Here is a 57,671-nt window from a genome sequence, read left to right on the forward strand (position 1 = left end):
CGCAGGGTGCTTGTCGTCCTCGACAACGCCAGGGACTTCGGGCAGATCCTGCCCCTGTTGCCCGGCTCGCCGTCCTGCACGGTGATCGTCACGAGCCGCAACCACATGTCCGACCTGGTCGCCAGAACCGGCGCGAGCCGCCTCATCGTCGACGTGCTATCGCCTAATGAGGCGGAAGCGTTGCTTCGCGAGATCATCGGCGGTGGATGCGCCGAAGAGGACCCACAGGACCTTGCCGAGCTCGTCCGGCTGTGTGGCTACCTGCCGCTGGCACTCCGCATCGCGGCGGAGCGTGCCGCCACCGACTCCTACTCGACCATCGCCGACCTCAACGGGGAGCTCACGACGGAACGACACCGGCTCGACGCACTCACCACCCACGGGGATGAGTCGACCGACATCCGATGCGTGTTCTCCTGGTCCTACCGCTCCCTGGCGCCTGAACTTGCCCGCACCTTCCGCCTGCTCGGCTTGCACCCTGGCCCGGACGTCAGCGTCGGGGCCGCCGCGGCACTCATCGACGTCCGATTGACGGACGCGAAGAGGTCCCTCGAGATGCTGGCCAGCGCCCACCTGCTGGAGCGGACAGGCCGTGATCGCTTTCAGTTCCATGACCTTCTGCGCGCCTACGCCGCAGAACTCGCCGAGGCGAACGACAGCCCGGACACCAGGGACGACGCCGTCCGGCGGGTACTCGACTGGTACCTCCGGGTCGCCGTCAACGCGAGCCAGGTGGTGTACCCCAACCGGCGGCTTGTCCAGCCGGGGCCGCAAAGGCTGACTGACGCGCCACTGGCCTTCGACGGCCGAGACCAGGCGCTGGATTGGTACGCCGCAGAGCGGGCGAACCTGCTCGCAGCGATCCAGGCTGCTGTTGTCATGCCGTACGACCTCGGCTGGAAGCTACCGGTCGTGATGACCGACCTGCTGTGGAAACAGCGCTGGGAGAATGTGGTCGTGATTCTCGACAAAGCACTGACCATCGCGAGCGACCTGGGTGACCGGGAAGGCGAGATCTGCATCATCGAGAACTTCGCCGACCACGCGCTCGACTTCGAGGAGTGGGACGACGCAACCGAGTACTTCTCGCGGATCCTGCTGGCCGCTCACGAGATCGACGCGCCGTACTTCGTCGGCTGGGCGCTCAACGGCCTTGGCTGCTCGCCCCGGGGCCTGGATCGTGTCGACGCGGCGACGTCATACCTTAACCAGGCCCTTGAGTCGTTCCGCGCGACAGCCAACCGCGGGGCAGAAGCAACGGTGCTCGCCAACATCGGCAACGTGTTGCGGCGTCAAGGCCGGCTCGCCGACGCTGTCACATGGTGCCAGCACAGCCTGTCGGTCTGCCAAGCCATCGGAGACGCCTGGCGAGAGGCATGGACCGAACGGGTACTCGGCATGGTCTACCTGGATCTCGACGATGTCGACGAGGCGATGTCTCATTTTGTCCGGGCGCTGACGATCAACCGGGAATTCGACAACAGGTTCGACTCTGCCCGCACCCTCACCTGCATCGGCGATGCCCTGGAAACCGCCGGCCAGCGCTTAGAGGCCAACCAGGCCTGGAAACAGGCAGCGGTCATCTTCGAAGACCTCGGTGCCCCCCAACTCAAAACGGTGACAACCAAGATCGGCCATCACGCCACCGGAAGCGCGCACCGCGAGCAGAGGAATGACCAGGACGTTGCGATCCCGGTTGGCGGCAGCCAGCAGAACGTGATCACGGCGCCGCTGACCGAGGCCCCGCCAGGCGAGGTCAACCAGGAACTCGACTCGCCGACGACGCCGAACCCGCAGGTTGACGACTGACCGAGTGCCGATTCTTCGCCGTGCACAGAAGCTCGAAGGCGTCCGGCTACGCAGTGCTTCCGCAGACATTCAGCTGCCCGCAGCTACCAGGAAGACCGTCCGGCGCGCCGACGACCTCTTCGTCGAGGACATGAAGCTCAAATCTGGCCTGTACCGTGCCAAAACGCGGTGTCGGTCTGTGAGCTGCCGTTTGTGGTCGGTTAAGGCGGCGCGGTGGTATTCGTTGATCACTCCGTTCAGGACGCGGTGGCATTGGATCGGGCGTCGAGCCGTATGACGGCATCGGGATCGTGGTTGGGTGGACGCTGCTCCCGCTCTTAACCAGCGGGTTCGGGGTTCGAGTCCCTGATGGCGCACAGTCGGAAAGCAAAGCCCACCAACGGTTTCCCTGCAGTTTCAGGGTCGCTGCCGGTGGGCTTTGTTGATCTGTGGGTCCGGGGTGGGGCCGTTGTGTGTCCGGCCCAGAGTCCCGCCGGCACGGATGAAGCGCGGACCGTGTCCGACGGCTCGACGTCGCCCTTGCCGGGTAAACCTAGCGCCTGACCTGCAGATCTTCCTCCCTCGGTCGTAGCCGGCGCGGCGGACCAGGCTCGCCGTTGCCTCCGCGCAGGCCTGAGCCAGCGACGGGAGCACGCTGGTGTAGGTATCGGCCGTCAGGACGATACTGGCGTGACCCAACAGGGCCTGCACGGTCTTCAGGTCGTTGCCCGCGGCCAGGGACAGCGTCGCCGCGCCGTGACGCAGGTCGTGGAACCGCACCGGTGGCAGACCAGCCTTCTCGATCAGCCGTCGGAACGTGTGCGACACGTAACTCGGGCTCCAGTGACTGCCGTTCTCCCGCGCGAACACCCACCCGTCAGCAGCCCCCCACACTCACGGCGCTGCGCAGACCGCAGCCGAACCAGCAGCGCGACCGTGCCCCGATCCAGGGACACCACGCGGCCGCTCGCCGTGGACTTCGGCAGACAGATCACCGCCCGCCCGTCCCGCTCCTGAACCTGATGAGTCACCGTCAACGACGCACCAACCAGATCGAGATCACACCAACGCAAGCCAAGAACCTCACCACGCCGCAGCCTCGTCAGCGCCGCAACGTGAAACACCGCATGCAACGGATGCACCCGGCGTGGAGGAGAAACGCAGCCGTCTGCTCAGCCGTCCACACCGCCACCGGCGGACGCTCCCCGGTCGCCCGCCACACCGCCACCCGCGCCTCCGTCCACACCACCGCCCGCGGCCGCCGCAGCGACGGCAACTCCACCCACCGCGCCGGATTACTCGTGATCAACCCACGCCGGATCGCCCCGTTCAGCGCCGCACGCAGCACCTCACGTATCCGCTGCAAGGTCATCGCCGACAACGGCCGGACCCGCGTGGCGTTCGCTCGCAGCAGGCCCGTGAACATCGCCTGCACCCGACCGATCGTCAGCTCCGCCAGTGCGACGTTCCCGAGGCCGGGCCTGAGGTAGTCCCGCACGAGCTGGGTGCAGATCCTCCGCGTCGCCGGCCGAATCCCGTGCCGAGTCGCCAACCAGATATCCAGCCACTGCCCCACCGTCACCAGACTCAGATCAGGATCAACATCCTCACCCCGCCAATACCGCTGAGCCTGCACCGCCGCAACCCGAGACGAAAACCCGCCACGCCGCAGCCGGCACCGCCCACCATCGCGCTGCCCCGGCAACTCCACCGTGAAGTACCAGCTACCGTGCCCCCGCCCAGCCAGCCGAGGACAGCGCAGCCCATACGGACGCCCCGCCTCCGGATCGACACACCCACACCGCTTCCACACACCACGCTCCGCCGCCCATCTTGAGCAGATTGAGAAATCCGAGTACTACTGTCCTATGGCCGCACGCCGCAGGGACTCCGACCTTTCGCGACAGTTGCTTGCTCAGCTGCAGTGGGTTGAGCTTCATCTCAACAGCCAAGCGAGCCTCGCCGGAAGCGACGAAACCGACCCCGGCACCAGCGACTGGTGGGCCAGCACCACAGTGCGCGTCCTTCCCGACGAGGACGAAGCTGACGGCATCGAACCGTGGTATAAGGCTGACGGCACGGCACTCTCGACGAAACGACTCGACGAGGAAAGCATCGATGTCACGATCTTCGAAGCCAACGGTTTGACCATCGACCTCCAGCACGTCGAGGACGTCCACGACGCACTCGATGCCCGCAGCGAAGACTACGCAAATTAATCCCATTATTCGGCGGTCGCGACCAGTTCGGTTGCGAATACAATCCGCCGGCCGCCATGGGGAAACGCCGGGTCGCGCGCCAACGTCGTTGGCAAGCCCTGAGGGTCATGTCGGCTAATTGACCGACGAGATCCGCACGGTATCGTCAACGCCCACGCTGACCACGTCACTGGTTCCTGGCAGGAATCGCACCGCCGTGACAGCCGCTCCGTGGATTACGCGCCCGATCTCTTGTCGGGTTGCTACATCGAAGACTCGTGCGGTACCGTCATGACTTGCGGTAGCAGCGAGCGCGCCTTCATCATTGAGTACGGCATCGTATACTGGTCCATCATGGGGAAGCTCCGGAAAGTAGCTTACTCCGCCATCGGACATTCCGAGTCGTGCGACCCGGTCCCAGCACGCGAATACTCCCCAGTTTCCAGAATCCAGCTTCTCAACTCGGACATCGAGCCCGTAAATCGTGCCAAATTCCCAGTTCGGCGTATTAATGTGTCTGATTGGATCCGTGAAAGACAAGTAATTATACACCTGGGCGGGCGTCGGCTTTTCGCTGACAGAGAAATCCCAAAGGTATATTTTGCGAGTGCCAGTCAGCCATAGTTGTGTCGACGCGTCGATCTTCATGCCGAAGACCATATCTTTTAAGGTGACCGATCTTACCTCTTTTCCGGCAAGCAGATCGAAGATGTGAATAGTGCTGCAGACAGCGCCGCTCGTGTTCTGCTTCACGAGGCTCCCCAACGCAACGAACTGACCATCCCTGGAAGCAGCAACCGCGAATGGAACTCCATTGTTATCGAACTCGGCAAACTCTTCTCTTTTTTTTCCTGTCGCCACATCCCAGATTCCAAGAGGTTGGGTCGCGACGATGGCGTCATCCTCCGGCAAGTAACAGAGAGCCGATGGGGGAGTCTCTTGCGGAGACGTCGACCGTCCCTTGGAATTGCAGCGCGCGCACTTCATCGTCAGCAGGATGTAGAATTGTTACTCGACCACTCGAATCACCAGTCGCAATCTGGGATCCGTCATGGGAGACGGCGAGGCCGCGCGCTACCTTGGTGCCCCATCGCGAACGTGGCGAGGATGGAAGCTGGCGGACTCGGATCGTGTTAACCACACTGTAGGCGCACCGAGATCTGCTGATTTCCGGTCTACCTGCCGAGCTGCTCTCGAAGATGATGTCACCGTGGACGTCTCGTGCCTGAATGACATTTCGCGCCCGCCCGCCAAATAAATTCCACCAGGGCTTCCCGCCCTCATAGTTCGATGATCGTGAATCAGTCATGGTTCGCCCATCGGTCGCCGACGCGGATAGCGCATCCTAACCGCATCGGCGACCTCGAGCCTCGATGTACGCTATGCCACAGCCCTGTTGCGTCTGGCGACGAGGCAACTGGCAGCAGTGAGAATCCTGTTCCACCAAGGCTGCCCGAAGCCTGCCTGAGGTTCACCCCGGCTATGCGGTCTCATGCCGCATAGCGGCTTCAGTCATCCGGACATCCAGAACCGAAGGTCAACGACTTCATCTCGCTTCCGCTGCTCGGCCCTGCGCGTGCCGAAAACTACGTCCGTGCAGGTCAAGCGGCCTGTCTGTACTCATGGAGGACTCCGCCGAGTCGGTCCTGCCGGCGTATCACGAGGCGGTCGAACCGGTCGGGTACAAGGGCCTGGGGCCGGGCTCGCAGGGGCGCCGCGGAAGCCAGCGACCGGTGGGTTCGATGCTGGTTGTAGTGCCACTCGTACTCGCGAAGCGCAAGCCGGAGGTGAGTCTCGTTCCAGATCAACCGGCGGTCCAGAAATTCGGCCCGCAGCGTCTTCACCCAGCGTTCCATGATCGCATTCATACGAGGCATCCGGACACCGGTCAGCACAGAGGCGATCTTGGCGTCGCGGAGGATCTCAGCGATCAACGCGGGGTACTTGGCATCGCGGTCACGGATGAGGAACCCTCACCTGCGCAACGTGCCCGGCATCCGCTAGGTCCATGAGCAGATTGCGGACAGCCTGCGTAACCCAGACATGGGTGGGTGCGCGGTGCTACCGAGAACGCGGACCCGCCGGCCAGCGTGGTGGACGGCAGCGAGGATGTACTGCCGCTGCCCGGTCAGGGTAACGGACTCGACGAAATCCATCGCCAGGATCGCTTCATGGCTCGGTCTCGTTCGGCGGCATTCGCGCTTCCTGGTCCAGTCCGCTTTACTGCTCCGCCTCGTGGCGGAGGCCGCCGTGCAGGTGACCGACTTGGATGGCCGTGCCGAAGTCGCCACCGCTGATGATGTTGGTGGTGCGGGCCGGGCGCTCAGGCTCCGGGAGTTCCAGGGGGTGCGGTGGCTCGTCGGTGCCGAAGCCGTGCGTCAGCAGGTCACCGCTCGGCCGGGGGACGTAGAGGTGGACCGTGCCCGCGTACTCCTTCACCGCGACCCGCCGGGCCACCAGCAGGGACGGCGGCAGCCGCGCGTACTCCGTCAGGAGGACGTCCTCGAACACCCGCTGGGACAGCACCACCGCCAGAAACGTCTGCCCAGGGTCGGAGCGCGTCAGCAGGTCGCGCACCTCGGGCGCATCGAGCAGCCGGTGCGTGGTGATCACCGCGCCACCGATCGCGGCCGCAGAGCCGGTGCCTGGGCCCGGGTCCAGAACCGGTCCCACGTTCAGACTCGCTCGCATCCGCAACCGCACCCGGCGCGCGGCGCCAGAAAACCGGGTGTCCCGCTCGGCCAGCACCTCCTGGAGCGTGTTGAAGAACCGCATCACGACTGCGGGCAGGTGGCGCGTGTCGAAGCCGAGGCCGAAACCGTCACCCGTCCCGTGCGGGAAGAGCGCCTCGCGCCAGACGTGGGCCAGCCCGGCGCGCTCGAACGCCAGCGCCAGCACATCGGGGATAGCGTCGGCGAGCACCGCCTGGCCTCGGTCGGAGTGGCCGCCGAACTCCTTGGTGTCCACGACCACGACCGCGCGGTACGGCGGCAGTTCGTCCTCGCCCGTCATTCCGCTCCTCGCCTCGCGCCTCGGAAATCGCACGATACCTGCGGTGGGATTTCTCCGTCAGGACCCGGACGCGGGTTGACCTCGATCTGTCACGCGTCCGACGTCCGCGGTCAGGCCGTGCCGGAGGAGGCCGGGGCTGTCCGGGAGCTTTCCCAGGCGGGCCAAGATCACTAGCCACCGGGACGCGTGTTCGTTCCCGCAGGCCGCTCTGGCAGCGAGTTCGTCGAACCGGCCGGACTCGGCGAGACAGGTCGCGAGTTCGTCGTCGGCCCAACCGAGGCCGGCGTCCGCGGAAGTGCGGGCGAGGTTTAGCGCTTCGGGCATCCGGTGAGTCCTGGCCAGCAGCCTGACGTATTCACGGCCCGCGTGCTCGTGACCTTGGTCGAGGAGCTTCCGCAGCTGGACCATGTTGCCCGCCATGGCCAGCCGGCGAGGGATCCACTTGAGCCCCCACTCCGGGTTGTGGCGCGCGATCTTCAGCACCTCGAGCCAGCAGCTGTGTTCGGCGAGGAGTTCGGCGAGGACGTCCGGGGAGTCGCGGACCGCCGGTCGGTCCAGCTCGACTTCCGCGCGTTCCCGCAGCAGCGTGAGCACGCGGTCACGGTGCCCGTGCGCGGACAGCGCCTCGGCCAGGTCGCGCAGCGACTCGTCGGACCGGTCCGGTTCCGACCTGATCGCCGTCTCGATGGCCAAGTCGGGCCCGCCGTGCCGGACGAGCAGTTCCAGCAGCACGCCGGTGGGCCGGGCGCGTTCACGGATCCGGGTGAACAGTTCGAGAGCCTCGGTGACCCGGTCGTCCCTCAGCAGCGCCTCGACGAGGGTGAGGGAGACCGCGTGATCCCGTACTTCGGCGAGGGCACGGAGGCGATCCAGCCTTCCGGCGGCAGCGAACCGCTTCGCCAGCCACCCTTGAGCCTGCCGGAGCCGGCCCCCACGCAGGAGATCCATGAGCGGTTCCCAGTCGCCTCGATCGGCGAGGAGGTCGGCCAGCCGTTCGGCGGCACCGTCGTACCTCGCGATGCCGTGGTCGACCAGGCGCTGGAGGAGTTCGACGGCTCTGTCGGTCTCCCCGTCCCGAACCAGGAGGTCCACCAGGTGCACCCACGCCCACTGAACTTCGGGGCGCTCCACGTAGACATCCAGCAGCGCCCGGGCTTCGCGGAGGCAACCGTGCTCGAGCAGGGTGAGCACCCGTACTTCCTGGAGGGACTCCTGCCACCCGCCCCGCCGGCCGCGGCGTCGTAGTTGCGGCCGGTAGGCGGTGTCTCGCAGCAGTTGAAGTGCCCGGTCGAGGCGCCCGTACTCGGTCATGAAGAAGACCAGGTGGTCCTGTTCGTCCTCGTTCGCCGTCCCGATGGCGCGCTCGAGCAACGGGTCGGCGTAGCGGTACAGCAACCGCTGACAGGCGCTCTCGGCCAGCCGCATCACGTCGTCGGAATCGTCCGTGTGGCGCAGCAACGCCGCCCACAGCGGTTCCGGGATCGGGCGGCCCCGCCGGGCGATTCGGCCGTGCTGGTCCAGGTAGTCGTGCAAGTCGTAGCCGTCGGCTGGGCCCGCGCCCGGCGCCCGGCGGTGCGGGACCAGCGCTGTCACGCCGAGCACCGCTTCCCCCGCGGCGCGAGCCAGGCCACGGTCGAACCAGTCCTCGGGCGGGCCGACGCGGTCCTGTTCGTCGAGGTAGCCGGCCGCCGCTTCCGCCAGGAGCTCGCGGGAAACGTGCTGGAGCCGGCCCAGGCGCCGCGCGTCGATCGCCGCGGTCACGATCGCCGCGGCGAACCGGTCGTCGGCGTCGTCCGGGTACTCGAGCCGTTCAACCAGGGCCGGGCCGCCCGCCATCGTCTGGATCACCTGGCGCCCGCGGCCGGACGCCGACAACGCGGCGGACAGCCGCAGGTCCGCCGTGCTGAGCGACCAGGCGGCTCGCACGTCCTCGTCGCCGAATCGCTCGGCCACCCGGATCCGCCGGGCGCGCTGCTGGAGCAGGGCCCGGGCGTTCGCGTGGTCGTCCCTCTGCGCACTGCGCGGGGTGGCGACGAACTCGGCCCAGAACTGTGGCCACAACGTCCCGAGCACGACGGTCGAACCGCCGCGCGACCCGTCCATCAGGCTCCACAACGCGACCGCGGCGACGTCGCCCGTCGGCCCCGACAGATGATTGTGGGTCTCGTTCAACCAGAGGACCGCCTCGCCGCCGAGCCGCCCGGACCGCACCAGCTTCAGCAGTTCGTCGGCCGTGCGCGGGTACCAGAGTGGCCACTCCCGCAGCCGCGGGTGGATGAGGACGGACTCGTAGAGCGCGCGGGTCTTGCCCGTCGACGACTCACCGGTCAGCACGACCATGACGCTCTGCGAGAGGTCTGCGAGCTGGTGGTCCAGCTCGTCGTCGTGCGCGCGCCTGAGGTACCGCGGCAGGTCCGGCAGCGGCTCGCCGGGGATCGTGATGGCCCGGTGGACCCCGAGGTCGAAGGCGCTCCAAGCCGTGATCGGGCGCCCAGCGGGCAACGATTCGCCGGCCGGGCGGGAGTGCAGGTGCACGTCCCCGGCGACGTGCCCAACCTGCAGGACCGCTTCGGCGTCCCCATCCAGCCGGTTGTGGATCGGCGCGCGCTCGTCCAGAGTCTGTCTCCTCCCGCCGCCTTCCAACCTTAACCGGGTTGACGCGCCGAACTAAGAGGACCAAGACGACGTACGCCCGCGGCCGGGCGCGGCAGACGAGCGTCTCGTAACCGTGCCCACTGTGATCGTCAGCGGTCACGTCCGGTAACAAGACCACAACGTCGTCTCGCATTGTGTGACTATGGTTCAACCGATGCCGCGTCTTCGACCTTCCAAAGTGATCATCGTTCGCATTTGGATCCGAACACCTCGGCGCGTCCGGTCGAGTGAGATCGGCAGAAACCGTGGTCAGGGCTCTCGACGGCGGACACACTCACCTTGTGAACACCGACGACGAGATCGTCATCGAGCTCGCCTGCGACTTCGCCACCGAAGCGCGGCTGCAATCCGTGACCGCCGCCCCCGGCGACCACGTTCTCCCGATCACCCCGCCCGGCGCACACCACGCCCGGGTCGCCGTCGGCAATCAGCAAGACACCGAGGGGCTCGGTGAAGGCAGCCACCTACGCTTACGACCCGCCGGCAAGAAACTCGCTGCCACGGGAACGGCGTCCTCGATCAACCACATCCGCTACACAAGGGCTTGCTCGACGAGAACACCGGCTGGCTCAGGCACGGCGTCCGTTGGCACGACACCACTACAGCGAATTGGACCGCGATCGACCCGTCAACCCGATCATGGAGCCGAACGCGACCAACCGGTACATCTACGTCGACGGGAATCCCGTCAACCGCGTCGATTCCACCGGCCGCGACTCGTGCGTAGGAGCGGTGGCCCGCGCGGCAATCGACTCGGCCGGCTTCGGCATAGCCCTCGGCGGACTGGCCATTACGACAGGTGGCGCAGGTTCCGCCCTCACCATCGGCACTTTGTTCGTCAGCGGATTCGATCTACCGTTCAGCATCGACGCTTGCGGAGATTGAGACATCACCCCGAAATGTCCGCCTGGTCGCCGCACTGTCGCACATCATCGACAATGCGGCGACCAAGCCCGTCCGCGTAGTTGGACGGACCAGTGTGCTCATGGCCACGTTCATCGGACCGCTTGCAGCCGTACTGCTGGACAGATCGTCATCGAATGACATCGATCTGGCCGTGGCATCGTGATTTGGCCCCGGTTCGGCACCGTTAGCGGGCCCCACCGATCGGGCGAATTCCTGCTCGTGGTGTGCGAGTCGGTGGGTCGAGTTGAGGGTCCTGGGTGGACAGTGCCGGTGAGGGGCCGTCCGCGTGGGAGCCGGAATGGTGTCCAGGGTGGAGTTGTTCGCGCTGATCCGGCGGGATGCCCGGGTGGAAGGCCTGTCTGTTCGGGCGCTGGCTGACCGGCATGGGGTGCATCGCCGGACGGTGCGTCAGGCACTCGGCTCGGCCGTCCCACCGCCGCGGAAGGCGCCGGCCCGGTCCTCGCCGGTGACGGGTCCGCTGCGCGCGGCGATGGACGAGATGTTGCGGGCGGATCTGGACGCGCCGCGCAAGCAGCGGCATACCGCGCACCGGATCTGGGAGCGGCTGCTCGACGAGCACGACGCGACAATCGCCTACCGCACGGTCTCGAAGTATGTCGCGAAGCGACGCCCGGAGATCGTGCTAGAAGCCAGGAACCGGGCGGGCGTGATGGACGGGTTTGTGCCGCAGACACATCTTCCGGGACAGGACGCCGAGGTCGACTTCGCCGAGGTCTGGGTCAACGTCGGCGGGGTCGACACCAAGTGCTTCCTCTTCACGCTGCGAATGTCGTTCTCCGGTAAGGCAATTCACCGCGTCTACTCCTCGCAGGGCCAGGAGGCGTTCTTCGCCGGTCATGTCGCCGCGTTCACCGAGCTGGGTGGTGTCCCGGCCGGGGAGATCCGTTACGACAACCTGTCCTCGGCGGTCCGGCGGGTCTGCTTCGGACGCTCACGTATCGAGACTGACCGCTGGGTACTGTTCAAGTCCGCCTACGGTGTCACGAGCTTCTATTGCATGCTAGGCAAAGAAGGCGCTCACGAGAAGGGCGGTGTCGAAGGCGAAGGCGGCCGGTTCCGGCGGCGCTGGTTCGTCCCGGTCCCGAAGATCGCCGACATCTCCGGACTGGCCGGCATCAACGACAAGCTCGCCGCGGCGGACCGCGCGGAGGACGCCCGCCACATCGACGCGCGGGTGACGACGATCGGGCAGGACTTCGCGCTCGAAGCGCCGCTGCTGGCGGCGTTGCCGGTGGACGAGTTCGACATCGCGCTGACCACGACACCCCGAGTCGACCGCTACGCCAGGATCACCGTCCGCCAAGCGCTCTACTCAGTCCCGGCCCGGCTGATCGGACAGACGGTGCGGGCGAAGCTCGACGCGGAGAACCTGGTGGTGCTGCACGGATCCACCGAGGTCGCGCGGCATCCCCGGTTGACCACCAAGGGCGGCCAGCATCTCGTGCTCGATCACTATCTCGAGGTCCTGGCCGGCAAACCCGGCGCGCTGCGCGGGGCGACCGCGCTGGTCCACGCACGGCAGAAAGGCTGGTTCACCGCCACCCACGACGCGTTCTGGGCCGCCGCCCGCGCCAAACACGGCGACCAGGCCGGCACCCGGCTGCTGATCGAGGTTCTGCTGCTGCACCGGCGCATGAGCCACGCACACGTGATCGCCGGGATCCGCACAACCCTGGAGGCCGGGTCGGTCTCACCCGACGTGGTCGCGATCGAAGCCCGCAAACACGCCGCCGCAGCCGGCGAACCCAACACCGAACTGCCACGACCACAACGCAGCCGCAGCAAAGTCGTGTCCCTGCCCGAACGCCGCCGCGACGCCGAACTGCCGCCGGACTCCCGACCCGCACCGTCGATCGCCGCCTACGACCAGCTGCTCAACAACACTCCGAAGAAGGGGAACGCGTCATGACCCGCACCACCGCCCGCGGCCGGGACCAGATCACCGAGGAAGCCGCCGACGCCGCGATCGAGCAGGCCTGCCGAATCCTGCGGCTCCCGACCATCCGCGACCGCTTCGGCGACCAGGCCGCCGCCGCGGCCCGCCAGCAAGCCACCTACAAGACCTTCCTCTCCGAGCTGCTGTTCATCGAGTGCGAAGACCGCGAGGTCCGCCGCAAGGCCCGCCTGGTCAAGCAAGCCGGCTTCCCGCGCACCAAACGTATCGAGGACTTCGACTTCGCCGCGAACCCGAACGTCCCGCCCGCCCTCGTGCACACCCTCGCCAAAGGCGCCTGGATCCGCGCCGGGCAACCGGTCTGCCTGATCGGGGACTCCGGCACCGGCAAGTCCCACCTGCTGATCGGGCTGGGCACCGCCGCCGCGGAAGCCGGGTTCAAGGTCCGCTACGTCACCGCCGCCGCGCTGGTCAACGAGCTCGTCGAGCCGCCGACGACAAGCACCTGTCCAAGACCATCGCCCGCTACGGCCGCGTCGATCTCCTTTGCCTCGATGAACTCGGCTATCTCGAGCTCGATCGCCGCGGCGCGGAGCTGCTGTTTCAGGTGTTCACCGAGCGGGAGGAACGCTCCAGCATCGCGATCGCGAGTAACTCCGCGTTCAGCGAGTGGGCGCGCACCTTCACCGACCCGCGGCTCTGCGCCGCGATCGTCGATCGCTTGACGTTCGACGCGTCCATCATCGAGACCGGCAGCGAGTCGTTCCGGCTGCGCACCACCAAACGCCGCCGCACCAGCCGGGCCAGCCGAACACCGGTCAGAACGGCGCGTCGCGCCAGTCCACCTCGACTGGCCCGTCCGGCGGGACGCGGATCGTTCCCGCGTCGATCTCAACCCGCTCACCCGCGGCGATCTCGGCCGCGAACACGTCCAACGTGTCCTCGTCCAGCCGGCAGTCCCACACCTCGCAGGCATCCTCCAACTCGCGGCGGACCACCGCGACCGGCCGGCCCGCGAACCCGATGAACACCTCGTCCAGCGCCCACACCAACGTCACCACCGGGCCGGTCTCACGCTCGCTCACCACCACGCCATCGTCACCGGCCAGCACCCACCTCGACCAGCAGAAACACCCGAACAAGGTGGGGCCAAATCAGAGTGCCGCCCCCACGCCGACGACCGCAGGTGGGGCCACATCAAGATGCCGACCGATCCCGCAACCCAGCCGCCGGGGCCAGTTCAGAATGCCGAACCGGGGCCAATTCAACTTGCCGAAATCAAACACACCCGCTCCGCACCGGCATGTCGTGGAGTGGTGGCATCGTCCGCGACCGCGCGAGCCCGGGCTGCACCGTGGCGATCATGGGGCTACCGCGCCAGCGTCACGACTGCCGAGATGACACCATCGCGCCGAATTCACCACCACCGCCCCGAAAGAGCTCCGCGCTCTGGAGCTACTCAGGGCTGACACACCTGCGTGACAATCAGGCCCTCACCAGCCAAGATAGGCGCAGGGGGCGATCATGGCGGGAGCGCAGGAGCTGGCGGCACGTAGGCCAGCACGATGATGATCGTCTTGTCGGCGAGGAGCAATTAGTGGTTGCGGGCGGTGCGGAGCTGGAGTTGCAAGTGGCCGAGCCCCTACCGCACCGCCTGAAGCTCGCCTTGCAAGTCATTCAAAACAGCGCATGATCATCGGGTGCCGAGCGTCCGGGAGATCATCACGCAGGTGGCCTTGGCCATCGAAAAGCTCACAGTCGCCAAAGAGCGACTCGACGTAGCCTTCGGGCAGCTCGAGGAAGTCGATCAGGGTATCGCTCAAGCAACCCCAGGAACGACCTCCGAAAAGATCGATCAAGCCCGCAAACTGGTCTCCGCAGCCAAGACTGCGATCAACGACCTCGGCGACCGGCTCGCTCAGCAACAGGCAGCCCTCGAGAAGTACGTCGCGAGCCTGCGCGGCCAACCAGCCGCTGGGCTCGCACGCTCGCCGGCCACCAACCCGACCAACATCGGCCGTACGACAGATGAACCGGCCCAAGTAGTCGCGGCCCGAGCGGGCCTGCCGCCGCCGGTCCAGCCGAACACAGGCCAGAAAACGCACGGACGCTGGTTCGAGACCCAATCGAGTGAACCAGGCAACCCGATCAGCAGCGGCAAGAAGGTATCTGATCCCACTGACCCGAACGACGTCACCTACGACCAGGTGCAAGATCACCTGACGAGCCTGGGTTTCAAGAAGTTGGCCATCGCCTCCCACGTCGAAACTAAGCTTGCAGTGCGAATGGCGAAGACCAACCTTCGCGACGTGACGGTTACGATCAACAGTGTTCCGTGCCCCGGTCCGATGGGGTGTGACAGAGTTCTGCCGTCCGTTCTCCCGCCAGGGGCGATACTCACGGTCTACGGCACGACTCCGGACGGGACGACGAAGGTATACCGCTACATGGGAAGGGCACGTTGATGCTCGAAGCGTGGTACGTCGGCCACCTGGAAACACCCGTCACCGTGACGACCCCCGCCGAACTGGATGCCGTGCTCGACGAGGTCGCCGAAGCGGACAGCCGACAGGTAGCGCAGCTCATCGCTGATGGCGACGTCACAATGCCAGATCTTACGGTCGGGCTTTTCCGCGACCGCGGCAGCTTGCGCTACTCGAACGGCAAGCACGAGTACTTCAGCAAGAACGGCGCCTTTCCCCTGCCAGACGGCTGGGATGAGCTGATGTACTACCTCGGCAATACGGAGTTCTTCTATCCGGACGATGCGGAGATCCCGGTGGAAGCGGCCCGGCGTGCCGCCCACGACTTCCTTCAGAACAGCGCCCTTCCTCGCAGTGTCGAATGGTCGCAGGAGCCAAGTCCGGTGATCAACCCTCAGACCCACGCGAACGAGAACTGATGACCGGCTCCCTCATGCATAGCCGATTCCTACAAGCTCTACACGGCACTGCTCTGGCAAGCTGCCCGGCATCTTTTCTGCCTGCTCAACTTCGCGGGCGGAACAATGAGCTAGCCGGCGCGCGCGGTGGACCCTGCGACTGCCACGAAGACAGGTCGACCCCGTCACGCTCGAGCGCGTGCTGGTAGCGGCCGAAGCGCTGATCGGCCCAGTCGGCGTAGGCGCGGCGGATCGTGGTCGGCCCGTACGCACGGCACAGCCACGCCAACGCCCGGGCCGAAACCGGCTCCTACCGCTCGGGTAGCGTCGCGGCCACGCCGAGAACCACGTTCTCGAAGTCGATCAGCAACGCCAATTGCTGCCCGCGCCGGCGCACCTCGTCCGGTCCCAGCGGCCGAAGACGCTCCCGCGGCGCTCTTCGGCGGCCCGGACCAGACGTACCGCTTCCCGATGCTCGTGCGGCCCGGCGTGCTCGTCGTCTAAGGTATCGGCTCGGATTCGACGGCGATAACGCCGTAGTGCGTGGCCAACGCGGCGAACTTCACCCCTTGGCGACGGGTAGCTCGGTCAACCAGTCGGCCCATGGTGCTCGCGCCAAGCGGCTGGTAGCGGACCCAATCCGGCGCGAGATCACGGGCCTCGCTAAGCCACGCGAGTGCCCGACGCTCTCGGCGCAACTCTGTCGCAGCGGCGGCGAGCAGGAGGCAGTGGCCGGCTTCCCAGAACGCGGGCACGTCACCGGTCGGTTCCGGTATCACCTCCGCCAGTCGCAAAGCCCGTTCTGGATCACCGGCGCGCGCCGCCAGTTCAACGTTCTGCAGCGCCGCCACGCGAGGACCGAAGATCGCAGCTTCGCTGGCGGTGTCGCCACGCGACCGGATCGCTGCGGCGTGCGCGGCTGCCAGCAAGTCGCCAGCCCGGCTCGCGGCTCCGACGCGCAGGGCTGCTGTGGCCGCGTTGAACAGCAGATTCCCGAACACGCCGGCGCGCACGGGGTCGCGATCAAGCATCCGCGGCTCGATCGCGGCCGCGGCTCGCGTCGCTACGCGTTCGGCGTCATCGGCGCGGCGTTGCCGCACCAGCGTCCACGCGAGGTAGCGGAGCGAGATTGCCGTTTCCACTTCCGGTGCGTCCGACTCCGCCGCGGCGTGGATCGCTCGGCTTGCTGACGTATATGCGAGGTCGTCGTAGCCGAGCCTGCCCGCGATGCCTGCTCCGAGGCGGTATGCGGTAGACAGCACGCGGTATGCGCCGGCACGGTCATCGTCGCGAGTGTCGCGCACGACACGGCGAGCGTCGGTCAGCACAACCGGAAGCGCATGTAGAAGTTCCGTGTGGCGGCCGTCGACGTACGCGCGCCAAGCAGCGTGCGCCGTCTCGGTGAGTTCAGACAGCGGAAGGAGCTCCCGGGTGTCGGCCAAGTCCTCGAGTCCCGGGATGCTCGCGTCGGCCGTGATAGCCCGTCGAAGCGGGGCAACGTCGACGTCCCGCGAGTGCGGTGCAGGCAAGTTGCCGAGAAGTGCATCGACTGAAACGTCGAGCGCTTCGGCTAGCTTTCGCAGCGTCGACGGGCGGCTGGTTCGTCGTGTGCCTTGCTCAATCCGAGCGACAGTGTCCACCCCGACCGAGGCCGCCTCAGCCAGCCGTTCCTGCGAAAAGTCGCGAGCCAGCCGGAAGCGCACCAGATTCTCCGCCAACACGCCGTCTGCGGTCATCGGACACCTCCTGCTCAGGACAAACCGAGATCAGCCTAACGCGCGATAGGCCGGCCGTCTTCGCAGATCAGCAGCTTGCCGCTGCGTTCAGCGTCGAGCGCGGCCGCCACTCGCCGGGCGAGCACAGGCTTCAAACGCGGCTCAGCAACATCAAGCGGCAGGAGGGCTATGGACAGGATCTCGGGGTCAGTGATGTCCCGCGCCGCGATCTCGGCCTCCGTTACGTAACCGCCGTCAAACACGAATGCCACACCTTCGGGCATCCGCGAGTTCGCCGGGATATAGTCGATTACCAGGAGTTCGCCAACTGGTCTGTCGATGCCTACTTCCTCGCTGACCTCTCGTGCCGCAGTGCGCCACGGCGCCTCGCCCTCTTCGCAGGCGCCGCCCGGGATGTCCCAATGCGGCTTATAGGACGGCTCGACGAATAGCACCCGATCGTGGTCATCGCGATAGAGCACGCCAGCGGACATGCGCTTGCGATTCAGTGATCGCACGTACTCGTCGAACGGCAGGAGATCCACGAAGCCGAGGCTACCGGCCGCGCTTAGCCGTTCGCCGAACTATGCCTCTTAGGCCTAGATTCTCGATATTGACCAGGCCAAATGATGGTTACAGGCTGTGTTCAGTACGTCCTTTTTCAGTGAGAGTCGCACATGTGCCCTTACCGGATGAGCAGGTCGATCTCGCCGATACGTCGTGTGAGCCTGGCGGAGTTTACGTCCGAGGCTGCTCGCTGTGCCTGGACAAGGGCTTCACGCGCCGCGTCCATCTCGCCGGCACCGGAGTAGGACTCAGCCAGCCACGTCCGATACAGAGCCACCTCGCGGGCGCGAGCGCGGTCGTACCGGTCGATCGCGCCTGTGAGCAGCGGCGCCGCGGCGACCGGGTCGCCCAGCTCGATCAGGCACCGAAAGGCCATGACGTCGAACTCGTCCCACGTTCGCCACGCGACGAGGCGGTAGTGGAAATGAGCGCTGGCCCGGGCCAGGCGTTCGAACACGAGTGTGTTTACGCCCAGGGACCCTTCCCGAGCGCATCGATCACAGCGAATCGGTCAACGCCCGATCAAGGTGTCGTGAATGTGGTCATCGAGCTCGGCGAGAAAGTCTTCCGTTCGCCACGGTCGGAGGCTGCGCCGGACCAGTCGAATCCGCTGCGCCGCGACCCGGCCGCCCGTCGCCGCGGTGATGTCGACCGCCGTGTGCAGGAGACCGACGCACGCGGCCGGATCGCCCAGGCGCAACCGCGCCAGCGCCAGATCGGTGCCGACGATGCCGCGCTGGACAGCGTCGCGCGACAACCGCAACGCGGACACCGACCGAGCGAGGCTGTCGTGTGCGTGTCCTGCGTCGCCCGCGTGGAGGGCACACAAGCCGTCGAATCCGTTCAATCGGTCAGCATCGAACCCGCCGTGCGGATCGTCGACAGCCAGCTGCTCGACGGTCTTCCACGCCCGGTCCAGAGCAACCGCTGCTTCACGGGTCTGGCCTGCCCGAGCGCAGATCTCAGCGTGCGCGGCGTGGGCTCGAGCCCGAATCGCGTAACTGGAGCCTCGGTGGGCGTCGACGGTCGCCGCGCGGGCGATCGTCCGCGCCGCCTCCAAGTCGTCGGTCGCATGCAGCGTCACCATGGTGTGGCTTGTCTGCACGGCGGCTCGATGGCTTCGGTCCGTGAGGTGCCCAGCCGCCCTGGTCGCCTCCGCGTACAGCGCCATCGCCGCCTCGTCGTCACGGGTCTCGAAAGCCAACCGGCCGGCGAGCGAGTACGCGTCCGTCGCGAGCAGGACCAGCTCCTCCCGCAGACCGACCTCGTCGAGCTCCAGGAGCCGTCGGCAGGACTCGACGATCGGCGCGAGCTGGAGCTGGAGACGGACGAACGGGGCCGTGCCGATCTGCCCGTTGATCGCCGTGACCGACTCGCGCAGCCGGCCGATCACGTCGTGGTCGAGCTTCGAGGGAGCACCTCGGAGCGCGGCGACGGTCGACTGGGTTCCCGTCGACAGCAGTATCAGCAGGTCATCGCCGCTGTTGTGCTCGCTATGGGCGACGAGATCGACCAGCTGTTGCATGCGCTGCGGCAACGCCCCGAAGTGGCGAAGTGCGGTGAGCAGGGTGTCGAAATCGGATCCGGGCCCTGTGGCGACGTCACCGGCGGGGGTGCGCGCGTAGAGCTGCGTGAGAAGGACCTGGTAACGCTCGCCGGGGCTGGTCCGGCCGGCTGCGCTCTCCCACCGAGCGACCGTGCGCTGGATGCTGGCGACTTGCCTGTCCATCAGGGAAGCGACCGCGAGTTGGCGCGCGGTGTCCCGCAGCGCCCGGGCCAGGTCAGCCCAGGACCAGCCGCGCCCCTCGCGCAGCTGGCGCAGCAGGCGCGCCCCGGACGTCCGATCGGTCGTGGTCACGATGCTCAGTACATCATCCCGGCGCGCTCACAACGGCAAGATCAGCCGGGGTTTGCCCTGTTCGGCTGCATAGTTCACCGTGTACCAGGTCCCGCTGCCCTGGTCTGCACCTCGGGGAAAGCCGATCACAAAGGCACTGCGGTCGACCATCCACCGGTTGCGGGCGTAGTAGGCCACGGTGCCCAACCGGTCAGCCCCCAATTCCACGACCTCGGCGAGACGGCCATCGTCCTGCCACCGGCGGATGGACGCGACCGCCGCTGCCGGCTGGTCGGCCACCGTGCACGGCACGACGACGGTCAGCGACACCTGGCTGCAGCCGGCCAACCAGTCCAACGCGGCTGTGTCGATGCCGACGGCGCCTCCGAGGTAGAAGTGCGCATCCGCGTCGGCGAACGGCCGCAGGTATCCGTCGAACAGGCCGCGAAGGTCCGACTCGGCGGGAATCGAGCGAGTACCGGTGATCGTTACGTGTCGAGCCACGTTCGCCTGCTCCTCCGCGAATGTCATCGAATGTCATCTGCACTTCGTGCGCGTGGTGACGATCTCATGAATGTACCGGCTGCGGGCCCATCAACGCGATTGTCTGCAGGCGGCCGAGATCACCTACTGCATCGACGACGTACCACGCCCGTGAACGCGAGGAGAGCACAATGACGGTGGATTATGCATCACTGGCGACGCTGCTGCCAATCATGGTCACGGCACTGTTTGCCATCGCTTTCGCCGCCGGGCTATTCGGGCAGTGGACATCGAGTCGCAAAAAGGTCCGCGTCGATTCCCAGCACGAACCCCGTCAGGCAGAGCCGGGCGCGGAGGGACGTGACAGCCGATGACCACGAGCGCCACAAGTCCGTTCGCGTTCCTCTGGGACGAGCCAGCCTTCGAACCCTTCGCCACCCTGCTGAGACGGCGCTGGGACTTCCTCCCGAAGTTCGACGCGGCCGGTCGCCTTGAGCGGTTCACCGGCTCGTTCATGTGGGAGGTCGACGGCTTCGTCGATGCCCTCCGCGTCAAAAGTGAGACTGACACCGCCGCCATACGGGTAGATCGCGCCGGCGGGAAGGTCTGGGAACGCGACGGAGCCGCCCTCGACGTCCTGCACCAGCTCGTCGAGCTTCCCGCTCCCAGTGACCCGCGCGCGCCTCACCTCGTGGTGGGCTCGGCGCCGCGGCTGTGGACGCCGTGACGTCGCTGTGGGCGCGGCGACGCATGCGGAGGCAGGTCGCCATCGCCCAGGCACGACAAGCGCTGCTCTCCCTGCCGGAGATCCATTGGCGCGAACCGCAGTCCGAAGAACACGCCCGCCAGCGGCTGCACGACGTCGCAGCGAGCATCGATCGCGCGTTGAGGCGAGTCCGCGCCGGCTCGGACGAGGCACGGGTGTTGAAGTACGCGCAGGCATGGTTGACGGCGTGGCTGCAGGGCTGGGAAGACCCCGACCTGCTCCCGCCGACACGTGCTGCGCCGATGTACCAACGTCTTGTAGACGCCATGCGCGCCGCGTCGAACCGGCTGGCTCCGGAGCGAGACGCCGGTCCGCCCCAGGACCCCGACGAGCCCGTATCCCGCTGGTGAACGACCCCCGAAGCTCGGCCCGGACAGGCGGCATTCCTTACCTCCCTCCCGTCCGGTCCGCGCGCCTCGACCGCACGCGAACTCCCCGATTCCGGGCGGTCGAGGCGCATCCACTTACCCACCCCGACTCGGAGCGTGAACACCGATGGAAGCGCAGGGCCGCAGCATGACGGCACCGACGGCCAGCCGGCCAGCCGCGACCGTTCTCCGGTCGCCGTCGACCAACCATCCGCGAATACACCGCACCGACCGCGCGACGTTCGACACCACCGGCGTCCTCGCGCCCGCCTGCGCGTCAGCGGACTCCCGCCGCGACATCATCGAAGCGGCCCGCTCCCGCCGTCAGCGCTACCGCGGCACCTCAGCCGCCGTGACCTGCGAGACGCCGCGATGCCGCGACGACAACGCCGGCACCGACCCCGACGAGCCGACCACGCACCTCGTGACCGCGGAGCCACAATGCCCGTGACCGATGGTGCGCGGCCCGAGACCTACTGGTGGAGCACCGTCCGCGCCCGGCCGCTACACGATCACCTCGACGGGCGAACCGCCACCATGCGGCTGCCATACGCGGCCCGGCACTGGCCAACCCGTGATCGGGACGACCCGTTCACCGACCATCCACTTCAGCTAGCACGGGAACACTTCGATGGCGAAGACCGACACCAACACCGGCGAACTCGCCCACGCCCTCGGGGCGGAGCTGCAAACCCTGCGCGAGGGACGGGGCTGGTCCCGCCAGGAGGTCGCCGCCAGCTCCGACGGCGCCCTGACCCCCAGCACGCTGCGTACCTGGGAGAAGGCGACGCGGTCGGTCACCGTGGGACACCTGGAGCTGGCCGGGCAGCTGTATGTGATCCGGCCCTCCGAGTTGCTGCTGCGCGCCCAACGCCGAATCGAGTGGGACCCGGGCCTGACCGTCGACCTCGACCAGCTCGCCGCGTCCCAGCTGCCAGCACTCCGCCCGCTTGCTCCGTGGGCTCGTGAGCAACGACGACGCGGCATGCCCCGGCTCCAGCACCTGAGCATGCACGACGTCATCTCGCTCGCAGCCGAGCTCCCGCTCAACACCAACCAGCTGACCATGCTGTTCTCCATCGGAAAACCGACGAACTCATGACACAGAAACCCAGCGCTCCCGAGCACACCGGCACCGCCGGGGACCACCAGCCCACCGCGTCGCTTCCGCGCGCCGCTCCCACGGACGCCCGCGGTCGGCCACCGGCCACTGCCCAGTCCCACGTGGTGGCTCCGGCGTGGTGGCGCCCGTGCGGAGCCAACCCGTACCGGGTGAACGTGGCCTACCTCTACGACGCCTTCCGCGAAGGCTTCAGCGACGGCCGCCGCATCCCGTCCGGCAAAGACGCCCACCTCAACGAACACGACGCCGCCCGGGCGCTAGCCCGACGCGTGCCGCACGCGGGTTTCGTGTTCCGGTCCGAACGTGAGTTTCTTGACCGCGCCGTCAACTACCTGATCAAGTACCACCACATCGACACCATCGTCGTGGCCGGCGCGGGTCTGCCCAGCCTCACCCGCGACGACCTGCACTCCTACGTACGCCGCTGCGAGAACAACCACAACGCCAGCCACCGCGCGAACGTCATCTACGTCGAACGTGACCCGCTGACCTGCGCTGTGCTGCGCACGGTCGCCGACCACAGGGGTGGCGTCTATGTCCTCCACGCCGATCCGTGGAACCCCACCGCCATGTGGGACACCCTCTACTCGCCGAACCTCGAAACCCCCGGGCCGCTCTCCCCTCACCACGACCGGGTCGCGCTGATCCTGGCCGGCGTGATGTCCTTCCACGGCGGCAGCCGCGCCGAGGTCGCGCACGTAGTGCAGCAACACATCGCGCGCCTGCCCGCCGAGTCGTTCGTGGCCCTGACGCACCTTCTTGTCCCCGAACATCCCGAGATGGCCGCCCAAGCCCTCGAACTCGAAACCGCGTTGCACGACGTCGGTCCCGGAACCGGAAGTCTCGCCACTCACATCGAGATCGAGGCGATGGTCGCGGGCACGGCCCTGGTGCACCCGGGGATCGTCCCGGCGTTCGACTGGTACCCCGACGGGCCACCGAAGCCTCCGGTGTGCGGGTACTTCAATGCCGCAGTCCTCGCACAGAAGCCATCCGGCCATGCCGAGAAGCCGGAACCGCCTTGGCGTCTATAGGAAACTCACCGTCTTCCTGACCGCCCGCACCCGAATCGACGGGCGGGCAGGAATCCGGAACCAGTGTCGTCGTACGAAACGCGGTTACCTGCGCGACGACACCGGTGGCCCGGATCGACCGGTCGCCGGGGGTGGCCAGTCACCGCCGCGCACCGCAAGGCCGCCCCTCGGCCCTGCGGTGCGCGGCTCACCCGGCGGCTCGGCTGCGCACACGTCGTGTGCGCGTAGCCGGAGCGCCCTTTCAACGCGCGTCGCGACCCTGCTGCGCGTCATAACCTGTTCCAGAGCAAGGAGATCACTGCTCGTGCGTCTCAGAAAGACCACGGCGGCAGCCCTGGCGCTGCTCGCGATGCTGCTCGGCGTCTCCGTCGCCACCGCCGCATCCTCACCACCCCCGCCGCCACCGTCGGGCACCTCGGTGTCCCCGCAGATCGTCGGCGGCGATCCCGCACCCATCGCCTACGCCGGCGCCGGATCCCTGCAGCTACTCGACCACGACGACCCGAACTGGCACTCCTGCGGTCTCACCCTCATCGCGCAGGACCAGAACGCGGCACTCGAGGCCACCAACGCCCACTGTGTCAGCAACCCGCCGAGCCAGGCCCAAGTGGCTCGGATGAGCCCAGCAGGCAAGGCGAACTTCGCGGCGTTCCGCACCGACCTGCGCAACACCGGCATCGACCGCAGCGACCCGGCGATTTACCACGCCAGGTTCGGATCCACCGACCGCCTGTACGGCGGCACCGTCACCACCCTCAAGGCGATCCTGGTCCCGCCCCGCTGGGCATGGGGCGAGCCCGACAAGGACGGCAGGATCTGGGACATCGCGCTCGTCCTATCGGGACCGATACCCGGCGTCGCACCGGCCCGCATCGCCGTCCCGCAGCTGTGGCAAGCGGCGCGAGAGATCGGCTGGGGCCGCACCGACCCCGACCCCTCCACCTGGATCGGCCCCGCACCATCGCAGCTGAGCCAGCTCGACGTTCCCCTGCTGCACACCAGCAAGTGCGCCGCGGCCGGGATCGGCGTCGGGGAGCTGTGCGCCGGGGTTCCTCCGACCGGCGGCGGGACCTGCCAAGGTGACTCCGGCTCCGGGATCCTGCAGCGCCACGGTCGCGACTGGTACTTGATCGGGTCCGCCTCGCGCGGCACGGCCGCCTACTGCGGCACTGTCAACGTCTACACCCAGACCAGCTCCTACCTCGGCTGGATGGCCTTGCAAAGCCGCCAACTCCTGCCCCGCGCCCCGATCATGACCAGCGAAAGCCCAGCGGCCATCCCCGCTGGTTGATCATTCGCCGTCCATGACCGGCGTGGCCGCGGCTTCCCCCGCGGTCGCGGCCACGCCGCCCCGGCCAGCACCAGCGGGTCGCAACCCCCTGTTGAAAGCAGCATCTCCATGACCACAACGCCCACCGCGCCGACCGAGCCTGCTCGCGCCTCCGGGCCGCCCCGCATCCCTGAAGGCGTCTGCGTCCCCGACATCGAGGCACCGCGCCTGGACCCGGTCGCCGACTATCTACTCGGCGGCAGCGTCAACTCCCAGGTCGACCGGGATTTCGCCGCCGACCTGGTCACTGAGTTCCTGCACCTGCCCCAGCTGGCCGTCACCGCCGCCAGCTGGTTCTGCGACGCCGCCCAGGACATGCTCGACCGCGGGATCCGGCGATTCCTGGTCCTCGGGACTGGCGGACTGCCCATCACCGCCGGCCCGTCCACCCTGTCCACCTTGCACGGGGCAGGCGCGCGGCTCGTGGTGGTCGAGCACGACCTGGTCACCTGGTACCAGCACTACCTCGCCGACAACGCCGCCGCCGGCCGCGCCCGCGTCCTGTGCGTACCTGCCGACCAGCACCACGACCTGGCCCAGCGTCACGTCGTCGCCGACCTGCTCCGCGGCAGCGAATCGGTCGGAATCCTGGCGACCGCGTTGCTGCGCCCCCGCGGGCACGACCTCGCCACGATCCTGTCCCTGCTCGACGAGGCCGCGCCGGACAGCGTCCTCGCGATCACCCAGCTGGTCACCGACGCCGACACCGAGCTGGGCGGGCTTGCCGACCGCTTCGACCAGAAAGGCATCCCCATCTCAGTCGCCGACCGCACCGCGGCCGAGAAGCAGCTGCGTCCGCTGCGGCGCCTCACGACCGACACGTTTGCCTACGACACCCACCCGCAACGGTCACCCGCCGGCGAGATTGGCCAGGTCGTCATGACCGCCCTGCTCACTCGCCATGCCGACACGACGCCGCCGGATGGCCGATCATCATGACGGCCCGTCGCTTCGTCTCGCGCGAACCGGCCGCAACCGACCTCGCCTCCGACCCGCTCCCGGGCATAGGCGTGCAGGCCCTCCGGCTCTCGCGTGCCCTCGGAACTCTTGTCCGGGTTCCCGGTGCTCGCGGCGGGGCACCGCAGGCAGCCGGCAACGGAGCGCGCTGATGACGGACGCGCAACAACCGCCACTCGCGCCGGATCAGCCGGGCGCACCGCCGATCAGGCTGCTCGGGCTGGTGACCGATGCCTATACCGGTGCGCCGCTCCGGCTGGCCTACGCCGAGCGTGACCGACACGGCTGGGGGTCGTATCGGCAGCTCGGCTACGACCTGATCGGGGTCGGAGCACGGGTCATCGTGCACGCCTACGCCCGTTGCGAACCGCCGGGCGGCGACCCTCGGCAGGCGGCGGAAGCGGCGCGGGCGCTGCGGAGCACCCTGCGGCTCGCCGAGCAGCTGGAGAACAACCCGGCGGGCGCGGATGCCCTGGCGATGGAAATCGAGTCGCTCGCCGAGGACTGCACGCAGACAGCGGGGCTGCTGTACCGGATTTCAGCCCGGCTGTCTCCGGCGGCCATCGCCGAGATCCACCCCGTTGACGAGACGGACGCATGAGCGATGGGTTCACGGTTATCGGCTGCTGCGTCGTGGTTGTGGCACTGGTTGCGGCGGGGGTGGTCAGCCTGATGACGGTCTTCGCAACCAACCCGAATCGCCCTTCTGCGCCCGCGACATCGTCGACGAGTCCACGAGGTGCCCGGTGACCCCCGGCGAGACGACCCGTCCCACCGCCGACCTTGTTCCGCCGTTCCGGCTCAGCCTCACCGAGCTCGTCCAGGCGCACGCCAACGGCGTGAGCATCGGCGTGCTCGCCGACCTGACTGGCCGCACCCCCCAGTGGACCGAGCAACAACTCGCGCATTGCAGACGCCTGCACCCTCGCACGGCCGAAAAGCCTGTACCGACCGGACGTCCGGTGCGGCACAGATCAGATAGTCCGTCGCCGCGATGAACCTCCGGCATCTGATCCGCCCTCGGAATCGCACGCACTAACCGCACGACATCACTACTGCACAAGGAGAACCGCGTTGTCCACCTCCACCACGGTCGACACCCCCGGGCCCGCGCCCTTCGACCCCGTCCACACCGCCAATCAGCTGGCCAAGCAGATCGACGAGCTCACAGCTCAGCGCGACGCCGCCAGGGAGGCCGCTTACGCCGCAGCGAAAGAGGTTCTGGCCAACCTGCCGATGACGCCGCAGATCGCATCAGCTCCCGTCACGGCACCGTGGATGACCGCGCTGCGTTGGGACTGCCCCGCACGGGGATTCCACGACCGGGCCGGCGGCGTGGGTGTGCTCATCGGAGAACGCCACGTCCTCACCGCCGCCCACATTTTCGACACCACCCTGCCCATACCGCCGGCTCTCGAGAAGGACCCCAGGTTCGTCCCCTTCAGCGAACACGAACGGTTCGTCCAGATCGGCGCGTTCACCCCGGGCGGCGGCGAGCGATACGAGATCGTCGACGTCCGAACTGCCGCCTTCGACAACGCCACCGCCTACGACCGATCGACCGTAGCGCTCAACGACATCGCCGTCGTGATCCTCGACCGCCCGGTACCCCAGGCACCGGTGCGACGCGCGAACACCCCAGCGGCCATCGGAGACAAGGTGAGCCTGCTCGGCGCCACACCGCAGATGAGTGACGCCCGACGACTCGTGCAGGTCGACACCTGCGTCATCGACCCCGTCGCGGGTGCGGGACACCAGCGCGACGACGAATTCTGCGTCGCCAACACCCCCGGGCCCGTCCGAATCGACTCCGGATTCTCCGGCGGCGGACTCTTCCGCATCACCGACTCGGATGAGGTCGAACTGCTCGGCGTCTGCAGCCGCGGCGCCGGCGGCATCCCCGACCTCGCCAGCCCGCCGGTCATCGTCGTCGACACCGTCGGCGCCCACACCCGGTTCCTCGACGACGCGCTCCGGCCATGAAATCAGCTCGCTGTCTCTCCGCCGCGGACCGCGGCGTCACGCCCTGCCCCCAGGGACGAGAGCACGGTGTGCTGGCCGACCACGCGGGGCTGCTCTTCGCTCTTCTTCTCGGCTGGACACCCTGGTAGTCCCGCAGCGCCACCGCACCGGTGCAGCCCTGCTGACACAGCGGAACCCCCGCACGGCCCCGATTCGGTGAACCCACCATCGACCACCGACACCCGATAGTCCCGGAAAGGCATTCTCGACGTGATTCGCCTCCTCGATACCGTGCTCGCTCATGCGCGGCGCCGCCTCGGCTCGGTCTTCGGGACCGGCCGGTACGAGCAGCCACCGCCGGATGAGAAGACCGTCGACTCCCTGATCGCCTACTTTCGCTGGCGGGGCTGGATTCTGCTCGACCGCCACTCCGCCACCCGCGCCAACTTCTACTACCCCCACAGCTTCCGCGGCGTGCTCGACGAAGACAACCGACGCCAGATCCCGCCAGACGTCGGCCTGATCGAACTCGAATGCGACCTCGCCCGCCACGGTAACCACTGGATCGCCCGGTTCACCACGTGCGGCGCCGTGATCGGCTGCAGCCAGCACCGCAGCACACCCGTCATCATCGCGGTGCACAGCGGCGCCTTCCCCGCCGTGCTGCACCACCTGGAACGTCAAGCACGCACCCTCGACCTCGACAAGATCGCCAGCTGCCTGCTCTTCGGCCCCTGCGGCAGCACCGACAACCCCGACCACCCCTACCGGCCGCCCCAGCCGGAACCGGGCGCGCCTGAACCCGACGCGCCGTCACCGGGCCCGGCGGCAGACCCGGCGACCCCGACCAACCACCAGGCCGGTCGATCCGACGCTCCCGCCCCCGACGTCGGAGGGTGATCCGTAGTGACCGACCAGCAGTGGTACCCGACGACACCGCGCCGGCCCGGGAACGCGATCACCGTGGCCCTGCGCGTGCTGGCCGGACTCGGGTGCTGCGGCCTCCTGTGGGCCGCCGTCCTCATCGCCAGCTTCGCCATCGACCCCGACCGCCCGTCCAGCCCTCCCGAAACGACCAGGTCCACCCCCTCAAGCGTCGGTCCCGGCCGGGGGATCGCCCCCCCTAACCCGGCCGGGACCGGCTTCCACTCCACGTCATCAGGACCGCCCATGAACACGAACCCAGCCGACACCCCACCCGCAACCGATCGGCCACCGGCCACCGGGAACACCAGCAACCGGCCTGTTGCGCTGCTCGTGGCGCATCTGGTGCTGCTGTTCTGCGCCGGCTGTGCCGCCTACACCCTCTCCGGGTTCGCGCTGCTCTACTTCGACGGGGACTGCCTCACACACCCGGACAACGACGGCTGCTGGCCGGTCCGGCTGCACCTGGACCAGTTCCTCCCGCTCTACGCCACCACCGCAGCGCTGCTCGTCGGCGTCAGCGCTGGAGCCGTCCGATTGCGCAGACACCGGACCATCACTCCGGTCATCCGACTGATCTGGCTCATTCTCGCCAGCGCCCTCGCCATGGCACTGATTCTCCGATAACCACCACGGCCCTGGGACGTTTCTACTCGCACCTCAGAACACCGTTGCGGCCCGAGACGCCCATCCCGCGATAGCCACCGCCGCCCGAATCTCCGCACGGCCACCCGGACCCGCGCCACGCGACGTCGGCTGCCAGTGCCCTTTCGCGTTCCACCATCCACCTTCACGAAACGACTCTGCTCATGGACTACTTGCTCACCCTGCTGATCTGCGCCCCCTACCCGGCCATCGGCGTCCACACCGCCCGCACCGTGCTCCGCCAAGCCCGCAACCAGGCCGCCGAACCACCGCTGGCCTATCGAGGGCTGCGCGCCCGGACCTGGCTCTACGCCGCAGCCATGATCCCGCTCTGGCCGGCCGTCGAGCTCATCTCCGCGCCGAGCCCGGCACGCCGCAGCTCATCACGCGGGTCCGCATGACCCGCCCCACGCCGCCGCCCCGCGACCACCGGGACTCGCCTCCTCGCGTGTCCACGGGCATGACCATCCGCTGGTGGCGCCGGTGACCATTCCGCACGCGCACCTGCCCCCGCCGGTCCGACGGGTCTACGAACTGCTGGCCGACCACCCCGGCCCTGACACCACCGCCGGCCCCATCGCCGCCGCGCTGCGCATAACCGAGCCGGACGCGACCGCAGCGCTGCAACGACTGCACGCCGCCAGCCTGGTCAAGCAGCTCGCACTCGGCGACCGATACACACTCGCGCCCTGGGCACGCCAGCACGCCATCCACCAACGCGTCCAGCTGCCCGACCCGGTCCGCGCGGAGCAAGTCACCCGGCTGATCGACTGGTACGCCACCACCGCCTCCGCTGCGGTCCCGCTCATCGCCCCCCACGCACTCCGATGCAGCGCCCCCGCCGCCCACAAGACCGTGCCCCACCGCCACGGCGACGGCCCGCGCGCACTGCTCTGGTACGCCAGGGAACATCACGTCCTGCGCGCCATCCTCACCGCCGCGACCGACCGCCACCACGATGACGTCGCCGTCGAGCTGGCCGAAGCCGTGTGGCATCTGGCCCGCACCACTTACCACCACGACGACCTCGCCCACGCCCAGCACGCCGGTTATACCCTCACCCACCGCACCCGAGACCCGATCGCCGCGGTGTTCCGCGCTCGCGAAGCCACCGCCCTGGCCGACCTCGGCCACCTCGACGACGCGCTGGACGCCGTCGCCGACGCCACCGCTGCCCTCGACACCCACGACCCGGAAATCCTCGCGCTGGTCCACTCCCACAGCGGACGCGTCCACCTCGCCGCCGGCCAGCCCGACAACGCCCTGGGGGAGCTCGCTGCCGCCCTCCGCTACCACCGCGGCGTCGTCGACGACCACGGCCACGCTCTCGTGGAGCGCCGCATCGGGCAAGCCCACAGCGCCCTCGGCTACCACGCCGACGCCCTCCACCACCTCAACGCCTCAAGCAGCGACCTGACCCGCAGAGGGCACCGGCTGAGCGCGGCGCGAACGCTGACCTACCTCGCAAACGCCCTCATCGCCGCCGGAGAACCCGGAAAGGCACTGACCGCGGCGGGCCGCGCCCACACCCTGCTCGGCACCACCGCGGCACTGCGCTACCGCGCCGGGATCGACCTAGCCGCCGCCCGAGCCCGCTACACCTTGGGCGAAGCCTCCGTCACCGGCCGCATCACCGAGGCACTCATCGCCCGGCTCAGCGGCGCCGGCCCCGGTGCCGCGGGCGACCTGACTGCCGCCACCGACCTGCGCAACCAGCTTTAGCCCCGTTCAGTGACCCGACCGCACAGGACCAGCACCGTGAACCCGACCTTCGCCTCGCACCCAGACTGGCCAGCAGGCCACCGTCAGCTGCAGCTCATCGTCATCCCCGACCTCGATGCCAACTCCGGCCTCGCCGGCCTCATCACCGCTTGCCGTGACGTCATGCGCCGCCATCCCGCACCCACCGAGCCGGTTCCCGATGCGAGCCTGCACCTGACCGTCCAGACCATCCATCCACCAGGAACCGGCCACGTCGACAGACCCACCCGGCACCGGCTGATCGGCGCCCTCGAGCACGAGCTCTCCACAACACCAGCGTTCTGCTTGTTGGTCGGGTCGCTGCTGGCCTACCACGGTGGCGTCCTCGCCGACACCCACAACGACGCCGGATTCAATCACCTGCTCGACCGGGTCCGCCCGGTCATCGCCCGGATCGCCGGCCCCGAGGCGATCAGCTACGACAGCCGGCCCGCCCACCTGACGCTCCGCTACGCCGCACCAGGCAACGCCGCCTCCGGCGACGCCCTGCAACGCGTCCTACGCCGCGCCGTACGACCCGGCCACGCCAGCCTGACCGTCGACGCTGTCCACCTCGTCGACACCGAACGCAATCCCACAGCGGGTCGCTACGACTCGACTGTGCTGCAACGCTTCCCCCTCGCGCAGGAGCCACAATGACCCCGCACCCACGCATCGGCTTCCGCAGAACTGAATTCCTCACCAAGCACCAGATCGAGACCGCCGCACTCGACCTCCGCCCGCTCACCGGTAACTCCCCTACAACAAGATCTGGGTCGTGCGCCTGGAATGCACCGACAAGAACCTCAACCTCCGCGAATTCACCTGGCTCCACAAAGAAATCTTCCGCAGCGACGAACTGGACTGGGACGAGGTGATGTGGCGGCTGTCGCTCACAGCGCTGGAGGGAACGCAGTCCTTCGACGGCTACGTCCACAGCGACCTCGGCGAAGGTGCTGACGTCTTCATCCGCCCCAGCGACTACGTGGACTGGGTGCGCAGCACCCATCTCTGGCACGAGATCCGAGAGTTCCTCAGCTGGGACCACGAGCTTATCGCGGATTTCTTCCACATTCTGCGGCCACCGCACCGGTCCTGCACTTACCCGTTCACCGCCACCTCACCCTGCGGGCCCGCGGAATCGGATCATGTCGACGCGAGCCGCACGCGGCGTGCCCTCTGGACTCGCGGCATGCCCCGATGGGTACGTCGCTGGACGACCACGCCGGCGACGCGACGCCGGCGCACCGGATCGTCCGAGGCAGCCAGGTGACCGATGACGCCGCTGAGGACGACTTCCTCGGTCTGGACTTCGCCGCGCTGCACTGCATCCGCTGCACTGCCTGGAATCTGGGTACGTTCCACCGCGGCGACCACGTCCGCCGGCAATGGGCTCTGCGGCTGCTACGACAGGACGACGACGGCACACACCGCGCACTCGCGTGGCTGCTCGATACGAACCCCAGTCAGACATCAGTCGACTGGAACCGGGCCATCTTCCTGCTGGCGCGCGACGCCGGCGACGGACAGCTGTCCTTCGACACCTACATCGAGGAGAACCTCACCCCGGGCGACGACGGCACCATCGCGCGGCACGAACATCAGGACTGGGTACGCGTCGAGCATGTGTGGCACCAGGTCCGAGACTTCCTCGGACGCGACACGACACTGATCTCGTCGCTGTTCGACATCGTCCCGCCCGAGCGTTGAATGCCAACCCAGGAACCCATGACCGTGGGGGAAGTCGTCGCCGACGCCATCGGAGCACCGTGCGTCGCGGCGCTGGTCGTTCCCCTCATCACCATGGTCTTCGACCACTGGAAGCCGACGTACGGCACCGTCGCCGGGTGGGTGTCAGCGGACGCGGACGTCGCACGGGGCGCCGCACTGTTCGTGACCAGGATACGCCAGCTCAGAAAGGAACGACATCCGAATGTCCACCCTGTACACACACCGGTATCAGACGAGGCCGACTCAAATCGGTGGGAGGTGGCCGACGATCGGTGAGTACGTCACCGCCCAACACACCAGGTCCGCCAACAGCGACGCCCCCGATCCCGACTGGCGTCCCCGCTTTCTCACCGCGAGGGAGGTCGGCTTGCCGTTGCCGCGGTATGAGCGCACCCCGTACCGCGTCTGGGAAGCGATTGAGCTGCGGGCCCGCAGTGTGCCGTGGTTCCGGATCGCCGAGCGCACCGGACTGCCCGAACAGACCGTCCGCAGCTGGATCCGCCGCTTCGCCACCACATAGCCCTCCCTCACGTACACCTGCGACCGAAAGGACAGGACGGACCGTTGACCGGCACACCCCGTTTCGACTCCTCGCGGCCACCGCGAACCTCAAATGTGGCGGCTACGACCGAGCGACCCACTCCACAACCACAGCCGGCTCAAGCGCATGCTCTCCTCGCTTCAGCAGCCACCGCACGTGCTGTTTCTCGCCGAATACACCCACTACCTCAGCGTCGACCGAGACCACTGCTCGACGTGCTCTCCACACGGTGGAGTAACCACGCAGGACCGGACGGCCAGCCACACGATTACGTGCCCTATGCAGCGCTGGTGTCCGAGGTCTACAGACGATCAACGCTCCGGAACAGCTACGCCCGTGACCAGTTCACCCAGACCGGCTGGCTCGACGCCAGAGCGAAGTCGGACCGGCCCGGACCCTCGCACAGGCAGCCCCGTCCACATCCGCCGCTGCCGGCCTCGGCGGCGTCAGCCCCGATGAGCCACCACCATGCCCTCACACCCGCGTAGCGGCGGCTTGGTGTCCCCCTGCCGCGGACGCTCAGACCCTCGCCGACCGGTCACCGTGAAGCCCGGCCCGCTTGCTTGCCGTCATGCCGCGGACCCCTGTACCCGTTCACGAACTGCCGGCCAGCCGTCCGCCTCAGCATGGGCCTCACCGTCGCCATCCTCGATCGACTACGGACTGTGACCGTGACATTCGCGTCTTACCCAGCGATTACCGCGAGGACCGGCATCACGACCACCTACCTCGCACGTTCCACACAAGGCCATTCCGATCAAACGACCGAGCACGTAGCCAGCACACACAGCACGCCCAGGGAAGCGAATATGCGATGACCACCGCAAACGCACACCGGGTACAGACGGCCGGCCCACTACACCTACCTGGCGGTATGCGAATCGGAATCCGTCGAATTGCCTGGAGAGACACCCTCAGATCCCCCGCAGGGACCTCATGTGATGCGGGGCCTAACCAGATCAGCTGTTCGGGGCGGCGATGATCTCGTGACCGAGGAAGCGGATGGCAACCGACCGGTTCGAAAGCCGAAGCGATTGGCTCGCGACGTGCCGCTGGAGGAAGCGGCGGACCTCAAACGCCGTTACGACGCCGGCGAAACCTTGCTCGCCCTCCTCGAGGACTTCGAAGGCAGCTACCGGATTCTGCGTAAGGTTCTCAAATCACAGGGCATCAAGTTCCGGGCGTCGCAGCCGCTCACGCCGCCCGCGCCGCCGGGCATGGTGGAAACCTACGCCAGCGGGAAATCCATCGCCGGGACCGGCGAGACGTTTGGTGTCAGCCGCGACATCGCCAGGCGGATGCTGCTCGAGGCCGGGGTGACGCTTCGCCCACGAGGTCGACCGGCAGGCGCGGCTGGCGAGAAGGCCGCCTCGGATGATGACGGCGACGAACGACCTCATCCCGGACGGCGGGAGGGCGGCTGAACGCCGGGGCGCCCGCCAGTGCGAGCGCCCCGTACTACTCAGTAGTAACGCCAGTGGGCGGGCAATGCCATGGCGACCGCGGGCGAGTTCGCCAGCAAGCACATGGTCACGGTCAGCATCGTTGCCCGCAGCCAGAAACGCTTCACTTCTTCACCTCAACGTTGGTACGGCGTGAGCGTACAAGCTCGCGTCTTTCAATGTTGGCGCAGACGGTAGCGCCACGCATAAGTCGCCCATCGGGCGGGTCCCTCTACCGATTCCGGGCACACTCACCGAGGTTCAAGCACTAATCCGTTGTCAAAGTGAATTACTTTCACCAAGTCGTGGTTGAGTCATACCCGATCGGGTGATCGAATCGAAGGACACAGTAGTCGAACTTGATCATGAGTGGCAAATCGGTGACGAGCCACGCAACGTCACCACCCGGACGGAGCAAGCAACGGCCGGGACCTACCGACGCCAGCCACCGAACGGCACCTGTCCCTCCCCCGCGCCCGAGCAGCCACGCGCGCGGGGCGAGCGACCCCAGTGCCGTCGCCGCCCGCAGGGCGTCGCAGCCCATAACTGCTCGAAGCCGCCGAGGGACCAGCCCTGGCAGTCGATCGCCCCCTCCGGGATCCGCACTGAGCCAAGTCCCCCGTGAGAGTGCCAGCGGCTCCGCCGCCGAAAACGTCGACCGGGACGGCCGGACTCACCCTCGATGACGATCGCAGTGTCCGTTCCGCGACGCTCCCAGGATCTCGGTGCGGGAGAGCAGGCCGAACGCAAGATGCGAAACGCGTTGGCCGAGCGCGGCAGGGGGAAGACCGGCAAGCGCTGCTGGACGACTTGCCGGCCATCATCACCGACCCGCAGATCAGCGACGAGCAATCGGCGGGCTGATCCGGGGCGAACGGATCGAGTGGCCACGGTTGCGGTCGGCGGTGGCGCAGGCCGCGCCGCGGTTGCCGCCGGTCACGGGCACCTCGCGGCACGGGAGGGCTCGTACGGATACCTGCACCAGTTCACGCCGCAGGTGCTCGCGGCAGTGCGGTTCGCCGGCAGGACCGCGGCGATCGGGTTGCTAGATGCTGTGGAGATCGTGCGCGAGCCCGACGCCACCGGTACCTACCACGTCGAACGACGCGCCGGACGGGTTCGTGCCGACTCGGTGGCGCGGATACCTGGAGACGGCTGGTTCACGGCGACCTCGGCCCTGGTGCACTACATCCGGGGCACCGCTGGTTGTGACGGTCTCAACGGGCCGCGAATGTTCACCTGTTGTGACCGCACTCGACGGCGAATTTCATGATCGATGTCGGTGAGAACTGACCGCACTCATCTGCTGTTTCGGAGCGGTCGTGTGTGACGGGTGCAGGGAACGCTCCGCCGAGGAAGTTCAGCAGCGCTAGAGTGATCGTCATGCAGTCGCGATCGGTTGAGGTGGGCAAGGTGTGGTGGGCGGGTTCGATTCCGACCTGTCCGCGGTGCCTGGCCGGTGTGGGCCGTGAGCACGACGTCTGGTCCTGCCTGTGGTGTGCATACTCAGAGGTCATCGACGAGGAGCTCCTGATCCAGCTGACATCGTCCGAGCAGTCCCTTGCTGGACGGGGTGGCTCGGTCTCCTCGTAGTCGAAGTTGCGTTTCCGGCGGCCTTTCAGGCTTCTGCCTGGGCTCGGCGGCTGTGGGTGAGGCGGTAGGACTCGGTGCCGGTCTCGATGATGTTGCCGCCGAAGGTGAGCCGGTCGACGATGGCAGCGCAGAGCCGCGGGTCAGCGAACGTCTTGGTCCAGCCGGCGAAGGATTCGTTGGAGGCGATCGCGACGGAGGCACATGCCGTGCTCGTCGATCAGCCGGGCGAAGATCCGCTTCACCGTGTGCCGTTGTTTCCGCGGCGCATCCAAGTCTGTCCGGAGGAATTCGTCGATCACTGGCTTGAAGGGGTCCAGCTTCGACGGCCGCGGCGGTGGCTTCTTCCGCGGCTCCGGCCAAGCCGAGGCGATCGCCTTCACCACGGCCGGCGGCCCACGTTGTACTTGCGTTCCAGCGCACGCCCGGACATCCCCGTCCGAGCGTCCGGGCGGATCGCGGCGTAAGCTCTACCTTCGACTGTGGAGGCATCTGTGCTCCTCGTCTGAAGCACAGACATCCTCCCACCGCAACCCCCATGTGCGGTCAAAACTCACAGATACAGACCTGGCAACCACACAGGGTGCGGTCACCAACCACGAGCAGACGCGGTCACATCAGACCGACAGAACCACACCGCCGGCCAGAACGCCGTGAACGGCCGCGCCATCGAGGCCGACGTGACCGCAGCGAGTTCCCCGACGCCGTGTCGACGGCCCGGGACGCGCTCGACCCCGACAACTACCCGTCCACCCGGGCCGTCGCCGACCAGATGCGCGAGCACGACGACCGCGAGCAGTTCCTCGCCGGGATCGATCTCGTCCTCACCGGCATCACCACACTCCACCTTCCCACCGGACAGGCGCATACCCCCACCCGCTACCTGAGCCGGGACGCCGCCCTCGGCTCCGGCCACCAGCGCGGACTCCACCCGGGCTACGGCCCGCAGCAGAGCTCACCCGGTCAGCGCTCGCCGTCGATACCGTGGCGACGTCCACGGTGGACAGAAAGTCCAATCCGCGTCTCCCCTACCCGGCTACCCCAGCCACTCCTCGTCCCGCAACTCCCGCCGGCGTGACGGCCCCTCGTCATCCGACTGCGCCAGGCGTGGCGACGGAATCGCCACCGTGTCACGTTCACCCTCCCGCGCCGGCGGCACCACCCGCGACTCCAACTGAGCCAGCAACCCCTCGATCCGCTCAGCCTGCGCGACCCGCTCCCGACCACGGAACAGCATCGCCGCCTGCTCCCACAACGACCGTGCGTCATCGACGTTCCCACGGTCCAGCAAGATCTGCGCAAGCGTATCCAAGGCCCGCCCACGCCCAGTTGCATGGCGCGACCTATCCGCCAACAGAACTGCCCGATCGGCGTGCTGCAACGCGACCCGGTCCTGGCCTTGCGCATGCCGCAACCGAGCCAACACCGTGTTCAGCTTCATGACAGCCGGCAGATGCTGACTCTCATTAACCAGACCCGAAGCCAGCCGACACTGCTCATCTGCCGCCCCGAACTGCTCGAGCCGCCTCAGCAGATCCCCCAACGCGATGTGGGTGAGGATCCGGCCCGGAACATCATCGATCCGCTGGCGCACATGCAGCGCCTCCCAATACAGCTCAAGCGCCTTGTCCTGCTGCCCGCCCTGCTCCAGCAACGCATCCGCCAGCCGATGCAACGCCGCACCACACCGCTCCGGCTCCCCCAACGACCGCGCCGCCAGCAACGCCTCCCGAGATGTCTCCACCGCTTGGTCCACTCGGCCCGCGTGCAGATGCCGCCGCGCCAGATTCAGCCGCACCGTCACCCGCCCGATGCCGATGTCGTGCGCGTCCACCAGCCGCAACGCCACCTCCAGATACGGCTCCGCCTCCGAATCCTGCCCCATCAACAGCAATACCTGGCCCAGATCGTTCAAACTCGATGCCTCGGCATAGATATTTCCGGACCTCGCCGCCGTCGACGCGGCAATCATGAATCCGGTGATGATGTCGTGGTAGTAACCATGCCGATCGAACACGTCCGCGGTCAGCGACGGCAACGTGTAGACGATCGCGTCCAGCCCGGCCTCGGCCGCGACGCCAACAGCGGCAGTCAAGGTACTGCGCTCGCGCAGAAACCACTGCCGCGCAACGGCCACGCTGCCCAGCCTCGCTGCCACGACGCCCTCATCGACCGGCGGCATCTCCGGACGATCTTTACCCGGATACACCATCCGATGCGCCTCGAACGCCGTCACCACATAGAACTCCACCATCCGTCGACGCAAGACCTTCACGTCCGGCAGCTGCCACGCCAGCGATCTCGCATACAGCTGCAGCAGATCGTGCATCCGGTACCGATCCATGTCGCTCGGTTGCTCGATCAAGTGCGCCGACACCAACACATCCAGCGACCTTCGCACTTCCCCGACAACACGCCCGTCCGCCGCCGCAACAGCCTCACTCGTCAACTCGATCCCCGGATGCAACCCCAGCAACGCAAATACTCGCCGCTCAGCCTCACCCAATGCCTGAAATGACAACGTGAAGGCCGAGCGCAGGCTCCGGCCCGGCCAGTCACCCTCGTCGCCCAAGTCCAACAGCATGTCCGCGTCCCGCAACGCCTCAACAAGGGTCACCAAGCGCATTCCCGAACGCGCAGCGGCACGCTCGGCAACAAGCGTCAACGCAAGTGCGTTGCCCTGACACAGCTGCACCAGGCCCATGGCGCCGGGAACATCCTGCCGGGTCCGCGGCCCGATCCGGCGTTCCAGCAGCGCGTGCGCCGCTGTCATCGACAGCGGCGAGACTGTCACGACCGGGATCCTGCGCGCGGCCAGCAACGTCGAGAGCCGCTGGCGTGCCACAATCACCACGGTGCAGCCCACCAGCACGCGCAGCAACGGCTCCACCTGCTCGGTGCGCGCCACATTGTCCAGCACCACCAGCATCCGCCGCTGGGCCAGCAGCCGCGTCAGCCGCGCCGCGCGCGCGACCGGCGACACGATCTGATCCACCGGGACATCCAGCAACTCCAGCAGCGTCTCGACGACATCGTCGGCTGACGAACCAGCTGTCTGCCCGTCGCCACGCAGGTCCAGCAACACCACTCCCTGCGGGTAACGACCACTCGCCTGATGCGCCCACCGCAGCGCGACCGTGGTCTTTCCGACCCCGGGGCCGCCGGTCAGCATCACCACTGCCGAACGTGGCATACCCGCCGAGTCAGTGGTGAACGCGTCGAGCTCCCCGAAGGTCGCTTCTCGCCCCACGACCCCGTCGACGTCGGGGGGCACATGCATCAACCTCCCCGCGCCCACAGTGCCATCGGCCGAGAACGTGCGATCTTCCACCGAGTCGGCATCCCCCACTGAAGCTGAGCGCGCCACCGGCGGGAACAGCTGAGCCCCCGAGCGCGTCACCTCGTCGTAGAGGACAAGAAGGTCGTCCGCCGCGCGGAAATCCCCGATCTCCTGAAACTCGTTGCGCATCCTGCGGAAGTAATCCGTCGCTTCCAGGCCGCGGCCGGCTGCAATCAACGCCCGCACCCGCAGCTTCACCAGACTCAGCTCCATTGGGTGCGCGCGATCCATCTCCTCCAGCCGCGTCAGCGCCAACTCCGCCTGCCCCACCAACAGCTGCTGGGCAACGACGAACGCATTCGCCGGCACCCAGTCGTTGCGAGCCCACCGCACTCGCCACTCATCGGCTGGGCCAGTCCGCAAATCCGCCAACGGCTCGTCTCTCCACAACCGCACCGCCGCCAACGCCTCCACGTGCGCACGATCGTGATCCCCCCGGTCGGCGAAGGTCCGCGCCCTCGCCATCATCACCCGGAATTGCTTGTAGTCGATCAGCAACTCATCGACATCCAGCTGACACCCCGATTTTCCGACGCTGATCTGGGCCGACACCCGCTTCGCCTGGAACACCTGACGCAACCGCGCACCGTACTGGTGCAACGTTGCCAGCGCTCCTTGCGGCGGACTCTCGTGCTCCGCCCACACCCAATCCACCACCACATCCACAGACAGGCGGCGGTTCGGCGCCGTCAACAGAGCCGCCAGCACCTTCATCGGCCGAGGGCTCACCGGGTTCACGTCCACATTCCCGTGCATAAGCAAGGCCGTTTGCCCAAGAATTCCGAAACCGATTTCCATGCCAGCCCCTTCCCCCGTGACGAACCGTGTCGCCAACCCACTCTCCCACCACCCATTTTCGCATTCATCCATCCGAACGACCAGGTCACAGATGTGTACACCACGGACTGACGATCATTGTTGATCAATTGTCAAGAAGCAGAACAGCAGGCCCAAAGCACTTTCACTACTTCTTTCCTCATGCTGTGGACAGATACAGGACACGAGGGAGGACCACGATATGACGGACACCAGATGGGTACGCAGCCCGGTCGGGCCCGCCGATCAGCACTTCGCCACGCGCCGCGACACGAAATCCGTACTGGTGCTCGTACCACACATCGTGGCCGGCACCCGTCTGCTGGACCTGCTACCGCTTCTGGAGGCCGACCACCGCGTCCAGGTCGTGTTCACCAACCCCGAAGCCGACGAGAACTGGCAGGCCAATCACGACTTTCTCCACGCCCAAGGCGGGATCGTGCTGCCCTGGCCCCAGGCCCGCCGCAGCACGTTCAACCTCGTCCTTGCCGGCAGCACCCGCGGCATCGACGACCTCACTGCCCCGGCCATGCTCGTCCCGCACGGCGGCGGGTTCGGCCAGTACCGCACCTGGAGCCCGCCCGGCGCCACCGACGGCCCACGATCCCGGCTACGCACCGGCCTCGGCCCCGACCAGCTGATGCGCGAAGGCCGGACGCGGGCCGAGGCGATCATCCTGGTCCACGAACGCGAACGCGACCTGCTCGCGAAAGTCTGCCCGCCCGCCCTCAACACCGCAGTCGTCGCAGGCGACATCGCCCTCGACCGCCTCACCGCCAGCCTCCCCTACCAAGATCACTACCGACGTGCGCTCGGCGCTGCCGACGACCAGCACATCGTCCTGGTCACCTCTACCTGGTCACCACGCTCGGCCTTCGGCCGTCACCCCGACCTGTTCGACCGAGTCATCGCCGCCCTCCCCCGCGAGCGCTACCGTGTCGTCGGCGCCCTGCACCCACAGATCTGGTCCCACCACAGCCCCTGGCAGATCCGCTCCTGGCTCGCCGGGGCCCTCCGCGCCGGACTCGTGCTCCTTCCCCCGGAGGAAGGCTGGCGCGCCGCTCTGGTCGCCGCCGACCACGTCATCGGTGACTACGGATCCGTCACCACCTACGGCGCCGCCGCCGGCGCGTCGGTCCTGCTCGATCACAACCCCGACCAGCCCCTGCTGCCGGGCACCCCCGCCGCGGTGCTCGCCGAACACACTCCCCATTGGGACCCCAGGCGGCCGCTCATCCCCCAGCTACGAGCCGCCGACCACGCGCGCGACACCACGGGGCTGCCCACTCGTATCCGCCGGCTGCTCAGCTCTCAGCCCGGCCAAGCCGGCCAGATTCTGCGGCGCACGATGTACGGACTGCTCAACATCCCCGAACCTGGCCACGCTGTACCCGTCTCCCCCATGCCGCTGCCTAAACCGGTGCCAGCATGAGTGCCCGCACACACCGCACCGACATCTACGCCACTGCAACGACAGCCAGCACGCTGACCAGCTGGCACTACGAGCTCGGCGACGGTCACAGCACCGTCCTACTCGCCGGACCCGCCACCGATCAGCGCCGGGAAACACTGGCCGACGTCCTGGTCGGCGCGCAGCAACGATGCTTCGCCGACGGACGTGCGGCCCTGGCCGCCACCTTCAGCCGGCTCCCCGGCCTCAGCATCGCGACGGTCCCACTAGCCGACGGACAATGCCTGATCGGTGACTGCCACGGAGACACCGCGCTAGCCGAGAACATCGACACCGAACTCGGCGCGGTCGCCGCTTACCTGTGGTCCGTGAGCGGCCGGCGCCTGCGCCGACTCGACTCAGTCCGCCGCATCCAGAGCAGACAACCTGGCCTGCGCACGTTCCAGCTGAGCACCACCAATGTCGGCCAGCAGCTCGACCGCCTCACCCAGATAGTCCCGCGCCCTCGCGGCCTGGTCGTCGCCTTCAGCGACCTCCGCCAGGGCGATCAGCACCTCGGCCTCATACACCGCTGACCGCGACCGGCCGAGAACCCCACGTGCCTGCTCCAGGCGCCGCACCGCCACTTCGGGCCGCCCGGATCGCGCCGCGATCCGGGCCAGCCCAAGCGCCACCCGGGCCACCCCTTTCTCATCACCCAATTCGGCGAACAGCGCGTGAGCCGCCTCCAGATGCCGCGCTGCCCCCGCATCCCGCCCGGCCTGCAACAGCACCTCACCGATGCGGCGGTGCCGCGCCGCGACCCCGCGATCGATCCCCAGCTCCTCCTCGATACGGAGGCTGTCGGTGAACACCACCACCGCAAGCTCAACATCGCCGCGGCCTTGCGCGATCACCCCCAGCTGTTCCAAGGCCGCGGACTCGTTGCGCTGATCCTGCACACCACGCGCCAGATCGGCAGCCCAGCGCGACTCCCGCTCCGCTGGATCCAGCTGGCCCAGGTCCAGATACGCCCGCCCCAGCTGGTAACGCAGCCGAGACTCCGCCACCCGATTGCGACACCGCTGAGCGGCAGCAATCCCCAGTTCGTGCGAGCGCACCCACTCCGGGTAGTGCTTGCGGTACAGCATCAGCTCCCACAGTGCCTCGCACAGCTGCCATGCCAGCTCATCACGATGGTCGGCAACAGCTGCCTCCAAGACCTCCAGCACATTCGGCAGCTCCGCCGTCAGCCAGGCCAGCGCCACCTCATCCGAGGCAAACGCCGCGGGCAGATCCCGCAACTGCTCAGCGACCGGGCTGACCCGCCAACGCATCGGGATGACCACGAGGTTCGCCCGCGTCAGCTCTCGCAGATACCACGTGGCGGCGCGCGGGATGACCTCGAAGCGACCGTCATCCTCACGCTGCGCGCGACCGTGCAGCCTCACCAGGTCATGAAAACGATAGCGGTCGAGATCGATCTCCTCGAGCAGACTCGCATCGACCAGAACCTGCAACGCCTCAGTCACATCCTGCTCAGACAGCTCCGCAACCGCAGCGGCAAGCCCCGGCCCGAACTCCGACGCCGGCAGCTCAGCCATCAACCGATACACCGCCGCCACGTACGCGGGCAGTTCGCGATACGACCAGTCGAATGTCGCGATCACCGACTCCTCCGTCCCGGCCAGCCGCGACAAGGTCATCAACCGGGACCGCTCGTTCCGGAGCTGATCCAGCACGCGCGAGACCGGCCACCGAGGGTGCGCAGCCAGCTTCGCCGCCACCACCCGCAACGTAATCGGGAAACTGCCGCACAGCCGGGCCAGCTCTACGACCGCCTCCGGCTCGTCACTCGCCCGGTCGTCACCCAGCACGGCGGCCAGCAGCGCGACCGCGTCGTCGCGCGGCAGCGGCGAGACCTCCACGAACCGCGCCCCGTCAGCGAGCAAACCATCCAGACGAAGTCTGCTGGTCACCAGCACCACGCACCCGGCCGACGGCGGAATCAGCGGGCGAACCTGCGCCGTGGAGATAGCGTTGTCCAGCACCACCAGCAGCCGGCGACCCGTAGTCATCGTCCGGTACAGCCCCATCTGCTCAGCCAACTCGATCGGCACGTTCTCTGCATCCACCCCCAACGCCCGCAGAAACATCCCCAGGATCTCCTCAGGCGCCACCGCGGTACCAGCAGAGAACCCGCGCAGGTCGGCGTAAAGCTGCCCGTCGGGAAAACGATGTCCCTGCCCAGCGGCCCATGTCACTACCAGCGCGGTCTTGCCGACACCGCCGGGACCGACAACCACCGTCACAGCGGCCCGTGAGGCAGTCCTGCCGGAGTCCACGAACAGTCGGTCCAGGTCCGCGAGCTCATCGACACGACTGCGGAAGTGGGCGGGTGGCGGCGGCAGTTGCCGAGGGTGGCTTGTCAGTGACACCACCTGCGGCATGGCACCGACGCCATGAGCTGGCGCATTTCGATCAGCGGTCCCCTGCTGACTCGGCATGCCGGGCGATTCGGCGTGCGCCCCAGCCCTTGCGACATCAACACCACGGACCCCCTGACCGCCGACGTGTTCATCACCTGAATCCGCCGCCGACCGTCCGCGTCCGAACTCGCTGACGCCGTTCAACCACACCACCCCCGGATGTACAGCGACTCTCTGTCTACCCTGTCGACGCGACAAAATCAGGCACCATCACCCATGACACCCCGAAAGAACCCCTTCGCGAGTACTCAACGGCAGCAGCCACGGCCGACTGAATGTCGCAATTCGATTCACCCACTCAGCCCACTACGACGACGGCGATCGAACGAGTTAACCCGGACGCTCGAGGCGCTACGGCGCGCACGGCCTCATATATACGGAGCGGCAATCCCTGGGACCACAGCGTCGAATTAACCGGCAAGACAGATTCGACCGAGCTCACCGCAGACGCTCCGACGCAGGCGAACTCACCTGCTGGGTCGAGCAGGAGACGAACGTCCCGCCCTAGTCGTCTTGAACGTAGCTGTTGCACCTGCTGCGGGGCAGACCAGTTCAACGTCGGACGGATCGCCCATCGCGACAGGCTGCGTGACATTTCTAACAACAGCCAACGCGCGCTGAGCCTCCTCGGCGGAGCGGCCGGCCGCCTGCAAGCGAACGGCTCGACGAGGGCGGTTGGACCCGGCCGTAGCAGCTCGCCGGATTCAAATGCGGAGGGCAAGAGCCGAGGCTGCGATCGGCCAATGGCTTCTGACGGGGCTCGGTGAAACTCCTCAGGGGTACTCGCTGAAATTCCCCAGCTGAGGAGAGCAGCATAACCGTTGTCAGCGGCGAAGTGCGATCACTCCTTCAGGTGCAGTGATCGGGATCTTGGGACGTGCCACTTCCGGTGTGGTCAGCAACGCGACGATGCTCACCTGGCCGCCGCAGTGCGGGCAGTCGCGTTGCGCCGCGAGCTGCGGCAGCGGCGCGGGCGCCGGGGCCGAGGCGGCCGCCGCAGGCGGCTGCCCGAAAGCCCTGACCGAGCTGCTGGTGCGTTCAACCTCCCGGCGGGCAGCGGCGGTGCGTTTGCACTCCCGTGAGCAGTAGACGCGGGTCTTGGCCTGGCGTCCGGTCGCGATGAACGCGTCCCAGCAGATCGGGCAGGTCTTGGCGATAGCGTTAGGAGACACGCGCGTTCACCGCCTTGCGCAGCTTGTCAGAGGTGTCCTGGTGCGACCTCAACCGGTAAGATGGTCCGTCGATGCCGACCACCGTCGCCCGATGCAGCAACCGATCCAGCATCGCCGCGGCGACCGTGGCGTCACCGAAAGCTGTTGCCCAGTCAGCAATCCCGACGTTTGTCGTCAAGATCGTGGACGACTTCAGGTAGCGCTGATTGACCACCTGGAACAACGCCGACGCCCCGTCGCCAGGCAGCGGTAAGTAGCCAAGTTCGTCGATCACGAGGAGCTTCGGACCGGCGAAGAACCGCATGCAGGTAGCCCACCGCCCCTCGACCGCGGCCTTATGTCGGTTGAGCAGCTGCTTGCCGCCGCATTCGTAGACAGCTTGGACGAACGCGGTGAGCAGCGGGTTGTCGAAGCCGCCGACGTTGACTTGGTCCATGGCGAACCGGACGACGTCGGTCAACACGGTAACTCGGGTGACCTTGGCAGTGGCCCCGATGAAAATCGGGCCTGGCTCGGCAGGACGATCGACTCCCACTGCGACCTCGGTCAGTGGTGGCAGCAGATAGGACGTCTTGCTGTCGAAGGCGGCCCGGGCCGCCTCGTAGACGGCGGCCGCGACGTCCTGCCCGCCGGGGCCGGGCCACGTCCACGCCCAGCTCTGGTTGCCGGAGGACATCATCAGCTGCTGGGTGAACGGCCGATTGTTGACGACTCGCACCGTGACGAGGTCATCGTGGTCCGGCTCGAAGCACACCCGCACTGCCGCGGCCGAGGTCCCTTCGTCGGGGTCGACGACGCCGCGGACCCACGGCGGCAACGCGGCTCCCCCGCACTTCGGGCCGTCCTTGCGGGCGCCGGTGATCTCGCCGACCGTCTGTCCGGCGTTCGCGACCCAATCCCAGAAGGAGAACTCCGTCAGCTCGGCCGACAGGACGTCACCCTCGAGTCGGAACTGCCGGTCCGGTCGCGGCTCCCACGCCCGATCACCCTCGTTCCAATGCACGAGGACGAGCGAGGCACGCTGGACGTCGGACATCGGCGGCAGGCTCCACCGCACGCTGACGGGCTTCTGCAAGGGCGCGTCGTGCTGCACGCCGACTGGCTGGCCGTAGAGCTCGGCCAGCTGCCGGTCGATCGCCGCGGTCTCGGGGACGTGGATCGACGTTTCTGCGGTGACCGCCCCCGCCGGGACCGTCACCTGTGCCGTGCCGACCTGGACCGAGGCGCCGTCGGGACCGACCGGGGTGTTCTTGTCCAGTGTCGTCGGGGCCGGATCGGGCACGGCGAACGGCGAGACTGCTGCCGCAGCCGGGGTGGCGACGGGCGCTGCGGTTTCTCCGCTCGAACAGCCGGCAAGGACCGTAAGCACGGTGACGAGCGCTACGAGCCGGGATTGGGAAGGCATGACGGCTCCTCGGTTCAGCGGAAGACCAATGCGCTCGTGTGCCAGCAACGTTCCGCAGCGATCCCGGGGAACGTCCGGCTCCGCTCCAGAGTCTCTTGGCGGACGGCCCGCGTTACGAGATCGCTGCGCCGATTCGATCATGCTCAAGCACAACTGAACTGCCCGAGCGCTCGCTCGCGCTCGTTGGACTGCCTCTGTGGTTCGCGTCGTGGGCTGGTCAGCGGCCGATCAACGCGTCGTGCAGGTGGTCATCGAGGTCAGCGACGAAGTCCTCGGCTCGCCAGGGCCGGAGCGCCTGACGTACGAGACGAACTCGCTGGGTAGCCACACGACCTCCTGTCGCCGACGCGACGTCGATGGCGTCATGCAGGTCCGCGGCGCACGCGCGCGGGTCGCCCAGCTTCAACCGCGCCAGCGCCAGGTCCGAGGTCACGATGCCGCTCTGCACGGCGTCCCGTGACGTCCTCAACGATTCGAGCGAACGTTCAAGACTGCCATGCGCCTGGTCGGCATCGCCCGCGTGGAGTGCGCACAAGCCGGCGAACCCCCGGAGCCGCTCACCGTCGAACCCCTGGTGCGGATCATCCAGGGAGAGCTGGTCGACAGTCGTCCACGCTCGGCCGATTGCCTCGGCCGCTTCCTTCGCCTGGCCGGCGCGAGCGTTGATTTCGGCGTGCACTGCGTGAGCACGCGCGCGGACGGCATAACTCGAACCTCGATGGGCATCGACGGTCGCCGCCCTGGCGATCTCTCGTGCCAGCTGATGGTCGCCTGTCGCGTGGAGCGTCACCATGGTGTGGCTCGTCCGGATCATCGCGCGGAAGCTCCGATCCTTCAGATCACCGGCGGCTTGGGTCGCCTCCGAGTAGAAGCCCATCGCCATCTCGTCGTCACGCGTCTCGAAGGCCAGACGGGCGGCGAGCGCGAAAGTCGCAGCCGCCAGTGTCGACAAATCCGCAAGGCTTTTACCGGACTGCGCGCTGAGGAGCCGACACGCGTCGACAACGGGAGCGAGCTGCAGCTGCAACCTGACAAATGGCTGCACGCCCACCTGTCGGTCGATCGAAACAACCGCGTCCCGCAGACTTGGAATCACCTCGTCGAGATTCGATCGCTCCCGTTCAGCTGCAGCCAAGCCCGCACGAGCGGCGGGCTGCAGCAGCATCGCCAATTCGGGCCCCTCCGCCCCTACACAGGCAGCGATCACCTCGACGATTTCCTGAATCCGCGGCGACGGCACGTCGAAATACCGGAACGCCTCCAGGAGGAGTTCAAAGTCCGACCCCGGCCCCAGTTGGACCTGTCCCGCCGGCGTACAGGCGTAGATGTATGCCAGGACAACCTGGTAGCGCTCGCCCGGAACGGTTCCGTCGTCGACGCTCTCCCACCGGGCCACGGCACGCCGGATGCTCGATCGCTGGCTAGCCGCCAGCGAGACCATCCCCAGCCGGCGCGCGGAATCCTGCAGTGCACGCGCTAAATCGGCCCACGACCAGCCGCGCGAAACGCGCAGGCGGCGCAGAAGGCGCGCCCCGGTCTGCCTGCCTGTAGTCACGGTATCCAGTACACCATTCGACGAGGTCAAAGAGGAACGACCAAACGCGGTTTGCCCTGTTCAGCCGCGTAATTGAGCGTATACCAGGTACCCCTGGCCTGATTGTTGCCGCGCGGAAAGCCAATCACCAGTTCGCTACGGTCCACCATCCATCGGTTCCGAGCGTGGTATGCGGCGGTACCGAGAGCACCGGCACGGAGTTCGACGACGTCAGCCAGGCGGCCCGCTTGGCGCCAGGCACGGATCGCGTCCACGGCCTGCGCCGGTTGATCGGCCACCGTGCACGGAACGACGACGCACAGCTCGGAGGCCGTCCGCTCGCAGAGCCAGGTCAACGCGGCAGTGTCGATGCCGACGGCGCCTCCGACGTGGAAGCGCGCGTCGGCGTCCGCGAACGGTCGCAGGTAAGCCTCGAAAAGCGAATCGACCCGCTCCAGGTCCGGCTCGACGATGGAGCGCGTTCCAGTGATCGTCACCCGCCGTCCCAACGCCACCGCATCCTCCCGTGTCACCGAATGTCATCTCCCCCGAAGCCGCTGACCACGGTCTCATGAGCGCAGGTTCGACGGAAAGATCAAGGAGCGGTACGTGGGATCCGATACCGACGCGACAGAAGTCGCCGGAGTGCTGTGCGGTTGCGCTGTCGGCTTGGTCGCACTCGCGCTCTGCGCTTGGTGGTCATGGGCGCGATTCGCCCGGCCGCATGGTCGGCACGCCCACCTCGGTGTGCGCACCTCAGTCACCAGTCTCCCGCACTACGCGCAACCAGCCGACGGTCTGTCATCGGGACCGACACAAAGCCGGGCGGCGCAGCCGGACCGGTCGGCCCGCGGTCATACCGAAGGTTCCGTACAGCCGATGCTCGCGTCCTCGCCGGCACCGCCAAGAGCGGTCCACCGGGCCGCAGTCGTCGCTACGTTCTTCGACTCCCCGACGCATCGCGGCTTTCCGCCCATCACGTGCCCCCTGCCACGTGATCCCGAAGCTTGGGCGCCGCATCGTGGAAGCCTCCTCTCGGAGAGCACAGCCCATGTCTCGAACGCCTGAACGGGCACAGGCGTGGAAGAGGCCCGTCGGAACCGACTTGACAAGGGCGAACCTGCCCTACCTGTACGACGCCTTTCTCTACGGGAAGGACGCCCACGGCATCGAGCTCGAAACTCGACGTCACCTCGAAGCTGTCTCCGAGGACATCGGTTACGTCTTCACCTCCGAGCAAGCCGCCCACCTGCGGGTCGCCCGCTACCTCGCCGGGTACGTGAACCAGCTCGTCATCGCCGGGGTGGCCCTTCCTGGCCCTCGCGCCGACGATCTCCATCACGTCGTCCGCCGGGCCAACCCATCGGCGGCGGTCACCTACGTCGAACACGACCCGCTCGCGGCCGCCGTTCTGCGCGCCATTTCCGAAGATCGCTCGAACAACGTCCTGGTCGTAGAGACGAACCCGCTCGACCCGGCCAGGATGTGGATCTCCCTGCGCAAAGAGCTGGCCACCGCACCGGCCCGCCCGATCGGGTTGCTTCTCGGCGGTGTCTTGTCGTTCCACGGCGGAGCACGCTCCGACGTGGTGGACGTTGTCCAGGCCCATGTTGCGGCCTTGCCCGCCGGCTCGTTCTTGGCCTTGACCCACCTCTTCGAACCCGAGTCCGCCGAACTCAAGGCCGTCGCCACGGCGCTGGAGGACAGCCTCCGGACGAGCGCCCTCGGCCGCGGCACCGTCGCCACCCTCGGTGAGATCGAAGCCATGTTCAAAGGCACCTGTCTGCTGCCACCAGGCATCGTCCAGGTCGACGCCTGGTGGCCTGAGGGTCCATGCGCCCCGCACGACGCCGCGCCCCTCGTGGTCGCGGCCGTCAGCCGGATCCAGCCCGCGCACTCACCCGCAGGAGTTCCTGGCAGCTCGCCCTCCTGAGCGGCGAGGCCCGGACATGCGCGCGCCCGCCGACCGCGTAGCGGGTCGGGTTGCCGACGTAGCTCGAAGTGCTTTACCGCGCAAATCCACGACCAGAACGGAACAGCCTCGCACCATGTCCATAGAGACGCCCCGGCCGGCAGTCATCGCGGTCGCACACACGCTCCGCAAAATCCGCGAACAGCGGGGCCTCAGCCTTCGCCACGTGGCCAGGATGGCGAAAATCAGCGCATCCAAACTGTCCGGGCTCGAGACCGGCGGCCGCCGACAGAACATCACACTGGTGGCTTATCTCCTCGGCATAATCGGAGCCCCCATTGAAACACTGAACCACATCCTCGAAATCGCAGACCACGGCAACGAGCCCGACTTCCTCGACCCGTCCGGGCGCGACGAGAACCTGCTGCGCGCCGCCTTCGAACAGTTGTCAAGGCACGTGTTCGAATGGTCGCCAAGTTTGTTCCCGAGGACACTGCGCTCCGCCGAATACTCCGATGCAATCCAGAAATCAGGGTTGCCCGAGGGCGATCCCGCCGTGAAGGGGTTCATCCCGGCAGCAGCTTGCACCCGACCGACGGGCGTATCAGAACCTCTGCATTCGTTCCTTCTCGGCGAAGCCGCCACGCGACCCGGCGTCTGCTCCCCGGAGGTGCTCTACAACCAGATCGAGGAAGTGGCGACCGTGTCAAAACTGATGCCCATTTCCATCAGCGTCGTTCCGGCGTCCTACTGTTCGACCGGTCTGGTCGAGCCGTTCACGCTGTACGAAGGTCACACTGGCGCTATCGCCGTCGTCGTAAAACACCAGCGAGGCGTCGCGTTCCTCACCAACAAGATATCTCTGAAGCACTACACGAAGACCGCGCAGTGGTTGCGCAGCGGCCGCACCGACAACCCTTGGCCCTGACCGGCACTCCTCCAGCATCCACTGACCGCAGCAAACTCCTGAAAGGCCCGACGTGCTTTCAAGATCCTCCTCAGCATGGCGCCTTCAGACGCGACCCTGTCGATGACGGTCGTGCTCGCCACGATGTCCGCTCCAGTCGCGATCGCGGCCGGCCCTTCAACTCGCCGACAACGCTCGCCGCCGATCGCGACCGTCCCCACCGGCACGCGACCCACGAACCGACGCCGCGCCTCGGTCGGCGCGGAGTCACCTGGTTCCACCACCACAAGAGCTCTTGCAGCGGGTCCTCGACGGACTCCGCAACCTGCCCTGATCACCTGCGCCCGAGCGGAGATTCACCACCGTGTGCATACAACCCGTTGACCTACTTCAGAGGCCTCGATCGCTGGCGATCTCCGCCGTGGCCTGGATACTCGCCGTGCTCCACGTCGGCTCGACCTCACAAGAGGACGACACCGTCTCACCCGAAGCCGCGGCACGCGACTTGCAGCTGGGCGCGGACGTCCTCCGGCAAGGGCTCGCCGACGGGACTGTTCCGCCGACAGCCGATCGCCTGGCCGAGCGGCTGGAACAGCTCGGGTCCCGGATCCGTTCCCTTCCGACGCCGCCGAGCGATGCGGATCCGGGCTCCGATCGGGCTGAGTAGAACTACTCGATCGGGTACAGTGTCAATGGCCAGTTTGTTCTCCCCGTAGGCGGCCAGATGTTCTCCCCGCTGGCGGCCAGTTGGATCTCCCCAACGGCGGCCAGATACTTCCCCGCCTAGTGGAGCTGGTGGTCAGTGCAGCGGTCTCACCCCCTGACCGGAGGTGGCTTGGGCGAGGCGGAAGCTGTCACCTTGGGTGACGACGACGTGGGCATGGTGCAGGAGCCGGTCGACCGTGGCGGTGGCCAAGGTTTTCGGCATGATCTCGTCGAACCCGGAGGGGTGCAGGTTCGAGCTGACGGCCAGCGCGCGTCGTTCGTAGGCGGCGTCGACCAAGCGGTAGAACCCTTCGGCGGCGTCGGGGCTGACCGGCAGCAGCCCGATGTCGTCGATGATGATCAGGTCGGTGCGGATCAGCCGGGCCAGGGCGCGGGTGATGGAGTCGTCGACCCGGTGCCGGCGGACCAGCGCGCCGAGGTCTTCGATGGTGAACCACGCGACGGTCAGCCCGGCCTCGATCGCGGCCTGCCCGAGCGCCTCGCAGAAGTGCGATTTTCCGGTTCCGGACGGGCCGCAGATGCAGAGATTTTCCTTGTTCCGCACCCATTCCAGCGTTTTCAGTGAGTCCTGGGTCGGGCGGGCGATGGAGGAGGCTTGCTCGTCCCAGTCGCCGAAGGTCTTGCCCGCGGGGAACGCGGCGCGTTTGCGGCGGGTCCGCAGGTTCGCCGCGTCCCGCCCGGCTGCTTCCTCGGCCAGCAGCACCCGCACGACCTCGGCCGGGTCCCAGCGTTGCGCCTTCGCGGTCGGGATCAGGTCGGTCAACGCGCGCCGCAGGTGCGGCAGTTTCAGCCGTTTCGTCAACGCGACAGCTTCGGCAAGTGGGTCGCCGGCGGAGCCGGCGACACGGAGTCCAGAGGTCATCACAGGTCACTTTCAGGGTCATTGTCGCTGGCAGGGAGGCCGAAGTTCGACCAGGCGGAGGTGCCCGGCTGCAGGCTGTGGTCCTCACTGGCCCGCGAGGGTTCGGTGGTGTCGCGGCCGGTGTGGTGGGTCAGGATGCGGATCAGGTCGTTCTCGGCGAACCGCCCGGCGATCGCCGCGATCCCGAGCGCCTGGTCGACCTCCGTGGCCGGGTGCAGCTTGGCCAGGGTGACCGCTTCGGCCATCTTCGGGCGGATCCGCCGGACGCCGTCGGCCGCGGCCTCGGTCAGCCAGGCCGCCGCGCCGCTGCCCAGCGCGAGGAACGCGGCTTCCTCCGGCGACGTGGCCCGCGGAACGCGGTCGCCGTGGTGATCAGCGCGCGGCGGGTAGTGCTCGTCCTGGATCGACGGGTTTCCCGGTGTCGAGCGAGCGTGCCGGGCGACCTCGGCCGGGCCGTTCTCGTCGACCGCGGTCACGATCAGGTCATCGCCGTGGAAACGGACCCAGACTCTGGTGTCGACCAGCGGGTGCGGCACCGAATACCGCACCCCTTCGACCGAGACGGTGCCGTCCCAGTTGACCCGGCGGGTGGTGCCGAACGCGACGGTGAACGGCCTGCGGGTCAAGGGATGCAGCCTCGTCTGCTCTTCCGCGAGTGCCTCGACCGGACGGCGGTTCGTCTCGCGGTGAGGCCGGTCGTTGACCTGTTCGCAGAACTCGCGGCAGGCGGCCTCCAGGTCGCCGAAGCTGTGGTAGGCCTCGAGCAGGTTGGTGTCGGTGGGGACCAGATCCGCCTTCGCGATCCGCACCGTCGCCTCCGAGCCGCCCTTGGTCTGCGGGTCCGCCGGGACGCAGGTGCGGATCGTCAACCCGTAGTGCCGGCCGACCTCGACGATGTCGGGGTTGCGGACCGCGATCGAGGCGACATGGTCCACCGACACCGTCTTTTCGTTGTCGGTCAACGCATACGTCGGAACACCCCCGATCCGCCGCAGCGTGGTGTCCAGGCAGGCCACGATCGTCGGGAGGGTCTTGTCCATCACCGGGATCACCACCCGGAACCGTGACCACGCCAGCCACGCGCACCACAACTGGGTCTGCCGACCACCGATTTTCGGGCCGTGGCCCCAATCCCACTGCAACCACAGGCCCGGCTCCACGACCCACGGCCGGAACACCCGCCGCTGTCCCACCCGCAGCCGCTGCTTGACCTGCGCGACCACCCGGCGAGTGGTGCGTTCACCACCGGTGAAACCCATCGCAGTGATCCGCCGATGCACCACGTCCGCGCGGACCTTCCCGTTCGATCGCACCACCAGCTCTTCGATCTTGGGCAGGTACTCGTCGATCGGGCGAAGTCGGTGCTCCCGCGCGACTGGGCTCTCGCCGCCCGCCCGCAGGGCCACATACCGCGCGACTGTGTGGTGGTCGCACCCGGCCAGTTCGGCCGCCGCGCGGTAACTCCCCGTGAGGTCATATGCCTCGAGGATCTCCATGATCTCCCTGCTGCTCTTCACGCCGTGCAGCCTCGCCGCACGACATCCCGGACTGTCTACCGGGGAGATATCTGGCCGTCCACGGGGAACCCGGTGGCCATCAGCGGGGCCATATCTGGCCGCCTATGGGGAGTATTCACTGGCCGCTGACAGTACAGGTAAATCGGCTCGATCCCGTTTCCGCAGCTCATGGCCCACGCAACAGGGTTGAGCCCATCGGCGGCGCTGTCGTAGTGTGACCGGGTGGTTACCAACGACGGGGAGGCCTTGTGAGCTCGGGGTACCAGGTGGTGATCGACAACATCCGCAGCACCGGCCAAGCTGCCGCGCACGTAGCGGAGGGGCTGCGGGGCGCCGACTGCGCAGCCACGGTGCCCACAGGTGATCTAGGGATGCCAGGGTCACGAGCAGCGCTGACGATGGCCCAGGTCAAACACGCTCTCGTGCAACGCGAGACCGGGTTCGAAGCCCGGCTCGACACCCACGCAGGCAACATGGCCCAAGCAGCCGACCGCTACGTCCGTCAGGAGTCCGCAGCCGCGGCCGACCTCACCACCCGCGCCTCGGGTCCGGTGAAGGCCACCTGATGGTCACCTGGGCCGAGGCCACCCGTTGGAACCCGGCCGCACTCCAGAACGCCGTCGGGGCGATCAACGCCGCCTACAACAAGCTGGTCGCCTGCTCCGACGACCTGCGCGACATCAACACCCCCGACGGCTGGCACGGCACCGCCGCAGGCGCCGCCACCGGCGAGGTGAACCAGATCATCGACGGCCTCGAGGAATACGCCGCCGACATCGCCGCCCTGCGCCGCGCGGCCGCCGACACCGGCGACGCGATCTCCGGCGTCCAGAACGGCGCCCAGGAAGCCGAAGCGATCGCCGCGAGCAACCACTTCACCATCGCCGCCGACGGCGCCGTCATCGACAACGGCGTCACCGGAGTTCCGGCCGAACAACAGCAGCTCGTAGCCGAAGAACGCACCCGCCTCGCCGAAGAGCTCAAAGACCGGGTCGAAGAGGTCCTGCGGCAAGCCACCGACATCGACAACGACCTGTGCGCGGTCCTGGACAAGATCCAGTCCGGGCACGTCATCGACGCCACCTCCAACGACAACGAGAACACCAGCCTCGCCGCGGCCGGCAACTCCGGCGCCGCCAACGCGGCCCTCTCGATCCTCGCTCCTCCACCCGTCGACACCGACCCGTCGATGAACGCCGCCTGGTGGGCCGCCCTCTCCGACGGGCAACGGCAACGCCTGATCGCCGATCACCCGGACTGGGTCGGCAACCGCGACGGCGTCAAAGCCGCCGACCGCAGCACAGCCAACCTGAACCTGCTCGACCAGGAGAAACGCGCCTTCACCGCCGACCTCGACCGGCTCAAACACGACAACGGCGACACCGACGAGATCGCCCGCATCGAAGAGCGGCTGAAGGCCCTCGACTCGATCACCGGGATGATGCACAACCCCGACGGCAGCCTCAACCCCAACCGGCAACTGATGTCGCTGGACATGACCGGCGACCACCCGAAGGCCGCGATCGCCAACGGCGACGTCGACACCGCCCAGCACGTCGCCGTGTTCACCCCCGGCATGAACTCCACCGTCATGGGCAACATGAACGGCTACGTCAACGACATGCAAGGCGTCCGCCACAGCGCCGAAGACATGCTGCGCCGCGCCGGCGACATGTCGAACGTCGCCACCGTCACCTGGATCGGCTACGAACCGTCCAGCTTCGACGACTCGAACTCGATGCTCGGCCTGATCACCGGCGAGAACGCCGACATCGGCGGGGACAAGCTCGCGAAGTTCGACCAAGGCATCAACGCCTCCCGCCCGACCGACCCGCACTTCACCGCACTCGGGCACTCCCAAGGCTCCATCGTGACCGGCGTCAGCCTGACCCACAGCGGCACCGGAGTCGACGACGCCGTCGTGTTCGGCTCCCCCGGCATCGCGGACCACTTCGGGATCGACAACACCGCCGCCGACCTCAAAGTCCCCGAAGGCCACGCCTACAACATCACGGCCGACGGCGATCCCGTCGCCCAATGGGTACCGGAGACCTGGCGCTACGGTCGAGCTCCATACGCGATGGACGGGATGACACAGCTGTCGGCCGACGCGGCCACCGGACCGGACGGCACCCCACTCGCGTCCTCGCACGGACACAGCGAATACACCCGCACCACACCCGAAGGGGTCGACAGCACCAGCAAGCACAACATCGCCGCGATCGTCGCTGGCAAGCCACAGCTCACCGTCCCCGCCCACTAGAAAGTTGACCACGTGTTGTCACGAGCATGGCCCCTCGCCGCGGCACTGACCGGCGCCGTGCTGCTGGCCGGGTGCAGCGACGGCCATGAGTACCTTGATCCTCAACCCACGGGACCCTCGATGTCGAAGCAACAACAGCAGGCCCAGCTCGCGACCCGGCCGACGCTGAACGAAGCCATCGCCGGCTACGAGAAGCTCCGGGTCTCGATCCGGGAGCGCCTCACCGCGGACTTCGGGGTCGCGCAGTGGACCGAGGAGCCCAACTCGGCCGAGTTCGGCGGCTGCGCACCGCAGTTTCCGGACCTGACCGAACAAGAGGCCAGCAAGAAGTTCCTGTCCCGATGGTCCGCACCGACATCCCTTCTGTCCTCTTGGGACCAGGTGAAACGTGTCGTGCGGGAGGTCGCGGGCGGGCACGGATTCACCACCGTGGCCCTCGACACACAGCACGCCGACGACGCCGAGCTCAACCTCACTGACCAACTGGGCGCACAGCTGTCAGTCGGGTCGGGAAAGAACACCGTGATGTCCCTGACCACCGGATGTCACCTGGTGAAGAAGTAGCCCACGCCCCGACAGCTGACTGTATTCGGTAGTGCTGGGTCGTCACCAAGCGGCGGCGTTCCGGCCAGCTCGGCGATCTCCGGATCCTCGTCGCCTTCCCACAGCAGGCTGGCCGCGACATCCGGCCAGTCGCCCGGCTCGAAGCAACCGCAGCGTTCGGCCGCCCTCGCGACCAAGAACGCCATCCGCACCGAAGCATCGTCCACCCATCGACTCTAAGTGCCTGGGCGGTCCTGCCTGTCAGCTGGCTGTCAACGATCAAGGCGAGGACAGCTCACTGCTCGCGGCTACTTGAGACTGGGCGGCAGGACCAGGTCCGGCCAGACTCTGGTTCAGGTGCTCGGTGAGTCGCTCCCACATTGCGGCTGCCCGCCGGTGGCATTGGCGTGGCTCTCTCATGGCATGCGTCTCGCCGAGCACCGCGCGAGGAGTGGCTGAAAAGGGGTTTGTTCTGCTCGAAGTAGCGGTGCCCTCCTTGCTGACCTCGTCACGTCGAGGCAAGGAGAACCGCATGCCGATGATTATCGGGATGGATCCGCATAAGCGTTCGGCCACGATCGAGGTGATCAACGAACGCGGTGACATGGTCACGGTCGGGAAGTTCGGCACTGACCAGCTCGGCTATACGGAAATGCTGTCGGCCGGGCGTCGGTTCACCGAGCGG

General features: G+C 67.5%; 59 protein-coding genes and 1 pseudogene (2 of these 60 cut by a window edge). 35 read left to right on the forward strand and 25 right to left on the reverse strand.

Features of this window, described 5'->3' with window-relative positions; all coding sequences use genetic code 11:
• A protein-coding gene (locus ACLJQZ_RS39160; protein WP_410625624.1) for an ATP-binding protein crosses the window boundary here: on the forward strand, positions 1-1,809 show its 3' portion. The gene continues 483 nt to the left of window position 1, outside the view; the window shows 1,809 of its 2,292 coding nt (coding positions 484-2,292); the start codon falls outside the window, past its left edge; it ends in the stop codon at positions 1,807-1,809.
• Positions 1,810-2,205: 396 nt separating this feature from the next.
• On the opposite strand, the gene ACLJQZ_RS39165 is transcribed toward ACLJQZ_RS39160, so the two are convergent.
• Complete coding sequence (locus ACLJQZ_RS39165) at positions 2,206-2,682, reverse strand: tyrosine-type recombinase/integrase (protein ID WP_410625626.1); 477 nt, start codon at positions 2,680-2,682, stop codon at positions 2,206-2,208.
• Positions 2,683-2,890: 208 nt separating this feature from the next.
• A complete protein-coding gene (locus ACLJQZ_RS39170; protein WP_410625628.1) occupies positions 2,891-3,370 on the reverse strand; it encodes a hypothetical protein in 480 nt (159 codons plus the stop codon).
• A 286-nt stretch (positions 3,371-3,656) separates the two neighbouring features.
• Between ACLJQZ_RS39170 and ACLJQZ_RS39175 the strand changes: the two genes are divergently transcribed.
• Positions 3,657-4,007, forward strand: a complete 351-nt coding sequence (locus ACLJQZ_RS39175; RefSeq protein ID WP_410625630.1) for a hypothetical protein — start codon at positions 3,657-3,659, stop codon at positions 4,005-4,007.
• A 114-nt stretch (positions 4,008-4,121) separates the two neighbouring features.
• Here the strand turns inward: ACLJQZ_RS39175 and ACLJQZ_RS39180 are convergent, their stop codons facing one another.
• The 5 genes from ACLJQZ_RS39180 to ACLJQZ_RS39200 form a co-directional block, all read right to left on the reverse strand.
• Positions 4,122-4,898: a WD40 repeat domain-containing protein gene (locus tag ACLJQZ_RS39180; RefSeq protein WP_410625632.1), complete on the reverse strand. Its 777-nt coding sequence runs from the start codon at positions 4,896-4,898 to the stop codon at positions 4,122-4,124.
• 689 nt (positions 4,899-5,587) lie between these two features.
• Positions 5,588-5,920, reverse strand: coding sequence for an integrase core domain-containing protein (locus ACLJQZ_RS39185; RefSeq protein ID WP_410625634.1), 333 nt, complete (start codon positions 5,918-5,920; stop codon positions 5,588-5,590).
• A 286-nt stretch (positions 5,921-6,206) separates the two neighbouring features.
• Complete coding sequence (locus ACLJQZ_RS39190) at positions 6,207-6,998, reverse strand: hypothetical protein (RefSeq protein WP_410625636.1); 792 nt, start codon at positions 6,996-6,998, stop codon at positions 6,207-6,209.
• A gap of 57 nt (positions 6,999-7,055) precedes the next feature.
• The gene (locus ACLJQZ_RS39195; RefSeq protein ID WP_410625638.1) at positions 7,056-9,533 is read right to left on the reverse strand and encodes a tetratricopeptide repeat protein; all 2,478 of its coding nucleotides are present in this window, start codon (positions 9,531-9,533) and stop codon (positions 7,056-7,058) included.
• Positions 9,534-9,835: 302 nt separating this feature from the next.
• A complete protein-coding gene (locus ACLJQZ_RS39200; RefSeq protein WP_410625639.1) occupies positions 9,836-10,117 on the reverse strand; it encodes a hypothetical protein in 282 nt (93 codons plus the stop codon).
• Between the two features lie 145 nt (positions 10,118-10,262).
• Here ACLJQZ_RS39200 and ACLJQZ_RS39205 point away from each other — a divergent pair, with 145 nt between their 5' ends.
• From ACLJQZ_RS39205 to istB (ACLJQZ_RS39215), 3 genes and pseudogenes are all read left to right on the forward strand, one after another.
• Positions 10,263-10,538, forward strand: coding sequence for a hypothetical protein (locus tag ACLJQZ_RS39205; RefSeq protein WP_410625640.1), 276 nt, complete (start codon positions 10,263-10,265; stop codon positions 10,536-10,538).
• Positions 10,539-10,857: 319 nt separating this feature from the next.
• Positions 10,858-12,489, forward strand: coding sequence for an IS21 family transposase (gene istA / locus ACLJQZ_RS39210; protein ID WP_410625642.1), 1,632 nt, complete (start codon positions 10,858-10,860; stop codon positions 12,487-12,489).
• A pseudogene (gene istB, locus ACLJQZ_RS39215) lies at positions 12,486-13,198 on the forward strand (IS21-like element helper ATPase IstB); the annotation flags it as partial. The gene istA (ACLJQZ_RS39210) and the pseudogene istB (ACLJQZ_RS39215), both read left to right, overlap by 4 nt.
• Before the next feature lie 94 nt (positions 13,199-13,292).
• On the opposite strand, the gene ACLJQZ_RS39220 reads toward istB (ACLJQZ_RS39215), so the two are convergent.
• On the reverse strand, positions 13,293-13,586 hold the full coding sequence (locus ACLJQZ_RS39220) for a hypothetical protein (RefSeq protein WP_410625644.1): 294 nt from the start codon (positions 13,584-13,586) through the stop codon (positions 13,293-13,295).
• A 588-nt stretch (positions 13,587-14,174) separates the two neighbouring features.
• Here ACLJQZ_RS39220 and ACLJQZ_RS39225 point away from each other — a divergent pair.
• Positions 14,175-14,939, forward strand: coding sequence for a DddA-like double-stranded DNA deaminase toxin (locus ACLJQZ_RS39225; RefSeq protein ID WP_410625645.1), 765 nt, complete (start codon positions 14,175-14,177; stop codon positions 14,937-14,939).
• Positions 14,939-15,376, forward strand: a complete 438-nt coding sequence (locus tag ACLJQZ_RS39230; protein WP_410625647.1) for an Imm1 family immunity protein — start codon at positions 14,939-14,941, stop codon at positions 15,374-15,376. Before ACLJQZ_RS39225 ends, ACLJQZ_RS39230 begins: the two co-directional genes overlap by 1 nt.
• A gap of 479 nt (positions 15,377-15,855) precedes the next feature.
• Here the strand turns inward: ACLJQZ_RS39230 and ACLJQZ_RS39235 are convergent, their stop codons facing one another.
• The 5 genes from ACLJQZ_RS39235 to ACLJQZ_RS39255 form a co-directional block, all read right to left on the reverse strand.
• Complete coding sequence (locus ACLJQZ_RS39235; RefSeq protein WP_410625649.1) at positions 15,856-17,091, reverse strand: helix-turn-helix domain-containing protein; 1,236 nt, start codon at positions 17,089-17,091, stop codon at positions 15,856-15,858.
• A gap of 35 nt (positions 17,092-17,126) precedes the next feature.
• A complete protein-coding gene (locus tag ACLJQZ_RS39240) occupies positions 17,127-17,615 on the reverse strand; it encodes an NUDIX domain-containing protein (protein ID WP_410625651.1) in 489 nt (162 codons plus the stop codon).
• 140 nt (positions 17,616-17,755) lie between these two features.
• Entirely contained in the window at positions 17,756-18,094 is a 339-nt protein-coding gene (locus ACLJQZ_RS39245; protein ID WP_410625653.1) for a hypothetical protein, read from the reverse strand.
• Positions 18,095-18,148: 54 nt separating this feature from the next.
• Positions 18,149-19,495, reverse strand: coding sequence for a hypothetical protein (locus ACLJQZ_RS39250; RefSeq protein ID WP_410625655.1), 1,347 nt, complete (start codon positions 19,493-19,495; stop codon positions 18,149-18,151).
• Between the two features lie 27 nt (positions 19,496-19,522).
• A complete protein-coding gene (locus ACLJQZ_RS39255; RefSeq protein ID WP_410625656.1) occupies positions 19,523-20,005 on the reverse strand; it encodes a hypothetical protein in 483 nt (160 codons plus the stop codon).
• 143 nt (positions 20,006-20,148) lie between these two features.
• Between ACLJQZ_RS39255 and ACLJQZ_RS39260 the strand changes: the two genes are divergently transcribed.
• The 21 genes from ACLJQZ_RS39260 to ACLJQZ_RS39360 all read left to right on the forward strand — a co-directional run bounded on the left by ACLJQZ_RS39260 (position 20,149) and on the right by ACLJQZ_RS39360 (position 35,793).
• Positions 20,149-20,331: a hypothetical protein gene (locus tag ACLJQZ_RS39260; protein ID WP_410625658.1), complete on the forward strand. Its 183-nt coding sequence runs from the start codon at positions 20,149-20,151 to the stop codon at positions 20,329-20,331.
• Positions 20,328-20,684 carry a hypothetical protein gene (locus ACLJQZ_RS39265; protein WP_410625659.1) on the forward strand — a complete coding sequence of 119 codons (357 nt, stop codon included), beginning with the start codon at positions 20,328-20,330 and terminating at the stop codon, positions 20,682-20,684. The genes ACLJQZ_RS39260 and ACLJQZ_RS39265 overlap by 4 nt, the downstream gene beginning before the upstream one ends.
• Positions 20,681-21,073, forward strand: coding sequence for a hypothetical protein (locus ACLJQZ_RS39270; protein WP_410625660.1), 393 nt, complete (start codon positions 20,681-20,683; stop codon positions 21,071-21,073). The genes ACLJQZ_RS39265 and ACLJQZ_RS39270 overlap by 4 nt, the downstream gene beginning before the upstream one ends.
• Positions 21,074-21,218: 145 nt before the next feature.
• A complete protein-coding gene (locus tag ACLJQZ_RS39275) occupies positions 21,219-21,542 on the forward strand; it encodes a hypothetical protein (RefSeq protein ID WP_410625661.1) in 324 nt (107 codons plus the stop codon).
• Between the two features lie 180 nt (positions 21,543-21,722).
• Positions 21,723-22,193, forward strand: a complete 471-nt coding sequence (locus ACLJQZ_RS39280) for a hypothetical protein (RefSeq protein WP_410625663.1) — start codon at positions 21,723-21,725, stop codon at positions 22,191-22,193.
• Positions 22,194-22,369: 176 nt separating this feature from the next.
• Positions 22,370-23,248, forward strand: a complete 879-nt coding sequence (locus tag ACLJQZ_RS39285) for an SAM-dependent methyltransferase (RefSeq protein ID WP_410625665.1) — start codon at positions 22,370-22,372, stop codon at positions 23,246-23,248.
• Between the two features lie 304 nt (positions 23,249-23,552).
• Entirely contained in the window at positions 23,553-24,539 is a 987-nt protein-coding gene (locus ACLJQZ_RS39290; RefSeq protein ID WP_410625667.1) for a S1 family peptidase, read from the forward strand.
• Positions 24,540-24,647: 108 nt separating this feature from the next.
• Complete coding sequence (locus ACLJQZ_RS39295; protein ID WP_410625669.1) at positions 24,648-25,517, forward strand: SAM-dependent methyltransferase; 870 nt, start codon at positions 24,648-24,650, stop codon at positions 25,515-25,517.
• Positions 25,518-25,686: 169 nt separating this feature from the next.
• The gene (locus ACLJQZ_RS39300; RefSeq protein ID WP_410625670.1) at positions 25,687-26,136 is read left to right on the forward strand and encodes a hypothetical protein; all 450 of its coding nucleotides are present in this window, start codon (positions 25,687-25,689) and stop codon (positions 26,134-26,136) included.
• A 473-nt stretch (positions 26,137-26,609) separates the two neighbouring features.
• Positions 26,610-27,518, forward strand: coding sequence for a trypsin-like serine protease (locus ACLJQZ_RS39305; RefSeq protein ID WP_410625671.1), 909 nt, complete (start codon positions 26,610-26,612; stop codon positions 27,516-27,518).
• Positions 27,519-27,788: 270 nt separating this feature from the next.
• Entirely contained in the window at positions 27,789-28,397 is a 609-nt protein-coding gene (locus ACLJQZ_RS39310; RefSeq protein ID WP_410625673.1) for a hypothetical protein, read from the forward strand.
• Positions 28,398-28,403: 6 nt separating this feature from the next.
• Positions 28,404-29,048: a hypothetical protein gene (locus ACLJQZ_RS39315; RefSeq protein ID WP_410625674.1), complete on the forward strand. Its 645-nt coding sequence runs from the start codon at positions 28,404-28,406 to the stop codon at positions 29,046-29,048.
• 182 nt (positions 29,049-29,230) lie between these two features.
• Complete coding sequence (locus tag ACLJQZ_RS39320) at positions 29,231-29,467, forward strand: hypothetical protein (RefSeq protein ID WP_410625675.1); 237 nt, start codon at positions 29,231-29,233, stop codon at positions 29,465-29,467.
• A gap of 82 nt (positions 29,468-29,549) precedes the next feature.
• On the forward strand, positions 29,550-30,788 hold the full coding sequence (locus ACLJQZ_RS39325) for a hypothetical protein (protein WP_410625677.1): 1,239 nt from the start codon (positions 29,550-29,552) through the stop codon (positions 30,786-30,788).
• 36 nt (positions 30,789-30,824) lie between these two features.
• Entirely contained in the window at positions 30,825-31,466 is a 642-nt protein-coding gene (locus ACLJQZ_RS39330; RefSeq protein ID WP_410625678.1) for a 2'-5' RNA ligase family protein, read from the forward strand.
• A 118-nt stretch (positions 31,467-31,584) separates the two neighbouring features.
• Entirely contained in the window at positions 31,585-32,079 is a 495-nt protein-coding gene (locus ACLJQZ_RS39335; RefSeq protein ID WP_410625680.1) for a hypothetical protein, read from the forward strand.
• A complete protein-coding gene (locus ACLJQZ_RS39340; protein ID WP_410625681.1) occupies positions 32,007-32,516 on the forward strand; it encodes a hypothetical protein in 510 nt (169 codons plus the stop codon). The genes ACLJQZ_RS39335 and ACLJQZ_RS39340 overlap by 73 nt, the downstream gene beginning before the upstream one ends.
• 18 nt (positions 32,517-32,534) lie before the next feature.
• Positions 32,535-32,813 carry a hypothetical protein gene (locus tag ACLJQZ_RS39345; RefSeq protein WP_410625683.1) on the forward strand — a complete coding sequence of 93 codons (279 nt, stop codon included), beginning with the start codon at positions 32,535-32,537 and terminating at the stop codon, positions 32,811-32,813.
• Positions 32,814-32,904: 91 nt separating this feature from the next.
• Positions 32,905-33,057: a helix-turn-helix domain-containing protein gene (locus tag ACLJQZ_RS39350; RefSeq protein WP_410625684.1), complete on the forward strand. Its 153-nt coding sequence runs from the start codon at positions 32,905-32,907 to the stop codon at positions 33,055-33,057.
• Positions 33,058-34,064: 1,007 nt separating this feature from the next.
• Positions 34,065-34,502, forward strand: coding sequence for a helix-turn-helix domain-containing protein (locus ACLJQZ_RS39355; RefSeq protein ID WP_410625685.1), 438 nt, complete (start codon positions 34,065-34,067; stop codon positions 34,500-34,502).
• 700 nt (positions 34,503-35,202) lie between these two features.
• Complete coding sequence (locus tag ACLJQZ_RS39360; RefSeq protein ID WP_410625687.1) at positions 35,203-35,793, forward strand: hypothetical protein; 591 nt, start codon at positions 35,203-35,205, stop codon at positions 35,791-35,793.
• A gap of 345 nt (positions 35,794-36,138) precedes the next feature.
• Here the strand turns inward: ACLJQZ_RS39360 and ACLJQZ_RS39365 are convergent, their stop codons facing one another.
• The 4 genes from ACLJQZ_RS39365 to ACLJQZ_RS39380 form a co-directional block, all read right to left on the reverse strand.
• A complete protein-coding gene (locus tag ACLJQZ_RS39365; RefSeq protein WP_410625724.1) occupies positions 36,139-36,300 on the reverse strand; it encodes an ATP-binding protein in 162 nt (53 codons plus the stop codon).
• Positions 36,254-36,496, reverse strand: a complete 243-nt coding sequence (locus ACLJQZ_RS39370; RefSeq protein ID WP_410625688.1) for a hypothetical protein — start codon at positions 36,494-36,496, stop codon at positions 36,254-36,256. Before ACLJQZ_RS39370 ends, ACLJQZ_RS39365 begins: the two co-directional genes overlap by 47 nt.
• A gap of 203 nt (positions 36,497-36,699) precedes the next feature.
• Positions 36,700-36,978, reverse strand: coding sequence for a hypothetical protein (locus ACLJQZ_RS39375; RefSeq protein ID WP_410625689.1), 279 nt, complete (start codon positions 36,976-36,978; stop codon positions 36,700-36,702).
• A 168-nt stretch (positions 36,979-37,146) separates the two neighbouring features.
• Positions 37,147-40,248 (reverse strand): AfsR/SARP family transcriptional regulator, encoded by a 3,102-nt coding sequence (locus tag ACLJQZ_RS39380; protein WP_410625691.1) that lies wholly within the window; start codon positions 40,246-40,248, stop codon positions 37,147-37,149.
• 220 nt (positions 40,249-40,468) lie between these two features.
• Here ACLJQZ_RS39380 and ACLJQZ_RS39385 point away from each other — a divergent pair, with 220 nt between their 5' ends.
• Complete coding sequence (locus tag ACLJQZ_RS39385; RefSeq protein WP_410625693.1) at positions 40,469-41,698, forward strand: hypothetical protein; 1,230 nt, start codon at positions 40,469-40,471, stop codon at positions 41,696-41,698.
• Between the two features lie 377 nt (positions 41,699-42,075).
• Here ACLJQZ_RS39385 and ACLJQZ_RS39390 read toward each other — a convergent pair whose 3' ends face one another.
• The 5 genes from ACLJQZ_RS39390 to ACLJQZ_RS39410 all read right to left on the reverse strand — a co-directional run bounded on the left by ACLJQZ_RS39390 (position 42,076) and on the right by ACLJQZ_RS39410 (position 48,789).
• A complete protein-coding gene (locus tag ACLJQZ_RS39390; RefSeq protein WP_410625694.1) occupies positions 42,076-44,106 on the reverse strand; it encodes a tetratricopeptide repeat protein in 2,031 nt (676 codons plus the stop codon).
• An 863-nt stretch (positions 44,107-44,969) separates the two neighbouring features.
• On the reverse strand, positions 44,970-45,317 hold the full coding sequence (locus ACLJQZ_RS39395; protein WP_410625696.1) for a hypothetical protein: 348 nt from the start codon (positions 45,315-45,317) through the stop codon (positions 44,970-44,972).
• Entirely contained in the window at positions 45,307-46,722 is a 1,416-nt protein-coding gene (locus tag ACLJQZ_RS39400; protein WP_410625698.1) for an ATP-binding protein, read from the reverse strand. The genes ACLJQZ_RS39395 and ACLJQZ_RS39400 overlap by 11 nt, the downstream gene beginning before the upstream one ends.
• 217 nt (positions 46,723-46,939) lie before the next feature.
• Entirely contained in the window at positions 46,940-48,277 is a 1,338-nt protein-coding gene (locus ACLJQZ_RS39405) for a hypothetical protein (RefSeq protein ID WP_410625699.1), read from the reverse strand.
• 26 nt (positions 48,278-48,303) lie between these two features.
• A complete protein-coding gene (locus tag ACLJQZ_RS39410; RefSeq protein ID WP_410625701.1) occupies positions 48,304-48,789 on the reverse strand; it encodes a hypothetical protein in 486 nt (161 codons plus the stop codon).
• A 572-nt stretch (positions 48,790-49,361) separates the two neighbouring features.
• Between ACLJQZ_RS39410 and ACLJQZ_RS39415 the strand changes: the two genes are divergently transcribed.
• Together ACLJQZ_RS39415 and ACLJQZ_RS39420 are read left to right on the forward strand one after the other, a co-directional pair.
• Positions 49,362-50,189 carry an SAM-dependent methyltransferase gene (locus ACLJQZ_RS39415; RefSeq protein ID WP_410625703.1) on the forward strand — a complete coding sequence of 276 codons (828 nt, stop codon included), beginning with the start codon at positions 49,362-49,364 and terminating at the stop codon, positions 50,187-50,189.
• 115 nt (positions 50,190-50,304) lie between these two features.
• Entirely contained in the window at positions 50,305-51,096 is a 792-nt protein-coding gene (locus ACLJQZ_RS39420) for a Scr1 family TA system antitoxin-like transcriptional regulator (protein WP_410625704.1), read from the forward strand.
• A gap of 778 nt (positions 51,097-51,874) precedes the next feature.
• On the opposite strand, the gene istB (ACLJQZ_RS39425) is transcribed toward ACLJQZ_RS39420, so the two are convergent.
• Positions 51,875-52,603 (reverse strand): IS21-like element helper ATPase IstB, encoded by a 729-nt coding sequence (istB, locus tag ACLJQZ_RS39425; RefSeq protein ID WP_329057901.1) that lies wholly within the window; start codon positions 52,601-52,603, stop codon positions 51,875-51,877.
• Positions 52,604-52,662: 59 nt separating this feature from the next.
• The gene (istA, locus tag ACLJQZ_RS39430) at positions 52,663-54,180 is read right to left on the reverse strand and encodes an IS21 family transposase (protein WP_410625707.1); all 1,518 of its coding nucleotides are present in this window, start codon (positions 54,178-54,180) and stop codon (positions 52,663-52,665) included.
• A gap of 266 nt (positions 54,181-54,446) precedes the next feature.
• Here istA (ACLJQZ_RS39430) and ACLJQZ_RS39435 point away from each other — a divergent pair, with 266 nt between their 5' ends.
• Genes ACLJQZ_RS39435 through ACLJQZ_RS39445 form a run of 3 tightly spaced genes read left to right on the forward strand, consistent with a single transcriptional unit; the run spans position 54,447 to position 57,007 of the window.
• Positions 54,447-54,746, forward strand: a complete 300-nt coding sequence (locus ACLJQZ_RS39435) for a hypothetical protein (protein WP_410625709.1) — start codon at positions 54,447-54,449, stop codon at positions 54,744-54,746.
• Positions 54,746-56,443, forward strand: a complete 1,698-nt coding sequence (locus ACLJQZ_RS39440; RefSeq protein ID WP_410625710.1) for an alpha/beta hydrolase — start codon at positions 54,746-54,748, stop codon at positions 56,441-56,443. Before ACLJQZ_RS39435 ends, ACLJQZ_RS39440 begins: the two co-directional genes overlap by 1 nt.
• Before the next feature lie 57 nt (positions 56,444-56,500).
• The gene (locus ACLJQZ_RS39445; protein WP_410625712.1) at positions 56,501-57,007 is read left to right on the forward strand and encodes an LppA family lipoprotein; all 507 of its coding nucleotides are present in this window, start codon (positions 56,501-56,503) and stop codon (positions 57,005-57,007) included.
• Here the strand turns inward: ACLJQZ_RS39445 and ACLJQZ_RS39450 are convergent.
• Complete coding sequence (locus ACLJQZ_RS39450) at positions 56,989-57,213, reverse strand: hypothetical protein (RefSeq protein WP_410625713.1); 225 nt, start codon at positions 57,211-57,213, stop codon at positions 56,989-56,991. The two genes, ACLJQZ_RS39445 and ACLJQZ_RS39450, sit on opposite strands and share 19 nt — an antisense overlap.
• Before the next feature lie 224 nt (positions 57,214-57,437).
• Between ACLJQZ_RS39450 and ACLJQZ_RS39455 the strand changes: the two genes are divergently transcribed.
• On the forward strand, positions 57,438-57,671 hold the start of the coding sequence (locus ACLJQZ_RS39455; RefSeq protein WP_410625715.1) for an IS110 family transposase. The gene runs 1,014 nt beyond the window's last position; the window shows 234 of its 1,248 coding nt (coding positions 1-234); its start codon is at positions 57,438-57,440; the stop codon falls past the right edge of the window.

Source organism: Amycolatopsis sp. cmx-8-4 (assembly GCF_046548675.1).
Classification (GTDB): Bacteria; Actinomycetota; Actinomycetes; order Mycobacteriales; family Pseudonocardiaceae; genus Amycolatopsis.

Coding starts and splice junctions, on each gene's coding strand:
- ACLJQZ_RS39175 (WP_410625630.1), top strand. CDS start 3,657: ATGGCCGCACGCCGCAGGGACTCCGACCTTTCGCGACAGTTGCTTGCT.
- ACLJQZ_RS39385 (WP_410625693.1), top strand. CDS start 40,469: ATGACGGACACCAGATGGGTACGCAGCCCGGTCGGGCCCGCCGATCAG.
- ACLJQZ_RS39420 (WP_410625704.1), top strand. CDS start 50,305: ATGTCCATAGAGACGCCCCGGCCGGCAGTCATCGCGGTCGCACACACG.
- ACLJQZ_RS39295 (WP_410625669.1), top strand. CDS start 24,648: ATGACCACAACGCCCACCGCGCCGACCGAGCCTGCTCGCGCCTCCGGG.
- ACLJQZ_RS39345 (WP_410625683.1), top strand. CDS start 32,535: ATGACCGTGGGGGAAGTCGTCGCCGACGCCATCGGAGCACCGTGCGTC.
- ACLJQZ_RS39265 (WP_410625659.1), top strand. CDS start 20,328: ATGACCACGAGCGCCACAAGTCCGTTCGCGTTCCTCTGGGACGAGCCA.
- ACLJQZ_RS39400 (WP_410625698.1), bottom strand. CDS start 46,722: ATGCCTTCCCAATCCCGGCTCGTAGCGCTCGTCACCGTGCTTACGGTC.
- ACLJQZ_RS39260 (WP_410625658.1), top strand. CDS start 20,149: ATGACGGTGGATTATGCATCACTGGCGACGCTGCTGCCAATCATGGTC.
- ACLJQZ_RS39360 (WP_410625687.1), top strand. CDS start 35,203: ATGACGATCGCAGTGTCCGTTCCGCGACGCTCCCAGGATCTCGGTGCG.
- istA (WP_410625642.1), top strand. CDS start 10,858: ATGGTGTCCAGGGTGGAGTTGTTCGCGCTGATCCGGCGGGATGCCCGG.
- ACLJQZ_RS39380 (WP_410625691.1), bottom strand. CDS start 40,248: ATGGAAATCGGTTTCGGAATTCTTGGGCAAACGGCCTTGCTTATGCAC.
- ACLJQZ_RS39255 (WP_410625656.1), bottom strand. CDS start 20,005: ATGACATTCGCGGAGGAGCAGGCGAACGTGGCTCGACACGTAACGATC.
- ACLJQZ_RS39230 (WP_410625647.1), top strand. CDS start 14,939: ATGCTCGAAGCGTGGTACGTCGGCCACCTGGAAACACCCGTCACCGTG.
- ACLJQZ_RS39280 (WP_410625663.1), top strand. CDS start 21,723: ATGGCGAAGACCGACACCAACACCGGCGAACTCGCCCACGCCCTCGGG.
- ACLJQZ_RS39235 (WP_410625649.1), bottom strand. CDS start 17,091: ATGACCGCAGACGGCGTGTTGGCGGAGAATCTGGTGCGCTTCCGGCTG.
- ACLJQZ_RS39390 (WP_410625694.1), bottom strand. CDS start 44,106: ATGCCGCAGGTGGTGTCACTGACAAGCCACCCTCGGCAACTGCCGCCG.
- ACLJQZ_RS39440 (WP_410625710.1), top strand. CDS start 54,746: ATGGTCACCTGGGCCGAGGCCACCCGTTGGAACCCGGCCGCACTCCAG.
- ACLJQZ_RS39190 (WP_410625636.1), bottom strand. CDS start 6,998: ATGACGGGCGAGGACGAACTGCCGCCGTACCGCGCGGTCGTGGTCGTG.
- ACLJQZ_RS39340 (WP_410625681.1), top strand. CDS start 32,007: ATGGGTACGTCGCTGGACGACCACGCCGGCGACGCGACGCCGGCGCAC.
- ACLJQZ_RS39275 (WP_410625661.1), top strand. CDS start 21,219: ATGGAAGCGCAGGGCCGCAGCATGACGGCACCGACGGCCAGCCGGCCA.
- ACLJQZ_RS39375 (WP_410625689.1), bottom strand. CDS start 36,978: ATGCGCCTGTCCGGTGGGAAGGTGGAGTGTGGTGATGCCGGTGAGGAC.
- ACLJQZ_RS39300 (WP_410625670.1), top strand. CDS start 25,687: ATGACGGACGCGCAACAACCGCCACTCGCGCCGGATCAGCCGGGCGCA.
- ACLJQZ_RS39320 (WP_410625675.1), top strand. CDS start 29,231: ATGGACTACTTGCTCACCCTGCTGATCTGCGCCCCCTACCCGGCCATC.